We start from the raw sequence: 55484 nt of genomic DNA on the forward strand, positions 1-55484 counted from the left end.
GGTGCAGGTAGGCAAGGGTCCGGCTCAAGTCGGCTTCACGCCGGACGGTCGTCTTGTCTTGGTGTCGCTGTCGGAAGAAAACGCCGTCGCCGTGATAGACCCGGCCACGCGCCAGGTGATTCGCAAGGTTGCCGTCGGAAGGGTGCCTATCCAGCTGTACGTCACGCCGGATTCGCGCACGCTGCTGGTGGCCAACCAGGGCACGCCCAAGAAGCCTGGCAAAACCGTCAGCCTGATCGACCTGGAGAGTTTCAAGGTCGCCAAGACAGTCGTGACTGGCGCCGGTGCTCATGGCGTGGTCGTCGACCGTGACGGACGGTACGCATACGTTACCAACACCTACGCCAACTCGGTCTCCGTGCTCGACGTGAAGGACCGCAAGGTCACGAAGACCGTTCCTGTAGGCAAGGGCCCCAACGGCATCAGCGTGACGCCTTGACGGTTTGACCGTCGCGTGCATGTTAGCAATATCGAGGCCGGCATCTTCTCTGTGATCGATACTGCCAGCCGCACAGTGGTGGCCAGCCATAAAGTCGGGGCCAGACCCAATGGCATTAGCTACCAAGTGCCCGAGTGAGCAGCAAACAACCGCTGGTTTGACTTAGGTCAGTTCTGATGCTGCTTAGAGGTCTAAACTGAACATCGACATGGCTTAACAGGTCTATGGAATGCTCATGTACTGGTTCCGTCATCACCGCCGTAGTCTCATGCGCCTCACCCTCACGGCTCGCGGCGCTTTGCTACGCCGGGAATGCGGAAAAAGTGTGCGCGGTGCCGGTCTCTGCGGTCCTGGGAATGAACCTGGATTTGGTCCGGCTGCTGCCGCGGGTGGTACGGCGATGATCAGCAGCTTATTGCCGAGTTGGCTTTCCGCAATTCCACATCGCAGGGGTGCGTACCTCATCGTCGCCGCGCGACTGCTCGGCCTACGGCAGTTCGGAAAACCTTAGCGTACGATTTTTCCGAACTCTGTAGGCTCCCCAAGGAGAATCTAGTGAAGCACGACCACCTCCAGCAAAGCTCTGAGCCACCAAGCTTTTGGAACTCGCGCTACTTGATCGGGTTGATCGTTTTTGGCGCCATTGCTACGTATTTTCTGTTAAGCGAACACCGTGCCCACTTCTTTGGCGCGCTGCCGTTTCTACTGCTGCTGGCGTGCCCGCTGATGCACTTCTTCATGCACGGCCGCCATGGTCACCATCACGGAGACCCATCGGCTAAAGCCCCCCCCGGACCATCGCAGCCGCCAAAGACTGGAGATTAGTCATGCACGACACACCGGACTACGGACTGTGGACGCTCGTCATCCTCAATTCGGCCATCTTCATCATGTTCGCGTTCAGTTTCTTCAAGCCTCAGACCGCACGCGACTGGCGCACTTTCGGGGCGTTCGCAGCCTTCATAGTTGCTCTGTTCGTCGAGATGTACGGTTTCCCGCTGACCATCTACCTGATGTCGGGCTGGCTTCAGACGAAGTTTCCGAGCCTCGACCTACTGTCCCACAACACCGGCCATCTGTGGTCAACGTTACTCGGAGAGAAGGGCGATCCGCACTTCGGTGTGCTGCACATCGCCAGCTATGTCTTCCTTGGCTTCGGCTTCTATTTACTGTCTAGCGCGTGGAATGTCCTATACCACGCGCAGCAGCGCAAAGGTCTCGCCGTGTCAGGCCCGTATGCGCACATCCGCCATCCGCAGTACGTTGCGTTCGTACTTATTCTGCTGGGCTTTCTGTTCCAGTGGCCGACGTTGCTGACCTTGCTCATGTTTCCTATTTTGCTAGTGATGTATGCGCGGCTGGCTATCACAGAAGAGGCGGAGATGCGTAAGCAGTTCGGCGCGGAGTTTGAAGATTATGCGGCGAGGACGCCACGCTTTCTGCCGTCGCTGCGCAAGCGGCTATCGGCCACCTGAAGCGATGTTGCCGGAAGGCTCGCTGGCACTCCTTTAACTCCGTTTATTCCGGCGGCTATGGATCAACACCTGAATCGCGTTAGCAGGTTCAACGACGCAAGCAATCCCATTCCATCTGTTGATTGCTCGGGTCTTGTACCTCAGCAGAACGAGCCTAATGTCAGGGGAGGTACCCGTATCGGGTGCGTGTGCAGACAGCGCGTAAGCGCCTAAAAAATCTGCGTCCGTGACACCGACCAAGATCGAATCGGTGGTCACCAAGATCAGTTTTGCCCTGAAGGTCCGAACGACCGAGCTGGACGATGGAGTACTTCTATGAGCAAAAAGAAAAAATGTCAGGCGAAGTGACGCAGTCGCTCTGTCGGTTGCAGGTGGCACAGGTATTACGCCGGCCGAACTTATCGTCAGCAGGGGGCAAACCGAGGCATCGATCTCACATAATGACTATGCAGCTCAGCTTCATGTTTTGCAGATTGAGTTGGTCAAGCTACAGAGGCACTTTATCGGCTGCGGCGATAGGATTCTCGTGCTGCTGGAGGGGCGAGACGCCGCCGGTACCAAAACATGGCAAGGATATTGATGAAAGGCGCAACAGTCACAATGTTGTCCGGTTTGAAAACCTGTTTTTGGAAAAATAAAATGCGCAAATTATGGATCATCCTGGCAACGCTGGTTGCTTTAAACCTAAATGGCTGCGGCTACAACACATTCCAGAGCAACGACGAGCAAATCAAAGCGAGCTGGTCTGAGGTAGTAAACCAATACCAGCGGCGGGCGGATCTGGTACCTAATCTGGTCAATACCGTCAAAGGCTATGCTGCGCATGAAAAAGAAGTATTGATTCAAGTGACGCAAGCGCGGGCTCAGGCGACCTCCATACAAGTGACGCCAGAGGTGCTCAATGACCCGGCCGCCTTTGCCAAGTTTCAGGCTGCACAAGGCGAGCTGTCCGGAGCGTTATCCCGGTTGCTGGCAGTGAGCGAAAACTACCCGCAACTGAAAGCCGACGCCGGTTTTCGCGATTTGCAGGCGCAACTGGAAGGCACCGAAAACCGCATCGCAGTGGCACGCAACCGTTACATCAAGTCAGTGCAGGAATTCAACGTCACGGTCCGCTCGTTCCCCTCCAATCTGACGGCGATGGCATTCGGATACAAAGAGAAGCCTAATTTCACGGTCGCAAACGAAAAAGAAATCGCTAAGCCCCCCGCAGTAGATTTTGGGTCAGCGCCTGCTCTTCCCCCAAGCGGGACTCAGGGAGCAACCAAGTGACGACGGTGCGCACGACAAGCGCGGCGGCATTGTTTGTCTTAGTGCTTTGCTGGTCTTTCCTCGTGGGCGCTCAAGTCGCAGTCCCCCCCCTGACTGGCCGGGTCACTGACCAGACCGCTACGCTCTCCGCAGATCAGGCAGCAAGTCTTGAGCAAACTTTACGGTCGTTTGAAGCCAAGAAAGGCACTCAACTCGCACTTCTCATTGTCCCCAGCACCCAGCCGGAAGCGATCGAACAATATGCTTTGCGCGTTGCGGAGCAATGGAAGTTAGGCCGAAAAAAAGTGGATGACGGCGCAATCCTGGTCGTCGCTAAGACCGACCGTGCGCTTCGCATCGAAGTAGGCTACGGGCTTGAGGGCGCACTCAATGACGCCACCAGCAAGCGCATCATTAGCGAGATCATCACACCGCGCTTCAAGCAAGGAGACTTCTACGGTGGCATTGCTGCCGGGCTCGACCAGATGATCCGGGTAATTGATGGCGAACCGTTGCCTGCACCCAACGCACAAACTATCGGCGGTGTTACAGATATTCGGCAGTATGGTCCGCTCGTTTTTATTCTTGCGCTCGTAATAGGCAGTGTTCTGCGCCCCGTTTTGGGCAGATTTCCAGGCGCGCTAGTCACTGGAGGCGTTGTGGCCGTTATCGCTTGGTTGGTTGCCGGCGCACTGTTCATCGCGTTGGGCGCGGGAGTGATAGCGCTCTTGTTCACGTTGGTCGGTGGCGGTATGGGCGGATACGGTATGGGGGGGCATCGTGGAGGATTCGGTCGAGGCGGTGGTGGTGGCTTCGGCGGCGGCGGCGGGTTTGGCGGCGGCGGTGCATCAGGGAGATGGTAAAGATGAATATCAAACGCATTCTAAACCATCTTGTTATGACCCACTGGCAGGTCAAACGGGCTTTTCCCCGCGAAACGTTGATCGCGATCGAACTAGCGATCAAAGCCAGTGAGGCTGCACACGCCGGAGAAATCCGTTTCGTCGTGGAGGGCGCACTGGATAGCACACCGCTTTTCAAGGGCCAGTCCGCGCGAGAGCGCGCTATTGATGTGTTTTCGCAGCTGCGTATATGGGACACCGCTCACAATAACGGTGTGCTGATTTATCTTTTGCTGGCAGACCGGGACGTGGAGATTGTTGCCGATCGCGGGATACACGCGAAGGCAGGCTCTCAAGAATGGCAAAGTATTTGCCGCCAGATGGAAGCCGCCTTCAAACAATCCAATTACGAAGGCGGCGTAGTCAGCGGTGTTCAGGCGGTTACACAGCATCTGACGAAACACTTTCCCGTTGCCGGCGGTGAGCCGAATGAATTACCGGATAAACCAATGGTTCTCTGAGGAGCCCTCTATCGCTGGTGCCAACCAAAAAACTCAAGCACGCTCAACCGAGGAACAGAGCATGACACTCCAACTGGATCAGCATGACGCTGTAGTCGCTGTATTCGTTCATCATCAGGATGCAGAGGACGCTGTCCGCAAGCTTGCTGCCAGTGGTTTCGACATGACGCATTTCAGTATCGTCGGACAAGGTTTTCATTCCGAGGAAAAGGTTGTGGGTTTCTACAACGTCGGCGACCGAATTAAATTTTGGGGTAAGAAGGGCGCATTTTGGGGCAGCCTTTGGAGCCTGTTCTTCGGCGGAATATTTCTGACCATTCCTGTGATCGGGCCTGTCATGGTGCTTGGTCACTTGGCAGGGATCGTCGTTGCCGCTGTCGAGGGTGCAATTCTGGTCGGTGGGTTGAGCGCGCTTGGCGCTGCGCTTTTCAGCATCGGCATTCCGAAGGACAGCGTCATACAGTACGAGCAAGCCGTCAAAGCTGATGGATTTCTTGTTGTAGCCCATGGCTCCTCGGACGAGATGGCGAGATCCAAAGCGATCCTTGAGTCAAGCAATCCGGCAAGTATTGATCTGCATGAGAATGTGAAGGTCCATGCAGGAGACTAAAAGCGTATTACTGCGATGTTTGTATTCCCTATCATGAAAAGGAGTATCACCATGCTAAATCAAACGTTGAACGTAACGGGTATGACGTGTGACGGCTGCACCAGCAATGTGGCGAACGCGCTGAAAGCAATTCCCGGAGTCCATGACGTAGTAGTGTCGCTCTCGACCGGCGAGGCTGCGGTGCGCTATGACGAGCAACTGACCTCACCCGATCAACTGAAATCGGCCGTGAAAGGCGCGGGCTATGGCGTGGATATGGCTAAGGCCCCGTCCAGTCATCAATCCAAGGGCGGTTGCTGCGGCTAACTCGTCCCTATGATGCCCAGCAGTCAGACCGCAGGCATGACTCGATGGCCTGTGGCTACATGAGGGTCACCAGCGTGCGCTCAGCAGGTTTGCCCGTCGCGACTATGGCCACGCTTATGCTTAGCGTGTTCACTGTGTCGATTGGCTTTGGCATCGTGCTTCCACTTTTGCCCTACCTGATTGAGCGACTCCTGGGCGCGGGAGGTGATGCTGCGCAGGTTTCCCGGCACACGGGATTACTGACGGCTGTCTATACTCTTTCACTTTTTCTATTCGCCCCCCTGTGGGGTCGACTTTCCGATCAACGCGGCCCGCGTGGTGTACTGCTTATTGGACTCCTCGGCTTTGGCGTAACCATGTTGGTTTTCTCATTTGTTGAGAGTCTCGTCGCTGTATACGCCGAGCGTTTTCTGAGTGGCATGTTCGCCGCAGCCGTGACGCCTGTAGCTGCGGCGGTGATAGGAAACGTCAGGACGACTGAACAGGGGCGAGCCCGTCGGCTTGCGCTTGTCAGCGTGACGGGAATTAGCGGCTTCCTGCTCGGGCCGATGCTGAGCGTGTTCGTAACGCGATTTGCTGCTGCTAGCTTCAATCTCGCCTTGCCGCCCGGATCAGTCGCGATTCCGCTCGCAGCGACAGCGTTGCTTGCCATTCTTGTGGCCAGTGCAGTCGCATTTTCAGTGCCAAATGACGAAGGCCGCAGTCGGTCACCGAAAACCACTAGGGCCTCGGGCGATCAGAAAGCATGGCTAGTACCGAAACTCCTTATCCTCACTTTCATCGTTTCGGTTGGGGTCGGGGTCTTCGAGGTCGGGCTCGCACTGCGTGGTAAACAGGAACTCGGTTTGAGTCCATATCAGATTGCACTCATGTTCACCGAGTGCAGCTTGGTCATGTTTGTGATGCAGGCAATTGCATTCTCGCCCTGGTTCAAGCCGGACACGACCCGCTGGCTCATCGCACCCGCACTCTCCGTGCTGGCAGCTGGATTGCTTCTCGTACCTTGGGCATCTGATTTTATGTTGATGCTGGTCGTGATCGGTGCGGTCGCTGCCAGCGCCGGCATCCTGTCGCCGATCCTTACCTACTGGATCTCGGCCAAGGCTGGAAGCGCGCAGGGCTGGGAACTCGGCAAGCAAACGGCAGCCTCCAGTCTTGGGACAACCTTAGGATCGGCTGCGGGTGGAATCCTCTACAGCGCTGTCTTTCTCCCTGGCGCCTCTTTCGTCTTGAGCGCGGGCCTCACAGTACTAGGTTTCCTGTTAAGCCTCAGGTTGCCGCATTTACTCATGCTTCCCCATTCATGCCGTCACCCGATATCCGTACGATCGAGCAAGCAAAAGTGAAGATGAGAAAAGAATGGGAGCCTGGCTTCTCGGCGCAGAAAAATCTGCGCTGACCCCACTTACGAACTGACACCCAGTGGAATACCTAAGATGCCGGGATTCGGATGTTCGAATACGAGAGGAATAACTATGTTCGTCTTAGATGTGTCCGGCATTGGTTGCGGCAGCTGAATTAGCAAAATCACCAAAGCTATTCAGGCGTTGGATAATGAGGCAAAGGTTTTGGTGGATCGTGCTGCCGGCAAGGTCATCGTTGAAAGTAGCGAAAACCCTGAGCGAGTCCCGCGCAGCTGTGGAAACGTTGGGCTTCCCTTCCAAAATCAGCGCCTGCGGGTGCTGATCCGCTCCAGCGTTAACGCTCCCATACTCGGGCTCTCCTTGGGCTCATTTCAGATATGAGCCCAGGGCCGAGATGAGCTGATCCACGTCTTCTTGGTGCTTTCCTGGAGTAATAGCTTCAGCACCTTTCCAGCCAGCCTCGATGGTTCAATGAGCACAATGTTGTAGGGACAATGGGGCGTCCTCGGCTGACACTGAGATTACGTTTAGGGCAACCAGAGGGGCGATAACCGGGCTGCTCTATAATGAATGCGGTTATTTGTTTTTTGGCAATTACTCCCCACGAAGAGCCTTAATCAGGCCTTTAAATGAACCATTGAGTCGGGTGAACGCAGCCTCGAAATGAATTTCATTTTCCGTATACTTCGCAAGCTCGACTTGCTGATCCACGGTATTTTGGTCAAGGGACGGTTGATTTGGAGTTCTGTAAAGTAAATCACTCCCATCAATTTCGGCTGCTGATCCTTTCCCAGCAATGTGTTTTAGGTTTGTTGTTTGTAACGAAAACTGAGTAGCCGTCACTCGCTTTGACTGGTCTGCAAGCAAGGCAGGAAAGTCCAAGTCGCGGGCCTTGAAATTTGGCGTATCGGCGTTAGCGATATTATTGCTCAGCACCTCCGCTCTTTGGCTGCGATAAATTAACGCTCTTTCCGCAGAGCCAACGGCTTTTTCAAAATTAATACTCACGTCTAATCACCTTTGTGGAATTACCAGTCCCAACGCAATACGCATATCGAACACTCAATGTTAAAAATAATGCGTCCACGCCGGTAAATTTCAGACCCTGTTCAGCTGTTCAAAATCCGTCGAGCCTCCTTGAAGATGACGGCAAGATTACAAAATTGTCATATATGAATTTTAATCGGTTAAATACGGTGAAATGTTGCTTGGATGAGTGACCTTACGAATTAATCCGCCTGCTGTTCAAGAGAAAAGTGGCAACCTGACACAACTGTAATATTCACCTAAGGTTTCTGACAGGGGATGAGTCCTAAAGTTATATCGAGCCTTGAGCTCAGCCCCAAGAATCATTTTTCAATGTGAATTCAACGGGATGACCAAAATTCATTTGAGGATACCCCATGAAATCCATTAAAACCCTGTTCGTCATAGCCGCTTTGACCGTCTCTTCTCTGGCGATGGCCGAAGGCGGTGGTGACCGGACATTCGCACGTATGGAAGCCGCCAGGAAGAGCTCCATGGATGCGCACCAAGTTGCCCAAAAGCAAGGCACTCAAACCCCGGTAGCGAAGAGCAACGCCAAGGCGGCTGACCAAGCCAAATATTGAACGGCTCGATGCACTCCCAAGCTGACAGAAATGTAATCACCTCGGTGGTTAAAATGTGGCAATTTCTGAGCTCGCCTGCCGTATGAATTTTGTCATTTGCGGCGGCGGGCAAGGTTCATAGAGATTCGAGACGAACTCCTGAGAACCCCCTAACCTGTAAGCACAATGCACAGTGTGTTTCGCACGGTTTCCCTTTTTGACTGACTGGACATAAACGGCATGCATTCCAAAACCTCTAGGCGGACATTCGTTAAAGGCCTGGCCGCTGGTGGCATTCTCGGCGGTCTTGGTCTGTGGCGCACTCCTGTATGGGCAGTGACCAGCCCCGGTCTGCCGAACGTATTGACCGGCAACGAGTTTGATCTGTTTATTGGTGAAACCCCGGTAAACATTACCGGTTCGCCGCGCACAGCCATGACCATCAACGGCTCTTTACCAGGGCCACTGCTGCGCTGGCGTGAAGGAGAAACGGTTACGCTGCGGGTGAAAAACCGCCTGGACCAGGACACCTCTATCCATTGGCACGGGATCATCCTGCCGGCCAACATGGATGGTGTGCCGGGCTTGAGTTTCCATGGCATCGCACCCGATGGCATGTACGAGTACAAATTCAAGGTGCATCAGAACGGTACGTACTGGTATCACAGCCACTCGGGTTTACAGGAGCAGGCAGGCGTCTACGGTCCCATCGTGATCGACTCGAAAGAGCCTGAACCTTTTCAATACAACCGCGATTACGTAGTGATGCTGACCGACTGGACCGATGAAGATCCTGCTCGCGTCATGGCCAAGCTGAAGAAGCAGTCGGACTACTACAACCACCACAAGCGTACCGTGGGCGACTTCATCGACGATGTCAGCGAGAAAGGCTGGTCCGCGACAGTGGCGGATCGCAAGATGTGGGCCGAAATGAAGATGAACCCCACCGATCTCGCAGACGTCAGTGGGGATACTTACACGTACCTTATGAATGGCCAGGCCCCTAATAGTAACTGGACCGGTATTTTCAAGCCGGGAGAGAAGCTGCGCCTACGCTTTATTAACGGCTCGGGTATGAGCTATTTCGACGTCCGTATCCCAGGTTTGAAAATGACCGTTGTGGCCGCCGACGGCCAGCACGTCAAACCGGTCAGCGTCGACGAATTCCGCATCGCCGTGGCAGAAACTTATGACGTGATCGTCGAGCCTGCCAGCGAAGAGGCCTACACCATATTCGCCCAGTCCATGGATCGAACCGGCTATGCGCGCGGAACCTTGGCGGTACGCGAAGGGCTGAAGGCGCCGGTGCCGGCGATCGACCCGCGCCCTCTTGTGACCATGGATGATATGGGAATGGGTGACATGGCCGGGATGGACCACGGCAGCATGGCTGGCATGGATGGTATGGATGGCGGCGCTACGAAGCAAGGTGACATGTCCGGTATGGCCGGCATGGATCACAGCAAAATGACCGGCATGGGCCAGGGTGACATGTCCAATATGACCGGTATGGATCACAGCAAGATGACCGGCATGGACCATGGTGACATGTCAGGGATGGCGGGCATGGGCGGCATGGGCGGCATGGGTGGAGAGATGCAGACTCACCCAGCCTCCGAAACCAATAACCCCCTGGTTGACATGCAAGCCATGACCCCTACGCCGAAGCTCAACGATCCTGGTATTGGCTTACGCAACAATGGCCGTCGCGTGCTTACCTACTCTGACCTTAAGAGCACTTTCCAGGATCCGGATGGCCGCGAGCCCAATCGCACCATTGAGCTGCACCTGACCGGTCATATGGAAAAGTTCGCCTGGTCATTCAACGGCATCAAATTCTCTGACGCCGAACCATTGCGTCTCAAGTATGGCGAGCGTCTGCGCATCACGCTGGTGAACGACACCATGATGACTCACCCCATCCACCTCCACGGTATGTGGAGTGATCTTGAGGATGAGAACGGAAAATTCATGGTGCGCAAACACACGATCGACATGCCATCAGGAACCAAACGCAGCTATCGAGTCACCGCCGATGCGTTAGGTCGCTGGGCCTATCACTGCCACCTGCTATTCCATATGGAAATGGGCATGTTCCGTGAAGTACGGGTTGATGAGTAAAGGAGACAGGTTATGAGCACATATCTGTATCGTAAGTCGCTGATCGGTTGCGCCCTCGTCTTTGGCCTATTAGGGGGAATGCCCGTTGCACTGGCAGGAGAAAGCGGTGGTGATCATTCCCATCCAACTCCTGCATCATCAACGGACAAGCCAGAGCCAACCCAAAAATCCAAGGCCAATGAATCCAAAACCGATCACAGTTCCATGGACCATGGCTCGATGGATCACAGCAAAATGAGCGATGAGTCGATGGATCATGACCAAAAAACTAAAAAAGCGGATTGAGATCATGACCAACAAGCTTTTACGTCCGACCTTGATGGCGCTGACGGTTTCAGTCAGCACCGCTTTTGCTGGCTGGGCCAGCGCCGCTGAGGCGATGGATCCGTCGATGGCCATGCCATCGAGTTCGGACTCGCAACCTTCGGCGGTTCAAAAGCCGACGTCTGCGAAAGCAAAAGACAGCTCAATGGATCACTCCAAGATGGATCACGGTTCGATGGGAACCATGGACCATAGCAAGATGGGGGCCATGGATCACAGCAAAAAGAACATGGACCAGGGCCAAATGGACGGTATGGAGGGCATGGACCACAGCAAAATGAGTATGGATGCCGGGGCGACTACCTCCAGCCGAACGCCCATACCGGTACTGACCGACGCTGATCGTGCAGCTGCTTTTCCGCCTGTCGCAGGCCATGGAGTTCATGACAAAAGCCTCAATACGTTCTTTCTCCTCGATCAATTCGAGTATCAGGACGCTGACAACGGCAGTGCCCTGAGTTGGGATGCAACAGGCTGGATTGGTGGTGACATTGATCGGTTATGGCTGCGCTCGGAGGGGGAGCGTACCAACGGTGTGACTGAAGACGCCGAACTCCAAGCGCTGTGGGGGCACTCGATCAGTCCGTGGTGGGACGTTGTTACCGGGGTGCGTCAAGATTTTAAACCAGGCTCGCCACAGACTTGGGGCACTTTTGGTATCCAAGGGATGGCTCTCTACAACTTTGAAGCGGAAGCCACCGCGTTCATTGGTGAGAACGGGCAGACCGCGGCTCGGTTAGAGGGCGATTACGACATTCTGCTGACCAATCGCCTGATCTTGCAGCCCACCGCCGAAATGAACTTTTACGGGAAAAACGACCCTCAACGCGGCATTGGTTCTGGTTTGGCCAATACCGAAGTAGGTTTGCGGTTGCGCTACGAGATTGTCCGCGAGTTTGCCCCCTACATCGGCGTTACTTGGAGCCGTTCTTATGGCAAGACTGCCGACCTCGCCAGCGATGAAGGAGAAGATACGAGTGAGGCGCGATTTGTCGCCGGTATTCGGATGTGGTTTTGAGAACCCCTTATATGAAAAGAACAATAAAAACGTTGGCTGCTGCCGGTGTGGTTGCAGTCATCATGGGGGCCGGCGTCGTGCATTTTGGTGTGTTCAACGTTGGGGCCGATGAACCACACTCCGATCCCGTGTACGCACTGCTGTCCACTGCTCGGGATCGCTCGATTGCTGTGCGTTCACGCGATATTAAAGTCCCCGACCTGAGCGAAGAAGCACTCATCCGCGAAGGTGCTGGCAACTACAACTCAATGTGCATTGGCTGCCACCTTGCTCCGGGACTCGCTGGAACCGAGTTGAGTAAAAGCCTTTACCCAGCACCTCCGAATCTGTCGAAACTGGGGGTTGATGGAAACCCTGCCGCCGCTTTTTGGATCATCAAACATGGAATCAAATCCACAGGCATGCCTGCCTGGGGTAAAAGCATGGCTGATCCCTACATCTGGGGGATGGTCGCTTTTCTCCAGCAACTGCCTTCATTGGATGCAGAGCAATACACCGCTTTAGCGGCCAGCAGTGGTGGTCATCAACACGGTGGCGGCGAAACCAAAATGCATAACCATGAAGGTCAGCATGATGGTGAAAAAGGGGTTGTCGCTGGACATCATGATGCGAATGCACCCGAAGAGGTAGCCGAAGCAGACGATCATCATGGAGAGAAAAACAGCGCCCATGCTCATGATCAGGCCGCAGAACTTTCTGAGGATGAAAGTCCCGAACATGCCCAACCCCCGGGGGGCGAGGCTTCAAATGCTGCTCCAGCTGCTCCAGCTGCTCCAGCTGCTCCAGCGACTCCAGCCGCTCAGCCAAAAACTCATACCCATGATGATGGGAAGGATCATACCCATGCGAAATAACTTCCTTCGTCCCGGCCGGGCGCTTCGCCTCGCTACATTCGCGGCGCTGTTTATCAGTTCTGCTGGCCATGCAGCAGAATCGCTGACGATCGATGTCCATCGTGACGCTAATTGTGGATGCTGCAAGAAGTGGATTCAGCACCTTGAAGCTAACGGCTTCACCGTCGTTGATCATGTAGAAACCAACATGAGCGCGATCAAGCAGGACCTGGGTGTTGTTCCGCGTCTCTCGTCATGCCACACCGCGGTGATCAACGGAAAGTTTGTTGAAGGCCACGTACCTGCTGAGCAAATAGTTGCTTTGAGCAATCGCGATGACCTTATCGGGATTGCTGTGCCGGGCATGCCGGCAGGCTCGCCTGGTATGGAGGTCGCGGGGAAGCGGGATGCTTATCAAGTCATCGGCCTGAGTAAAGCAGGTGCTGACCAAGTGATTGCCGAGTACCCGGCAAACTAATTTTCAACCTTTCCTTAATTCTTGCATGGTCACTGCCCGTGATCATGCAAGCGAAGTGTGCTCTTACTACGATGTGCTATCAGCAGTATGAGTGCTACCGCAGAAAAAACTGCTCCGGCATAAAACGTCATTGCTGAACCATAAGTTTGCCAAAGTAACCCCGCAATCCCACTTGCCAGCAACATGGACACTCCGCTCACCAGGTTGAAAATCCCGAAAGCGGTTCCTTTCAATTCTGCCGGTATCGTGTCAGCGACAAGGGCAGCCAATAGCCCCTGACTGAATCCCATATGAAGTCCCCATAGGGCGACGCCGAGTATCAACATTGAGACGGACTCAGCGCTGGCTAGAACCAGATCGGACAAGGTCAGCAATATCAACCCGACCCCGAGGAGACTTGTGCGGTTGACACGATCAGAGAGCTTCCCCACAGGGTAGGCCGAAAGCGTGTAGAACAAGGCCATCACCACCATCCCTATCGGCACCCAGGTGGCAGACAGTCCTGCCTGCTGAGCGCGCAAGACCAGGAAAGCCTCGCTAAAACGTGCCAGGGTAAACAATGCGCCGGCTATCACCACCCACCAGTAAGCCGGCGAAAAGCTGTAGAGCAGTTGTAGCTGAGCAATTGCATTCATCTGCACACTCAATTGCATCGGATCTGAACACCCATTTGCATTCCTACTGAACAGCAGTTGCATCACTTGCACACCTGATGAGCGTGCAACTGTTAGCGCTGGAAAGCCCGGTACCCACTCAGCCCAAGAGCCAAGGCTGGTCGGCCACAGCGAGTGGACAGGTTCGGCTTCCGTCACGCTGATCGGCGTCACACGCACAGCACGCACCACAGTCAGCGAAATGACGCATTACTCGTCGATCAGTCCGGCTGAAGGGGACTGCAACCCGCTTTGATATATACCGCTGACTGGTGAGGAGAGCCTTGCTTGATATCATCCGCAGAAGCGTATAGCTGGACACTGACCATGCAGTCGTTTATGCGCTGCAGAAGGATGTCCTTCAGGAGTCCTTGGCTGTTGGTTGGACAGGTGCTGCCCTCTTTTACCACCAGGGATGCTCGCTTCTCGTCGCGGCTGATCAGACTGCCAATCTCCGCCGTGCAATCGCCCCATTGCAGCCTGTCGGAGGAAAGCCGAAATGCCGGTAGCACCAAAGCATCCCTACGATTATTGCGCCACTCACCTATAAACCATGTCCCTTCAATCGTCTTATCCATACCGGACGGACGCTTGGTTTGTGTCTCGCCTTGATCACAGGCGGCCAATAGAACAGCTGTAAGCACCACAAAAGACAGTGCAGGTATGTCGAAAAACTTGCTCATGGCGTGCCTCCGACATGTGCTGGTTCAGGCTCTGCCAACTCCCCCGCGTGCGCAGCGCGCAGAGGTTCACTTCGTCCTGTCTGACGGCTTCATATCGCCTCGGCATGCCTGGGTAAGGCGATAGAAATTAGGGCGGCCAGTAACACGAAGGCCGTAGAAACCCACAAGCAGGCCTCCAATCCGTAACCCTGATAAATCCAGCCGGACAGCACGGTGCCGAGCAGTCGGCCCAGGGCGTTGGACATGTAGTAGAAACCCACGTCCAGCGACACCCCGTCTTCTTTGGCATACGAGACGATGAGATAGCTGTGCAGAGAAGAGTTCACCGCGAACAACGCGCCGAACACCATCAACCCACCCAGCAGTACAACGTGAGGTGCCCAACCAGCCGAGAGACCGAGGGCGATTGCCGCAGGCAGCCCTGCCAGAAATGCCGCCCAAACGAAAGCAGCTTGCCCATCCGGGACGTGGCCGTGCTTCTTTCCGGTAATGTTCGGGGCCAACGACTGGACGATGCCGTAGCCGATGACCCAGGCCGCCAAGAAGCCGCCAACCATCCAGAAGTCCCAGCCAAAAACCGTGCTCAGGTAGACCGGCAACGCCACCACGAACCACACATCGCGGGCACCAAAGAGGAACATTCGCGCCGCCGAGAGGATATTGATCGCCCGGCTCTTGGAGAGAATGTCGCGAAACTTCGGTTTGGCCTTGGCTTTGCCCAGATGTTTCTTCAGCAGGAACAGGCTGGCTATCCATATCAGCGCCAGAGTCGCGGCCATCGCCAGCACGGCAACCGTAAAGCCCAGCAATGCCAGCAGCGCACCTCCCAGGAAGAAACCCACGCCTTTGAGCGCGTTCTTCGAGCCGGTGAGAATTGCCACCCACTGGTAAAGGGTGCCTTGCTGGTTGTCGGGCACGAGCAGCTTGATGGAGCTCTTCGCGCTCATCTTGTTGAGGTCTTTGGCAATACCCGACAGCGCCTGGGCCCCCATCACCCAAGGGATGGTCAGCCAGGCAGCGGGCACAGTCAGCATCAACAAGGCTGCCACCTGCAAGCCCAAACCAATGTTCATGGTGCGATTCAGGCCTAGACGGGCACCCAGGTAACCGCCCACTAGATTGGTAATGACACCGAAGATTTCGTAGAACAGAAACAGGAACGCAATCTGCAACGGGCTGTAGCCCAACGCATGGAAGTGCAACACCACCAACATGCGTAGCGCACCGTCGGTGAGGGTAAAGGCCCAGTAATTGCCGGTCACCAGCAGGTACTGACGCACTTGCGGGGAAAGGGCTGACAACGCGTTCATGATCTCTCCCTGTTAATCGGCCAAACCGACCAGTTTCGCCAGCTCAACAGCGCGGTTGGCGTAACCCCATTCGTTGTCGTACCAGGCATAGATCTTCACTTGAGTGCCATTGATCACCATTGTCGACAGCGCATCGATGATCGATGAGCGCGGGTCGGTGCGGTAGTCGATGGACACCAGTGGGCGTACTTCATAGCCGAGGATATTTTTCAGCGGGCCTTCTGCTGCTGCCTTGAGCAACGCATTAACTTCATCCACCGAGGTGGCGCGCTCCACTTCGAACACACAATCGGTGAGCGAGGCGTTGACCAGCGGTACGCGCACCGCGTGACCATTCAGGCGGCCACGCAGTTCGGGGAAGATTTCCGCAATGGCGGTGGCCGAGCCGGTGCTGGTCGGGATGAGGCTCATGCCCGAGGCGCGGGCACGGCGCAGATCCTTATGCGGTTGATCGAGGATGCTCTGGGTGTTGGTCAGGTCGTGAATCGTGGTGATCGAACCGTGACGGATGCCCAGGTTCTCGTGGATCACTTTGACCACTGGTGCCAGACAGTTGGTGGTGCAGGAGGCAGCAGTCACAATACGGTGCTGCGCCGGGTCGAACAGGTGTTGGTTAACGCCCATCACCACGTTCAAGGCGCCTTGCTCCTTGACCGGCGCACAGACCACCACACGCTTAACGCCCTGATCCAGGTAGGCCTGCAACACCGCCACAGTCTTCATCTTGCCGCTGGCCTCGATCACCAGATCGCAACCCGACCAGTCGGTGTCGGCAATCGCTTTGTTCGCGGTGACCTTGATGCGCTTGCCGCCAATTACTACATGATCGCCTTCTGCGCTGGCTTCATTGTGCCAACGACCATGCACTGAGTCGAAGTTGATCAGGTGCGCATGGGTTACTGCATCACCTGCCGGGTCGTTGATTTGCACGAACTCGAACTCTGGCCAGCCCCAGGCCGCACGCAGGGCGAGACGACCGATGCGACCGAAACCGTTGATACCTACTTTGATGCTCATGCTGTTGTTCTCTTGGGACTGCTGTCTGGGGGCAATTACGACTTGGCGATGTCGAATTGACTGATGTAGTTGATATGCGCAGGGTGCTGAATCGCACGCGGACGTAGCGCTTGTACTTCGCTTACCGCCTCGCGGAACGGCACTGCGCATTCGATCAGCAGTTGCGCTGCAATCAATCCGGTACGGCCCGAGCCGCCCTTGCAGTGAATGGCAATATTCTTGCCTTCGGTGAGCAGTTGCTTGATCCGCTCACGATTGGCCTCCCAGGCAACCTGGAACGACTCAACAGGTGCTTGGTCGTCTTCCACGGGCAGGTGAAACCACTCGATGCCGTGCTGTTGGCATTGCTCTGGCAGATTCTCGACTTCGTTCTGGCTCAACTCTTCGGTGGGCATTAGCGTCAGCAAGGCCGAAGCACCTGCTGCCTTCAGAGTGTCCAGCGCCTCAGCGACCGACGCGTCTTTGGTGCCTGGGCAAGGCGTGAAGATCAGTTGGCCTTGCACAGCTGTCGTGGTTAGCACGGAGTACGGATGTTGGTGCACGATCAGGCGTCCTTCAGATAGAGCGTTGATTAACGCGTTTGGAGAGCTCTTCCGCCGATTCCTTACGTTCGGAATAGCGGTCGACCAGATAGTCCTGCCGCTCACGCAGCAGCAAAGTGAATTTCACCAGCTCTTCCATCACGTCCACGACACGGTCATAGAATGCGGAGGGCTTCATCCGCCCGGCTTCATCGAACTCCAGGTAGGCCTTCGGCACCGAGGACTGGTTGGGAATGGTGAACATCCGCATCCAGCGACCGAGCACACGCAGCTGGTTGACCACGTTGAAGGATTGCGAGCCACCACAGACCTGCATCACCGCCAGCGTCTTACCCTGGGTTGGGCGCACCGCGCCCATGGTCAACGGAATCCAGTCGATCTGCGCTTTGAACACCGCGCTCATCGAGCCGTGGCGCTCCGGGGAGCACCAGACCTGACCTTCTGACCAGAGCACCAGTTCGCGTAGCTCTTGGACTTTTGGATGGCTGTCCGGCACGTCATCTGGCAACGGCAGCTCAGATGGGTTGAAGATGCGTGTTTCTGCGCCGAAGTGCTGCAACAGGCGCGCAGCTTCTTCAGTTAGCAGGCGGCTGAACGAACGCTCGCGAGTCGAGCCGTAGAGCAGCAGGATGCGCGGCTTGTGGGTGGCCGACAACGTACTGCCGAGCTTATCGAGTGTCGGTAGATCGACCAGTTCGGCATCGAGGTTGGGGATCATTTCTTCAGTCATAAATTTACTCCTGAGCGAGGGCGCCCTTCGGATGATCGAACCAGCGGCGCTTGAGCCAGAGGGCTACGCCAACCAGGGAGATCAGCACCGGCACTTCCACCAGCGGGCCAATCACCGTGGCGAAGGCCACCGGTGAGGCGAGGCCGAAAGTCGCGATGGCCACGGCTATGGCCAGCTCGAAGTTGTTGCTGGCAGCGGTAAAAGCCAGTGCGGTGGTGCGTGGATAGTCAGCGTGGAGCAGCTTGCCCATCCAAAAGCTGATGAAGAACATCACCACGAAGTAGATGGTCAGCGGGATAGCGATGCGCAGCACATCCAGCGGCAGCTGCAACACCATGTCGCCCTTGAGGCTGAACATCGCGATGATGGTCAGCAGCAGCGCGGCCAAGGTCAGCGGGCTGATGCGCGGAATGAAACGTTGGCTGTACCAGGTCTCGCCTTTGCGGCTGATGAGGATCTTACGCGTAAGGAAACCAGCCAGGAATGGGATGCCGAGGTAGATCAGCACGGACTCGGCGATGTTGACAAAGTTGGTGTCAATCACGCTGGCCTGCAGGCCGAACAATGGCGGTAGCAGACCGAGGAAGATCCATGCATACACACTGAAGAACAGGATCTGGAAGATGCTGTTGAAAGCCACCAACCCGGCAACGTATTGATTGTTGCCGCCCGCGATCTGATTCCACACCAGCACCATGGCGATGCAGCGCGCCAGACCGATAAGGATCAGTCCGGTCATGTACTCCGGCTTGTCGGCGAGAAACACGATGGCCAGCACGAACATCAGCACGGGGCCAATCACCCAGTTCTGGATCAGCGACAGCGCGAGAATACGCTTGTCCTTGAACACCTCGTGAAGCTCTTCGTATTTCACCTTGGCCAGCGGCGGATACATCATCACGATCAGGCCGATGGCAATCGGGATATTGGTCGAACCCACCGACAGGCTGTTGAGCCAGGCCGGCAGTCCCTCGAACAGACCGCCCAAGCTGACACCAATCGCCATGGCGAGAAAGATCCAGACCGTCAGATAGCGATCCAAAAAAGAAAGACGGCTTTTACTCATAGTCATGTCTCCGGTGTCAGAGGGTGCCTATCAGGGCCAGCTCGGCCTTGAGTTGTTCGGCACTTAACTGCTTGAGCGGTAAAGCCAGGAAGGCTTCGATTCGGGTTCTGATCTGTTCCAGAGTGGCTTCGAAAGCCGCCTCGATTTCTTCCTGAGTCCCTTGATATTCCGATGGGTCAGCCAGCCCCCAGTGGGCCTTGGTGGCCGGCCCGAAAAATACCGGGCAGGCGTCACCGGCAGCCTTGTCGCACACCGTGATGACGAAATCAGGTGCCAGGTTCTCGTGGACTTCGCTGGACTTGCTGTAGAGCCCCGCAGTCGAGACTCCAGCCTTATTCAGCGTTTTCAGGCTCAGCGGATGCACTTCACCCTTCGGCTGGCTGCCAGCGCTGTAGGCGTGCATATCCGCTGGAGCCAAATGATTGAACATGGCCTCACAAAGAATGCTGCGGCAGCTGTTGGCGGTGCAGAGAAACAGAATCTTCATCGGGCTATCTCGTAAAGGCCGAGCGCTGCTCGGGCAGGCGTTAACTCAGCAGCAAGCGGCTAGGCGCTGAGGGCGATCACCCATCACGTCGAGGCGTTTGGCGTCGGGACTGAGCCAATGCTGGTTGGCGTCAAGAGTGGTTTTCAATACGGCGATCACCCAGTCCGGCAGACTGGGATGCAGGCGGTAATACACCCATTGACCTTGCCGACGATCCTCCAGCAAACCGCAATTGCGCAGTTGCGCCAGGTGGCGGGAAATCTTCGGCTGGCTCTCATCGAGTGCGCAGGTCAGTTCGCAAACGCACAGATCGTCCTCACGGGTGATAAGCAACATAAGGCGAATGCGGGTTTCGTCGGCCAGGCATTTGAATACGGTGGTCGGTGTCAGATGGTCAGCCATAGGAGTCTCAATGTTTGGATTTCACCAACACGAACATCTTGATGCGTTCATGGATCTCGTGAAGGGTGTGACGGAATGCGTCGTGCTTGGTGCTGGTCACCGGATCTTCAAAGTTCCAGGCCAGCACTTCTCCAACTCCTGGCAGGGCATGACACTCCAGAGACGATTTATCGCACAGCGTGATGACGTAATCGAAACGCTCTGCCGCAAACTCATCGATAGACTTGCTGTACAGCCCTTCGGTACTCACACCTTGCTGAAGCGCTCCCAAGGCGCGGGGATCGATCTCGCTGGGCAGGCTGCCTGCACTAAAGGCCTCGAAATGCTCTGAATCAGTGTGCCGCAGCAGCGCTTCAGCCAGCTGCGAGCGGGCAGCGTTAGCGACACAAACGAACAGCACGCGGGTCTTATCGGTCATTGCCAAGTATCGAAGAGGATATGGTTTAACGAATATATGATTTATCGAATATACAGTAAAGCAGAAACGCCGTTTTCTGAGCAGGAAAGCCGCTTTAAGAGCCAGTTCCTTCAAAAACCAGGGATTGAGAGCAACAGATTGCCATCGCCAAGCAAATTCAGCTGCTTTACATCTGACTAGTCATATATATGTAATTAATTTGTCATCGCAGTGGCTTTCGGCCCCTCTAGGCGATAACTGGATGGATTGTGTTGCCATGGCGTTTCGTATGGATCAACCCAATCGGCTGAAGGTACTCAATAAGCGCCCCCGATTTTCAGGTGTGCAAGTGATGCAACTGCTGTTCAGTGGGAATGTGAATGGGTGTTCAAGTCCGTGCAATTACGCAGTAGCCGTATGGGTGAACGAAAGCGCTGAGCTGACTGTTCATGTTCGGGCTCATCGACGCCAACGAGAATCAGGCTGACGGCGACCAATGCCGGTATCACCGCGCTCCATAACACCAGTGGAATGTTTTCACTGAAGGCATACATCAGGCCGATCGCTACCGCCGGCCCGAGGCGCCTACCGTATCCATGGATTGACGCAAGCCGAAGCAAGCGCCGCGGATCTCCGGTGGAGATATATCAGCGACCAGGGCATCTCGTGGAGCGCCGCGAATACCTTTGCCAATTCGATCCAGAAAGCGTGCGGTGAACACCATTTCTGCAGAGTGAGCCAATGGAAAGAGCGGCTTGGTGAGTGCCGCAAGACCATAGCCAACCAGCAGCAAGCCCTTGCGACGACCGAAGTAGTCGCTGATCGCCCCTGAAAACACTTTCACTATCAGGGCCGTCGCCTCCGCAATACCCTCGATCAGACCCAGAGTGATCATGCTGACGCCTAGAGTGCCCACCAGAAAGATAGGCAGCGGGCTATGAACCATTTCTGAAGACAAGTCCATGAACAGGCTGACGAAACCTAGCGCCCAGACCGTACGGGGAATGCTACGTGTAGCTATTGTCTCGGACATATTCCAGTTTCCTTGGCTATCGCCCGCAAGTGTATTTACTGCGTCCAGTGGTTCTGTTGCGGCGAGATCACATTGAGCTATCAGCTCAACAAGCTTATAGCGGGATACGACACTAGGTGTTTCGCGGTTATCTGTCTGTTGTTGATCGCTGTTCTCGGCACGGTCACCGGCGCTACCCATTGCGGTGATCCTTATCGTGGCATTACCGACTCACGAGACAAGCATTTACAAAGCCTGACCTATCAGCATGCGTGTGGGCTTCGCTGTTGAACGGGTCCTTGTTTCTTGGGGAGGGAATTCATGTTGAACTGCAGGCGCTATCTGGCTGGCTCTTCCTGACAGCTTCGTAATTGTATAGCCCGTTGTCAGCGACTAGACTCCCTCGCATGAAACGCTATCTGCGGTTTTGCCTCATTTTTCTGATCAGCTTGGCGCTTCCCCTGAGCGGGATGGCGGGCATTCAGTCACCGATAGAACCTTGCCCGATGAAAACGACGGGTATGACCCTGATGGGTGATATGAACCAAGACTGCTGCCTCGACATGAGCAGCTCCGCCGATCATGGCAAACCCTGCAAACCTGGCCAGGAATGCAGGAGCGCCAGTCTGCTACAAGTGTCGTTTGGGAAACCTACCACCCGTTTGTCCCGTCCGCAGATGCTAACAATCTTCAGCGACTCCCTGCCTACTCAGGCCCCGTCCGGGGTGTGGCGACCGCCTCGCGCCTGATTCCTGTACCACACTGAGCCTCATCCCGTTCTGGCGCGGGATGGCATATCTGCGCGGATGTTCAGAGACGCGCGCAGTGGATCATCACAGGAATCGTGAACATGAACTCCAAGTGCTACTGCACCGGTTGGCCCCTCGTGGCGGCCCTGGCGGCAAGCGTGCTGGCATTGCCGAGCCTTGCTGCGCCCCTGACACTCGACGAAGCCTTACGCCTTGCGGAAACCAATGCACCATCGCTGACCGCCCAAGCAGCCAAACTGCAAGCTGCCAGCAGCGCCGCCATTCCAGCCGGCGAACTACCCGACCCGAAGCTCCTGTTGGGCGTACAAAACTATCCCATCGGCGGCCCTGACCGCTGGCGCCTTGAACAGGATTTCATGACCATGCAGATGGTCGGCGTCATGCAGGAGGTGCCCAACCGTGACAAGCGCCGGGCGCGTATCGAGGTCGCTGAGGCATTCGTTGATCGAGCTGCTGCGGAAGGCCGTGTCGAGCGCCTGAACGTTCGTCAGGCCACGGCATTGGCCTGGATCAGCAGCTACTCCGTCGAGCGTAAAGAGGCGCTGTTTCAGGACTTTTACCGGGAAAACCGTCTGTTGGCTGATACCGTCCGGGCGCAGATCGCCGGTGGTCGAGCTCAGCCTGCCGATGCGGTAACGCCGAAACAGGAGGCGGCTCAGTTGGCGGAACAACAGGACGACCTGATCCGCCTGCGGGCACAGGCCAGAGCGGCTCTGCGACGTTGGATAGGTCCGGCCGCCAATGACCATCCCGTCGGCAGCTTGCCCGAGTGGCCCATCGACGCCTCGGGTTACCCGCATAAGCTGCAACATCACCCCGCACTGGCGGCGTTCGTTCCAATGACTCGCGAAGCGCAGGCCAAGGTCCGTGAAGCAGAGTCGGAAAAGCAGTCCGACTGGAGTTGGGAGCTTGATTACCAGCGGCGCAACCGTCAGTTCGGCGACATGGTGAGCGTGCAGTTCACGTTCGACCTGCCACTGTTCCCCGACTCCCGACAGAACCCGAAGATCGCCGCCAAACACGCTGAACTGAATCAGTTGGAGGCCGAGCGCGAAGCTCTCGTACGTGAACATACCCAGCAACTGGAAGACGATCTGGCCGAATACGAGCGTCTGAACCGTGCCGTGCGCCGCAGCCAGGACAGCCTGTTACCCCTGGCCAAGGAAAAGGTGGGGCTGACCATGGCCAGCTACCGAGCCGGTAAAAGCGACTTGGCGGCTGTCATCGCTGCCCGACGTGAACTCATCGAGACCCGCCTCAAACAGATCGACTTCGAAGAACAGCGAGCCCTCACCAGTGCTCGCCTGTATTTTGCTTATGGGGACGCCAATCAATGAGCTCTCGAATCTGGAAAGGGGCTGTGCTGACAGGCCTCTCGATTGCCTTGGGCGCTGCCGGTGGTTACTGGTTCGCTCAGCAGCGCATGAGTGCAATGCCTGAGACCTCCGCCGAACAGGCCCCTAAAACGCAAGACGAACGCAAAGTACTGTATTGGTACGACCCGATGTCCCCGCAGCAGAAGTTCGATAAACCAGGCAAATCGCCCTTCATGGATATGGAGTTGGTGCCCCGTTACGCTGATAGTGCGGCGGACAGTGCGGCCATCAGTATCGACCCCAGCCTGACCCAGAATCTCGGCTTGCGTCTGGCCACCGTCACTCGCGGCGTGCTTGCTTCCAGCCTGGACGTGGTCGGTGTGCTGGCATTCAACGAGCGGGATGTCGCGGTGATTCAATCGCGTACTGCTGGCTTTGTGGAGCGGGTGTATGCCCGTGCTCCAGGCGATGTGCTCAAAGCCAATGCGGCTTTGGCCGATATCCTGGTCCCGGAGTGGGTCGCTGCTCAGGAAGAGTTTCTCGCACTCAAACGCAGTGGCGATGCCGACTTGCTGGCGGCAGCACGCCAACGCTTGCGCTTGACCGGGATGCCAGCGACGCTGGTTGCTCAAGTGGAGCGAAGCGGCAAGACCCAGTCGGTCCTGACGCTTACCAGCCCCATAAGCGGTGTGCTGCAAGCGTTGAATGTACGTTCGGGTATGACCGTGGCGGCCGGCGAGACGCTGGCTCGCGTCAATGGTTTGAGCAGCGTGTGGCTGGCCGTGGCCGTTCCAGAGTCGGAGACTGGATCGATCATCGTCGGGCAAGCGGTCGAAGCACGTCTGCCCGCCTTCCCGGGAACAGTGCTCAAGGGCACGGTTAGCGCGATTCTGCCCGAAACCAACCCCGACAGCCGAACTGTGCGTGTGCGGGTCGAACTGCCCAACCCTGATGGGCGACTCAGGCCGGGTATGACGGCCCTGGTGCACCTGAATCGTTCGACCGAACAAAGTGTGCTGTGGGTGCCAAGCGAGGCAATCATTCGCACCGGCCGACGCGTCTTGGTGATGCTCGCCGAAGACGCTGGTCGCTACCGCCCCATAGAAGTGCAACTCGGGCAGGAAAACGAAGGCAAGACGGTGGTGTTAAAGGGGTTGGAAGAACGCCAGCAGGTAGTCAGTTCTGGACAGTTTCTGCTCGACTCTGAGGCCAGTCTCAAGGGCATTGTTGCGAGCACGCTGGAAATGTCACCACCCAGCGCAGCAACCCCCAGCTTTCATGAGACGGATGGACAGATCGTCGAGATCAATAACCAAGACGTAACAATCGCCCTTGGTCCGTTCAAGACGCTGGGCATGCCTGGTATGACTATGACCCTCCCATTGGCTGACCCTGTTCTCAAGCAAGGGCTCAAGACGGGCGACAAGGTTCGGGTTGCGGTGAGCCAAACCGATGATGGTTTGCGCGTTGAGCGCCTGGAAAAACTAGGGGGCAAGCCATGATCGCCGCCCTGATTCGCTGGTCAGTGGCCAACCGCTTTCTGGTGCTGCTGGCGACGATCTTCGTCACGGTCTGGGGCGTCTGGTCGGTTCAGAGCACGCCCATTGATGCATTGCCAGACCTTTCCGATGTTCAGGTGATTATCCGCACCCCTTACCCGGGACAAGCGCCGCAGATAGTTGAGAACCAGGTGACCTATCCGTTGGCCACCACCATGCTCTCGGTGCCGGGGGCTAAGACCGTACGCGGCTATTCCTTTTTCGGCGACAGCTTCGTGTACGTGTTGTTCGAAGACGGCACGGACTTATATTGGGCCCGCTCGCGGGTGCTGGAATACTTGAGTCAGGTCCAAAGCCGCCTACCGGCTTCCGCCAAACCGTCCTTGGGACCCGACGCCACAGGCGTGGGCTGGATCTATCAGTACGCACTGGTGGATCGCAGTGGCGGACACGACTTGGCGCAACTGCGCGCCTTGCAGGACTGGTTCCTCAAGTTCGAACTCAAGACCCTACCGAATGTTGCGGAAGTGGCCACCGTGGGCGGCATGGTCAAGCAGTATCAGGTGCAGCTCGACCCACTGAAACTGGCCAACCTAGGCATCACTCAAGCAGCGGTGACTGAGGCTATCGGCAAGGCCAATCAGGAAACCGGCGGTGCGTTACTGGAGATGGCGGAGACCGAGTTTATGGTGCGCGCTTCCGGTTACCTGAAGACGCTCAATGACTTTCGTTCGATTCCGCTCAAGCTCGGTGCCGGCGGGGTGCCGGTGACCCTCGGCGACGTGGCAACGATCCAGTTGGGCCCGGAGATGCGTCGTGGTATCACCGAGCTCGACGGCGAGGGTGAGACTGTCGGCGGCGTGGTTATTCTGCGTAGCGGCAAGAACGCTCGTGAGACCATTGCGGCGGTCAAGGCCAAACTGGACGACCTGAAAAGCAGTTTGCCGGCTGGGGTGGAAATCGTCACCACCTATGACCGCAGCAAACTGATCGATCGCGCCGTCGAAAACCTCAGCTACAAGCTACTCGAGGAGTTCATCGTCGTCGCGTTGGTCTGTGGAGTATTCCTCTGGCATCTGCGTTCATCTCTGGTGGCAATCATCTCCTTACCGGTGGGGGTGCTGATTGCCTTCATCGTTATGCGTTACCAAGGGATCAACGCCAACATCATGTCCTTGGGCGGGATCGCCATCGCCATCGGCGCCATGGTCGATGCCGCCGTGGTAATGATCGAGAACGCCCACAAGAAGATTGAGGCCTGGCATGTGGCCCATCCAGGGGAAGAGTTGAAGGGCGAACGTCACTGGCATGTGATAACCGAAGCGGCGGCGGAGGTGGGACCGGCGCTGTTCTTCTGCCTGCTGATCATCACCCTGTCGTTCATTCCAGTGTTCACCCTGGAGGCCCAAGAGGGCCGTCTATTTGGTCCATTGGCCTTCACCAAGACCTATGCCATGGCTGCGGCGGCAGGACTATCGGTAACCCTGGTGCCGGTGCTGATGGGCTACTGGATTCGTGGACGGATCCCCAAAGAGGACCACAATCCGCTGAACCGCTGGTTGATCAAGATCTATCAGCCGGCCTTGGATGCGGTGTTACATCGGCCCAAAGTCACCCTGTTGATCGCGTTATTGGTCTTCCTTAGCGCGTTGTGGCCCATCTCCCGTTTGGGTGGCGAATTCCTCCCTGCGCTGGATGAGGGCGATTTACTCTATATGCCTTCGGCTCTGCCGGGATTGTCGGCGCAGAAAGCAGCGCAGTTGCTGCAACAGACTGACCGTCTGATCAAGACGGTACCCGAAGTTGAACACGTCTTCGGTAAGGCCGGCCGCGCTGAAACTGCCACCGACCCCGCGCCGCTGGAGATGTTCGAGACCACTATCCAGTTCAAACCTCGCGAGCAATGGCGTCCTGGTATGACCCAGGAAAAATTGGTGGAAGAGCTGGATCGAGTGGTACGCGTCCCTGGCCTGACCAATATCTGGATACCACCGATCCGCAATCGCATCGACATGCTCGCTACCGGGATCAAGAGTCCGATCGGAGTGAAAATTGCCGGCAGCAACTTGACGGAGATCGATGCAGCCACGCAGGCCGTCCAGCGCGCGGCCAAGGACGTGCCCGGTGTCAGTTCGGCACTGGCCGAACGATTAACCGGTGGGCGTTACGTCGATGTGGATATCGACCGCAAAGCCGCTGCCCGCTACGGATTGAATATCGCTGATGTGCAGTCGATCGTGGCCGGTGCTATTGGCGGTGAAAACGTTGGCGAGACCATTGAAGGGCTCGCACGCTTCCCGATCAACGTACGTTATCCCCGTGAGTGGCGTGACTCGCTCGGCGCCCTGGAGCAATTGCCAATCTACACCCCTTTGGGGAGTCAGATCACTCTTGGCACCGTGGCGAAGGTCAAAGTCAGTGAAGGCCCGCCGATGCTCAAGAGCGAAAATGCCCGACCTTCCGGATGGGTGTATATCGACGTGCGTGGCCGGGACATTGCTTCCGTGGTTGCCGATCTGCGTCGGGTTGTGAGTGAGCAGGTCAAGCTGCAGCCAGGCATGAGCCTGAGTTACTCGGGACAGTTCGAGTTTCTTGAACGAGCCAACGCACGGCTCAAACTGGTGGTGCCGGCCACGCTGCTGATCATTTTCGTACTGCTGTACCTGACGTTTGCCCGATTCGACGAGGCTTTGCTGATCATGGCCACCTTGCCGTTCGCCCTTACCGGTGGGGCGTGGTTCCTCTACCTGCTGGGATTCAACCTGTCGGTGGCTACTGGCGTCGGTTTCATTGCTCTGGCGGGTGTTTCTGCCGAATTCGGTGTGATCATGCTGCTCTACTTAAAAAACGCCTGGGCCGAACGTGTAGAGGCCGGCGACAGTACTGAGCGTGGACTAATCGCAGCGATTAGCGAAGGAGCCGTGCAGCGTGTTCGACCCAAGGCCATGACAGTAGCCGTCATCATTGCTGGCCTGTTACCGATCCTATTGGGTAGCGGTACCGGTAGCGAAGTAATGAGCCGCATCGCCGCGCCCATGGTCGGTGGCATGGTTACCGCGCCCTTACTGTCCCTGTTTGTTATTCCGGCAGCTTACCGCTTGATGCGCCGCCGGCGCCTCGCTGTTGAATCTAAACTCTCGCAAGGAAGCGGACTATGAAGTAATCGTGTCCGCCACTGCTGCACGGCTCCTGGTTGCATGCGCAATATCATCCAGCGGTCTGGCTTTCTGATTGGACAGAGGACGACCCTTATAATCAATCCGGGATCGAACTCTATCGGCAATGCGCCAAAACACAGCTGATAGAGATCGACGCAGGAGGCTAATAAGCCTTCTCGATGCGGATAGGTTGTAAGAACGAACGCATATTTCTTCTTAGGCAAACCCGGAGGAATGTATGGAAATGTCGGGCTTGATCGATTTACTCGTTGGTAAAGGAAACAGCTTGATTGGCAGTGTTCTGAGTGATGCCGAAGCGGTGTCGTTTGTTGAGGCGCATTTTCCGGGCAAAGCGTATTGCCTGGTAGCTGATTGGACCGTGATCGATGTGTCCGTCTCCGACGAGCAAACCAAAATGCTTGCGCCATGATGCTACCTATAACCCGATCACCAGCAACGGTGCGTTGGGCGAAGTCACGCTCTTGAGCGGCAGTGCCAAGCAAGTCTTGCCGCTGGTACCCTCCGGCGACAATGCGCTGTTGGCGGAAGGCTCTTACCAAGCCGCAGCAGGCAGCAAAGCTGTGCTCAAACTGACGTTTCCCGGCAAGTCGGCTGAGCTGTTTCGCTTCGTCTTACAGTGAGCAATAACTACTTTTTCCGTAGCGCTCAATGCCGAGTAGTTGATCATGATCAATGAGCGACTGGTTGCGGCGGCGCAGCATGATAGGCAGGCGATTGCTCGCCGAATACCAGTCGCAATAGTCACTGTTTCGCTAAAAGGATCAGCGCTCATGTTCAAGTTCAAACTGCTTTTGGCGTCCAGTCTCGCGCTGGCTTTAAACGTAGCGCTGGCAGCGCCAGTTGGCACCGTGTACACGGCCAATGAGCGCGACAGTTCGATTAGCCAAGTCAGGCTCGACACGGGTGTGGTCAAAACGCTGCCCCTGAATATTGCACCGCATAATTTACAAATCAGCGCCGATGGACGCTTGCTACTGGTGGTGGGCATGCCTACGCATGCTGAGCATCAAACAGGAGCCATGAAGGCGGGTGAGTTGCTGGTGTTCAGCACTGCCACGCTAGATAAACCGGCCTTTAGCCTACCGGCGGGGCAACATCCCGCCCACGTGGTGACTGACCTGAGCGGACAGCGAGCTTTCGTTAGCGACTCTGCCGCTAATCTGGTGCGGGTGTTTGACCTACAAGCACGCACTCAGCTGGGCACTGTCAAGACCGGTAGTTTCCCCCATGGTTTACGCCTGAGCCCGGATGGCAAGATGCTGTATGTCGCCAATATGCGCAGTGGCAGCGTATCAGTAATCGATACCGCAACGCTGAAAGAAGCCACGCAAATTGCCGTTGGTAACGGCCCCGTGCAAGTCGGCTTCGCCCCAGATGGGCGGCAGGCCTATGTGTCGCTGAGCGCGGAGAACAAGCTCGGAATCATCGATACGGAAACACAACGCTTGATAGGTAAAGTTGCCGTCGGCAGAACGCCGATTCAGATGTATGCCACGGCAGATGGTCGCCAGGTCTACGTGGCCAATCAGGGCAGCAGCAGTGAGCCGGATGACCGCGTCTCGGTGATTGACCCGCAGACCTTGAGCGTTGTCGCCACCCTGACCACCGGTAAGGGCGCTCACGGCGTGGCCATCAGCAGCGACGGCGCTTATGTGTTTGTTAGCAATATCGAGGCCGGCACCTTCTCTGTGATCGATACTGCCAGTCGCACAGTGGTGGCCAGCCATAAAGTCGGGGCCGGACCCAATGGCATTAGCTACCAAGTGCCCGAGTGAGCCGCAAACAACCGCTGGTTTGTGCTGCCGGACTGCGGCAACCGAGTCTGACGGTCCAAAGACTTGTGTGAGCGTTTGCTGTCAGGGTGGTGTTATAGAGCAATGTCGCATCATTGAATCGCTGTCGAGTCGCAGTTAACTGACGAAGCATTTCGTCAACATGCAATGACAGCAGAATGGCGGCATCTAGCGCCGCCAGAAATAGACCAAGCGACTATTTCAGTGATTTGCATGCAGAGGCAGGGCTATCGAAATCAAAGCTGCGAGCAGCACGAAGGCGCTCGATATCCATAAGCACGTCCCCAGCCCATACACCGGCAAGGCCACCACAAACCAGACATCGCGGGCACCGAGCAGGAACATCCGCGCCGCTGAAAGGATATTGATCGCCCGGATCTTGGACAGGATGTCGCGAAACTTTGGCTTGGCTTTGGCCTTGCCCAAATCCTTCTTCAACAGGATCAGGCTACTGATCCAAATCAGCGCCAGTACGCCGGCCATGGCCAGCAAGGCGCCTTTGAAGCCGATCAATGCCAGCAAGGCTCCGCCAAGAAAGAAGCCGGCACCCTTGAGTGCGTTCTTCGAGCCGATGAGGATCGCTAAACGAGGAGTTTTCTACAGTCGCGACGTAAGGTGTATGGAAATTAGCGAAATTATGTCCTGAGCATAAACTCGCTAATTTCGATACACATGCTGGGCGTGATGGATATTGCTCCGTCGGCAGAATAGCCTCGTGAACAACTGGCTGACCTGGCCGCCGAGCCGCAAGGTCCTTGCGCCAGCGGGAACTGTTCATCTAACGCAATTTTCCTGCGTTGTGTGTGTGAGCGCTTCGCATACGCCGCAAGGGATCTGCGTCCCAACCTTGCTGGATAGCTAGTCGAGAAAACCCCGTTGCCCCTAATGAGTTGGCCATAGTTACCTACCACCGAAATCATCGCTTGCGACGACAAACTGATTAATACCGTATGAACACTCGCGGTAGCCCCCTGGACCGCCATTTGTTTCAGAGACAAATCTCGAAGGCAGCAATTGGTCGCTCTCTGCCGGCCATGGCCAAGAAACGTACTGGTCGAATCCGATGCAAATGGCTGGTCAGGTCAAATGCAAACGGGTGGTCAAGTCTGTGCAATTACCCATCAACAGATCAAAAGAACCTAGCTAGGCACGAGGCTTATCAGATAATCGGCCTGACCAAAGCCGGCACAGATCAGGTTATTGCTGAATACCCCGAAAACTAATCCCGCCCCATCCATCCCGTCACAACATGGTCACCGTTCATGGCCATGCAGCGGGACATGCCCTCTCGATTTCGTTCTCAAGCAATACACCAAGGACGATCAGCTACAGTTGTACAGGCGCGCTTGCACCGCATCGGATAACCCCGTACCGCTGTCCTCAATAACAATTTGATATGACTTCAAGTAAATGGTGATGACGCCTTGCTCCGTATGCTGACAAGCATTGCGCAGCAGATTGCTGACGGCGATAGTGATCAGTTCGGGAATGGCGTTGCCCCTCAGCTTGCCTTCCCGAATCAGGACAACTGTTTTGGCTGAAAAAGTAGAAACCGTAAATGATGGTGGTTTAAGAGTTCTTTTTTTGCAGGCTTTTCAGACGCAGGGTCGCGCGTTGTACAGCGGCCATTTTTTCTGGACGCTTCATTCGCTTCCATTTTCTGATGTCTTCCTTGGTGCGACCGCAGCTGACGCACAGTTCACTGTTCAGCTGGCAAACAGAAATACAGGGATTTTCGATGTCCTTGGCCATTGTTCAATTCCTCGTCGAACTTATGCGTGCTACGGGTTCATCGCTATGCTAGAACGGCGACCTGATTCGGTGAGTCGGCGCCCAGCTTTGTGCGGTATTCAACGGTTAGATGTGTGATTTCATGAACCGTAGCAAGCCGTTCTCGTATGTTTTCTGCATTCACTGCCGGGCTGCCCAGAACACTCACAATCGCGGCGCGGGCTTGCGGCCCAACCTGCCAGACATGAAGATCAATGATCGAAGCATCTCCCGGTCGTTCAACCAGCTCACGAATCTCTTCAGCGACATGATCATCTGTCTGGTCGAGCAATACCCCCGCAGTCACCCGCATCAACGACCAAGCCCAGCGTGCAATGACTACTGCACCCACAATCCCCATTGCAGGGTCGAGCCATACCCAACCAAGGTATCGACCAGCAAGCAGTGCAGCGATGGCCAGAACCGAGGTCAGTGCATCTGCAATGACGTGAACGTAAGCAGATCGCAAATTATTGTCATGGCCATGCGCATGGTGAGATTGGCCGTGGCCCTGGTCATGCCCATGGTGATGATCATGACCGCCAGATAGCAAAAGCGCGCTCAGGATATTCACTGCTAATCCGACAACTGCGATAAGAGTCGCTGTCCCGAATTGCACTTGAGTCGGTTGGAAGAGACGGAATAGCGATTCTCCGCCAATTCCCAAGGAGACCAGTCCCAAAATCAGAGCAGAGGCGAAGCCACCCAAGTCTCCCACCTTGCCAGTTCCAAAACTGTAACGAGCACTTGAGGCATGTCTTTTTGCGTAACCGTAAGCAGCTGCGGCTATGCCAAGTGCCCCAGCGTGCGTTGCCATGTGAAAACCATCGGCAAGCAACGCCATTGAGCCAGTGAGATAACCTGCGGTGATTTCAGCAACCATCATTACGACGGTCAGAGCCACCACCCACAAGGTTCGCTTGGCGTTTTCTTCATGTGATGTCCCCAAGAACATATGGTCGTGGGAATAGTCGGTGTACGAATTACTCATCTGGGTGAATCCTATTTGGAATAGCGGCGAATGGCTTCGAGAAGCTCATCAACGCCTTTCGCTCTTTCTTCGTTGCTGAGTGTCGGATTCGCGACGTGTTCACGAGCGTGGTCTTCGATGATTTCATCCATCAGCCCATTGATAGCGCCACGGGTTGAAGCGACCAAAAGCAAGGTTTTCGAGCAGTCATCATCAGAGTCGAGTGCTCGCTCAATCGCCTGGATTTGCCCAGCGATTCGCTTTACGCGTTTAAGAAGATTGTCTTTGCTCGATCTAACATGACCCATACCATACCCCCCCTACCTATAATGAAAGTATGATCACACGTTCCAACTAGCCATACAAGCCAGGGAGGGAATACATCCGACCGGCAGCATTTGAATGCTGCAATCGAAACATTGAGCACGTCGCCTCGCCGTGCAGAACCAATACAAGCCGATGGGTGGGCCGCACTTCAATAATTCGATAGATGGCGTAGCGCCTATTTCTTGAGCTGCCATGGTCTATGGTTTAGGATCGAACCATATCCCCCCGGGGGGATGTCCGCACTCAACAGAGACGAAACCAGCTGATTGCGTCTCTTCGTGAAAAGTTCGGTAACCGCCTGGTCACGCACTTCGCCACTTGAGATATTGCATGCTGAAAATCCTAGCCAACCGAACCTACCGCCATCTCTTTCTGGCCCAAGTGATTGCACTCGTAGGAACAGGTCTTGCCACTGTCGCGCTGGGCCTACTGGCATTCGATCTTGCAGGTGCCCAAGTGCGTATTTCGGCCCATCGTGACCGCCCGTTTCGGTACATCGTGACCGACCATTTCGCTAAGGATGGTCTGAAGTAGTTGTGTATTTCTGGCTGACTTCAGCCCCTGCCGATTTTAAAAGCGGCAAATCGATCAAAAACGCTCAGATCACCCGCTTATTTCTGTGTTTTTAGCCGCCGCGAGCACCTCGCGGCAGCCATTTCCCACATTACAGGCGCACCTCTCCTGCATTCGCCAGTAAATGTCGGCGCGCCATCCACAGGTTCGACAGCGCGAACAGCGTCACCAGTTGCGCCGTGTTCTTCGCCAGACCACGGAAGCGCACCTTCACATAACCGAACTGGCGCTTGATCACCCGGAACGGATGCTCGACCTTGGCTCGTACCTGAGCCTTGGCCTTCTCAATCTTGCGCGCGGCTTTGTACAAAGCACTGCGCTTATCAAGCTTCTTGTAAGTACTACGGCGGGCGGCGATCTGCCAGATGACCTCCCGGCCTTCATGTTCAGGGCGTTTCTCGACGCCGGTGTAACCCGCGTCGGCACCGACCATGTTCTCATCGCCGTGCAGCAGCTTATCGACCTGGGTGACATCGGCCACGTTGGCCGCCGTGCCCACCACGCTGTGCACCAAGCCCGACTCATCATCGACACCGATGTGCGCCTTCATGCCGAAGTAGTACTGGTTACCCTTCTTGGTCTGATGCATTTCCGGGTCGCGCTTACCGTCCTTGTTCTTGGTCGAACTCGGCGCATTGATCAGCGTGGCATCGACGATCGTGCCTTGGCGCAGCGACAGCCCTCGGTCGCCCAGATAGCCATTGATGACAGCCAAGATGCCGGCGGCTAGTTCGTGCTTCTCCAGCAAACGACGGAAGTTGAGGATGGTGGTTTCATCGGGGATACGCTCCAAGCTCAGCCCCGCGAACTGGCGCAGGATGGTGGTCTCGTACAGCGCCTCTTCCATCGCTGGATCGCTGTAACCGAACCAGTTTTGCATCAGGTGCACGCGCAGCATCGCCATCAGCGGATAGGCCGGACGACCGCCTTCACCCTTGGGATAATGCGGCTCGATCAAGGCAATCAAACCCTTCCACGGCACCACCCGATCCATCTCGATCAGGAACAACTCTTTGCGGGTTTGTTTGCGCTTACCGGCGTACTCGGCGTCAGCGAAGGTCATCTGCTTCATGGGGAAACTCAGCGGGTGGAATCCGGGTATTTTGCCAAAATCTGGAAGTCTTCTTCAGAGTTTCCTTAATTGGATCAAAACTACCGCATCGTATCGCTCATTGAGATACAAGACCCTAACGATGCCAGGCACGACGGAAAACTCAGTGACCGGTTCAAAAATATCATTGACTTGGACTTTCATGATAAGCCCTCCGCCGCCAGTGAAATTTTTATTGGGCTTTCGATAATTTCAAAGGTTGGTAGTGGTGCAGTCATTTGAATGGGAGTACCAACCAAATCTACCTTGATCGACTTGGCCCATATCAGGTGATGATATAAAGCCCGAGAATCTTGATAGGAGATAAATAAACGTGCGGCAATCTTTCGCAGACTTTCAGCCGTACTCCACGGGTACGGACGGCAGCTAGTTAAGTGCTCCAGAAAATCTGAATGTAATGAGGGCTCAGCCAAGGCGCGCGGCAGCTGAGCAAACTTCCTGAGCAAGCCTAAATTCTTGATCAAATCGGGACTGAACATTTCTTCAGTGACAATGGCCCAATCGACGTGTTGACCAGCCCAGAAACGTTTTTCGATCTCAAGTTTTTCCAACGTTCTCCTGGCTTGTTTGCCTTCGAGGTCGCTGCGGTATTTGATTGTTCGGGCTACGGATTTAAAGCTGCCATCGGACTTTTTTATTGTTAATAAAAAATCCGTGGTCATAACGTAAGGAAGCACTGTCTTCGGATACTTGGGGTATCGCACTCCGATAGAGCTAGCGATTGCTTGAGCACTTTCTCGCGGCAGCAATGGATACTGCTCGCGTATATCCACAACATTTTCCGAAAACTCACATACCAAAAAATAGGCGCGTTCTAGGTCAGAAAAGAGGTGATGGAGACGATCGATCTTCACACCTTGGGTCTTGTGGGAGCGTCCTCTGGAAGGCACATCTTGGACGCGCAGCCACGGCAAATAACTGGCACCAGCTCCGCTACCGAATCCATTCGTAATGTGCCTTTGAATGTCTATCTCTGACGAAAACCTACGACCGCGCAATGCTTCCTCCTTCGTCCGCCGTGACCGCCTCTCCTCGTCCTGAAAAAATAGTTACAGGAAAAAATCGCTCACCATCTGCCGATGGTATAGCGCTTTCTAGCCTACTCCCGGAGCGAAACGAAGCGGAGAATCTAGACCGATGGCTCAGCCCAGAAATGGAAACCCCCGTAAATACGGGGGTTTAGGCTTTGTGTCAATCTATGTTGTGTCGTGTCAACCTTTATTGTTTTGTGTCAGTCTTTATTGTTAGAAGCCAACTGGTCTGTTCCGTGACGGCTGACAACTCTTCGGCAGCGCTAGCGATCTGAATGACGCTAGCGCCGATACCTCCAATCAGTTCACGCAGGCTGGTGGTCATCTGTTGCAGGCTTCTCTGCAATTGCCCCAGCTCATCGCGGCGATTGACCTTCAAATCCTGACTCAAATCGCCGGAGGCAATACGATCGACATCCTTGAGGACATGTTGCAACGGTGTAACTATTTGCCGGGTAATGATCCAGGCCGCGACCGCGCCGAGCAGCAACGCCAGCGCAGCGATACTGGCAAGTAGGGTTTTAGCAAAAGACGAATCGGCATCACGCTTGGCAGATTGTGATGCTATCAACTGCTGGGTGGTATTCAGCAGGATGCTGCCTTGCACACCCATTCGGGCGAACACCGGAGCCAGATCGGCCCCCGCCTGGCTTAAGGCACCCTGGGCATCGCGGTACACGTTGACCGCGGCTATCTGCTGGTCAATCAACGCTAAATCGCTGGCCGAGGTCAGGTGGACACGCGCAGTGTTCAAATGCTCAGTTAGTTTCTCAAGCGTCTGGAGGATCAACTGGGCACCATCGCCCTTGGGGTTGAGCTCCATCTGCAAACGATGAACTCGCAAGTCCTTGGTCATTTCGGCGACGCGAGCAATGCTCTCTATTTTGAGGCCCCGCTCATCAAGACTATTGACAGCTATCCAGCCAGTGAGAGCGAGCAGAGAAGTTAGCGTCAACACCAGACCGAAACAAGGCTAAGTTTCGTGCCTACACGGATATTGCTGATCCAATCGAACACCATGCTCCAGGCGGTAGATTATGTTTACTAGTGGGCAGAGCTTCAGATTTTTATCGGCAGGCTCGCAGCTAGGCTGAACAACAGAATATTGCGGAATGTGTCACGAGGCTCAGAGGCTCCCCCCTATCTGATCGCCAATGCTTGTTGCGAAAACACGACTCCATGAATGACGCTCTGCCAGGGGTTTGCGTGGCAGGTTTTGACAGGTGCCTGCTTGTAGATAACGACACACTTTGTAGGAGTCAACACAGTGTCGGAGCGCCCAAGTGATGGGATATGCCTACACCCTAAACCTACGCCACTTTGACTACGCTTAGACGGAGTGTGAGACAGGCATGAGGCTTAAGCGGCGCCGAGGGCTCTAATGTAGTGAACCTCGACATGTTCACTACATTAGGTAAAGGACGCGGTCTGATGTTAGAGCATCATCCCAAGAGTTCTTTGGTCAGCCGCGACTCCAGTTCTGCGCGGTGATCGGGATGAGCTATATCGAGCATTTTAACGATGCGCTCTTTGACCGTTAGGCCCCGCAAGTCCGCCATACCAAACTCGGTCACGATGATGCCCGCGTCGCTGCGGGCCAAGGTCACAGGCCCACCGATCCTGGCTACGATCCGACTGTGTTTTCCCGCGGTTGAGGGTAGCGCTATGATCGGCAACCCTCCTTTGGACAAATGGGCGCCGCGTATGAAGTCCACCGCGCCGCCCACCGCCCCGATGTAGTGTCCCGAAGCAACCTCGGAGTTGACCTGGCCTGTCAGGTCTACTTCTACCGCTGAATTGATCGCCACCAAGCGATCAATGCTGGCCAGTACGGCGGCATCATGGGTGTATTGGGTTGAGCGCAGTTCAATGGCAGGGTTGTCGTGGGCAAAGTCATACAGCAGGCGTGAACCCATCAGAATTCCGCCGATGCTTATGCCACGATCGATGGACTTGCGACGATTGTTTATTGCGCCGTTTTGCATCAGGCGTGCAACGCTATCGCCGAGGCTACCTGAATGCACCCCGAGGTCCCGATGATCTCCCAGTGCATCCAGCACGGCATCCGGTATTGCACCGATACCCATCTGCAAGGTCGCCCCGTCTTCAACGAGCCCTGCGATATGACGGGCGATACGCTGATCACTTTCACGCGCGTCTGTCGCAGTGCTTTCCAGGGGCGGACGGTCGGTATGGACAATGATGTCCAGGTCATCTTCTCCCAGTGTTCGCTCACCGTAAGTCCAGGGCGCCTGCTGGTTGACTTCGGCGATGACCAGGCGGGCATTGCCAACGCAATGCAGCAGATATTCGTTGGCAATGCTCAGGCTGTAGCGACCATTCGCATTGGCGGGGGCCAGCTGAAGCATCAGCACATCAATGGGCAGGGCGCCACTGGCGAGTCTTTGGGCGAACGAGGAGTAGTGAATGGGAAGGACATCCAGCACGCCAGCGTGCGCGAGGTCGCGATTGCCACCCGCCCCACAATAGGCGAGGAAGTTCACACAATCAGCATGTTCCACTTTGCAAGTCGCGCTCTTGTCTATGCCAAGAACAACAGTGAACTGTCCGATTTGGTGACGCTGCTCCATCAGCGCCTGGGTCAAGGGGAGGGGCTCGGCGTTTGCCTGGCCCCACATTACGGTGTCACCCGGGCGCACCAGTTGGGTCAAATCCAAGGATTCCAGTTGCAACAACGCAGGCATCGCGAATTCCCTGCCATCAGAAAGTGAGTGCGTGGACAGATAAAAGCGGCGGCTAGAAGCCGCCGTCTTTACTTAAACGATCGAGGAGGGATGTTTGGCTAGTGGCGTGACTTGGATCGTCATGAAAGGGAACAGCGGCAAGCTGGACAGCAAGGCGTGAAGTTCGTCGTTACTGTCGACGTTCAGAATGCTGATGTTGGAATACTGACCGACGATGCGCCACAGGTGCGGCCACTTGCCGCTTTCCTGTAGTTCGGCCGCGCGTTTTTTTTCAGCCGCCTTGATCGCGTCTATCTCGTCAACCGGGATGTCGCGTGGAATCTTTACATCCATTTTTACGTGGTAAAGCATGTAATTCTCCTTGTTTTTATGGAATGACAGGTTTTTTCTGCCTGCTTGACGCTCAGGCGGTGCGGGGTGAAATCAAAAGGTCCTGGGCCATACTGGCCACGAGTCGCCCGTTGCGCTGGTAGATATGCGTCATCGCCAGGCTGCGCCCCGACAAGCTGCGAACAGCATCGTTGACGAACAACAGCCAATCGGTGACATCAAGATCCAGACTGTGAAACCAGAGGCTGTGATTCAGATTGCTCACGTAACAGTGCTGCCAAAGATCATCGAGGGGCCGTTGTGGAGCGACGTTGCCATTGAGCCAGCTGTCGGACATGTACGCCAAGGCTGCGTGATGCAGGCACCCTTCGGTTGGCAAAGGTTGGTTCAGACGAATCCAGTAGGCGACTTCCCCGTGCTCGACAGCAGAATCGAAGCAAACCGGTGGATTGATCAGGCGTATGTCGAGCAGCGGCTTGGCACTTGCGCGCAACTGTAGAGATTCGCTTTGAAAAGGAAAACGTGCAGCGAGTTCGGCCAGTGTCGGCAGGCTTTCGGGGCTGGGTACCTGTCGCAGTAATCGCTGCGTATTGTCCGGACCGGATTGAGGTACCTGAAAACTGGCGTTAGCGCTCATTACCAGCCCGGTACCTTGTACGCCGTAGATATGGCGACTGGATAACCGACGACCATCCTGAAGTGTCTCGACGCTGTACTCGATGGATTCCTGTGGCCGTGCGCCTTGCAGAAATGTCATCTGCAACATCCCGGGAGGACGATTCTCGACGGTTTGCGTTGCTGCCCAGAGCGCCTGCCCCAGCAATTGTCCAGCGTAGACCCGACCATTGGCATTGGTGTCACAGACATAGCTCCGCCAGGTGTTGTTGCCGATGGTTTCAAGGCACAACAGTTCAGTCAGGTCACGCTGGTCCCAATTCCAATGGCGGTTCACCTTTGCAATTCCGCTGGTGCCTGGGAAGAGACTGGTCTACGGGATGGAGCTGCGGACGCTGTTGCGCCGAGCGCCGAAAAGTCCAGCGGCACGCCAGTGACTTCCTGCAAGCGTTCGGGTGTCACAGCTGCGACCAGTTCGATGACCTTGACGCCGTTGGCCGTGATCTCCATCGTTGCCAATTCGGTGTAGATGCGGCTGACGCAACCCAAACCGGTCAAGGGATAGGTGCAGTCAGGCAACAACTTGCTGTGGCCGTCCTTAGCCAGGTGCTCCATCATTACAAAGACGCGCTTTGCGCCGATGGCAAGGTCCATGGCGCCGCCAACGGCAGGAATGGCATCGGGGGCACCGGTGTGCCAATTCGCCAGATCACCCTTGGCAGATACCTGGAAGGCTCCCAGCACGCAGATATCCAAGTGGCCGCCGCGCATCATGCCAAACGAATCGGCATGATGAAAAAAGGCCGCTCCGGGGCTCAGTTCAATGGGCTCCTTGCCAGCGTTGATCATGTCCCAATCTTCTTCGCCGGGCGCTGCGGCCTGCCAGCGACCCAGCACGCCATTCTCGCTATGCAGGAAGTAGTCCTTGTCTTCAGCCAGGTAATTGGCGACCAGGGTCGGCAAGCCGATACCCAGGTTGACATAGGAGCCCTCGGGAATGTCACGCGCTACGCGCATGGCCATGGCGATTCGTATGTTGTTGTCCATGGTCGATTATCCTGCCTGGTTCAAAAGATTGGCCGACGATTGGCGAAGCACCAAGTGCTTTACGTAGATGCCAGGGGTAACCACTGTTTCCGGGTCCAGCTCGCCCAGCTCGCAGAAATGCTCGATTGAGGCAATGGTGTTTTTGGCTGCCATGGCCATGACCGGGCCGAAATTGCGTGCGGTCTTGCGGAAGGTCAGGTTGCCCCAACGGTCTGCTGCTTGAGCCTTGATCAGCGCGAAGTCGACGTGAATCGGCAGCTCCAGCACACAGTGGCGGCCATCGATCAGCCGAGTCTCTTTACCTTCGGCCAGCAACGTGCCGTAGCCGGTCGGGGTATAGAACCCGCCGATACCACAGCCGGCAGCCCGCAGGCGTTCCGCCAGGTTGCCTTGCGGGACGATTTCAAGCTCAATTTTGTTCGCCCTGTACAGGGACTCGAACACGTGCGACCCCGTCATCCGTGGGTAGGAGCACAGTATTCGACGGACTTGCCCGGCCTTGAGCAAAGCGGCGAGCCCCGAGTCGCCTTGGCCGGCGTTATTGCTCACCAGGGTGAGGTCGCGTGCCCCTTGCTCGATCAGGGCGTTGATGAGCTCGTCAGGCATGCCAGCGCCGCCGAATCCTCCCACGGCTATCGTTGCGCCATCCTTGATGCCGGACAGGGCTGTCTGGGCACTGGCGCAAAGCTTATTGATCATGGCTCTCGTTCCTTATTGGAAATTCTACGCCGCAGCCAAATTACGCAGACGGCGGTTTAGTTTCAGGAATGACGAGAGCCGGGTGCGTGGCCGCGGGTTGCTCGTCGCCTGGTAGCCACAGCTTGCCCAAGGGTGTTGAACGCTACAATTTCGGTCTTCTGAAGCCCTGATTAACCTTTGGTTAAGGGCCACGGCCAACGCGCGTGCAGGCACGCCACAGCATGGCTGAGGCGCGCGGAGGAAGATTGCCCAGAAATGTGGTCAGGCGGGTAGAGCAGGGGGGAGGGGATTGCGGTAGTAAGCAATCAAGCTGTTGGCAAAATCGCGAGCGAAGGCCGAAAGGCCCTCGAAATCCTGGGCGCATAATTGGAAAGTGCGAACCGCCCAGGGATCGAGCAGGCCGCACGATCCGATATTCTGTTGGCCCTTGAGCCGGTTATAGACCGCTTGCGGCACCACAGCAATGCCGGCGCCTGCTTCGACCATCCGAAAAATCGCGTCTGAACTGGCAACCTGCACACGGATGGTGAAGGGTTTGTGCAACGCTGCGGCGGCGCGACTGAGAAACACGTGAATTGCGCTGCCTTCCAGCAGCGACACAAATTCGTATTGAAGCGCTTCCTTGAAAAACACTTCACTTTTTTCCAGCAGTGGATGGCCAATCGGAGCGATGACCATCAAACGGCTGGAAACCAGCGGAACACTTTGCAAGCCATCGGTTACCACACTGCCGGAGACAATTCCAAGGTCGGCACTGCCATCGCGAACGCTTCGGATGATGTCATCGCTTAACCGCTCGCGCATGTCGATATGCACATCAGGGTGGGTTTTAAGGTAGTCACCTACCACCGGCGGCAAGTACTCGGTAATGGCGGTGGTATTGGCCTGAAGGCGGAACTGGCCTTTGAGCCCGATAGCGTATTGCTGCAATTCGCCGGTCAGCATTTCCAACTGGGCCAGAACGATACGCGCGTGTTGCAGGTAGGTCTTCCCGGCGTTGGTCAGCGTAACACCCTGGGGTGAACGTTCCAGCAGGCGCATGCCCAGATTGTCCTCCAGGTTCTTGATGCGGTTGCTGGTCGCTGGAACGGAAAGAAATGAGCGCTCGGCACCTCTGGTAAGACTGCTGGTTTCCGCAATGTTGATAAACAAACGGAAATCAGTGATATCGAAATGCATCGCCATGATGATTGCTTCTAGCTCAATGAATCAGACAAGTTACTGCCTGGCATCCTGCACTGTCCAGAAAGGCCCGGTGCCTTTCTGGACAGGCGAATTACCAGGCCGATGGCTCGAAGCAGAAACCATCGCCCTGGCGACGAATGAAACCGCAGTGTGGCTCGCCAAAATGCACGGGCATGATGAGCGCTTCTCGATCGGCGGCGCGGTTGAGAAACTCCAGGCGTGTCTGGCGGGCGGTATCCGCCCAGATGCAGTAGCCCGAGTTCAGGTCGGGCCGGACGATCTGCAAGGGGCTGTGCAGAATGTCGCCGCAGAACAACCCTTCCTCACCCCGTGAGCGAACGCGGAACGCCACTTGCCCAGGGCTATGCCCGGGCGCGGGCTCGACCACCAGGCAATCGGCAATCTCTTGTGCTGGATCGATCATCACGCCGAGCCCCTCATCGATGATGGGCATGACGCTGTCGAAGAAGGAGTCACCGAACACGTCGATCACCCCTGGTTCCTTGTTCTTGCCTTCCTTGCAGAAGATAAAATCCTCCTTGGGAATGTAGTAGCGTGCGTTGGGGAATGTCGGTACCCAGCGCCCGTCCTGCCAAGTGGTGTTCCAGCCCACATGATCGGCATGCAGGTGAGTCAGTACCACGTGAGTGACCTTTTCCGGCGGCGCACCGGCGGCAATCATCCATTCGCGCACCAGGGTGTTGAGCATGTTCATGCGTGGGATGCCGGCCCTGGGTTTGAAGTTGCCCACGCCGGTGTCGACCACAATGATGTTGCTGCCCGCGTGAACCACCCAGAACTGAATTGTGACGATCAATTTGTTCATGTGCGGTACCCAGTGATTGGGTGCCATCAGCGCCTGGTGTTCTTCCAGCACGCTGCGATCGATATCGGGAAAGAGAAAGGCCGGGTCATGGGTTGGACCGGCGTATTCCAGGATCCGGGTAACCTTGATATCTCCGATCATGCGTGACTGCATCATGTGGCTATTCCTTCACTCTTGTTTTAATCAGGAGCGTGACCGTAAACGCTGCGGGCACGCCTTGAATTTGCGTTTAACAGATTCAGATTCGCTCGAATAGGGCAGCCATGCCCTGGCCCCCACCGATACACATGGTTTCCAGACCGTAGCGGGCGTCACGCCGACGCATTTCATGCAACAACGTGGTCATGATCCGTATGCCGGTGGCGCCGATAGGGTGACCCAGGGAAATACCGGAACCATTGACATTGACGCGATCGATATCGTCCATGTTCCAGGCCCGCAGCACCGCCAGCGCCTGGGCGGCGAAGGCTTCATTGACTTCGATCAGGTCCATGTCGGCAAGGCTCAGGCCGGTACGTTGAAACAGCCTGGCCACTGCCGGCACCGGACCAATCCCCATGCGTGCCGGATCGCAACCAGCCGCCGCCCAATCCACCAGCCGGGCCAATGGGCGCAGGTTATAGCGCGCTGCGTATTCACGAGAGACCACCAGACAGCCGGCGGCAGCATCGTTCTGTTGGCTGGAGTTGCCAGCCGTACAAACGCCGTCTGCCAGCAAGGGGCGAAGCTGGCTGAGGGTGTCGCTGTTGGCGTCGGCGCGAATGCCTTCGTCGGTCGTGACTTGCACGCTTGCACCGCGTTTGCCCGGAACGTCCAGGTGGATCACCTCATCAAAGAATCGACCCTGCTGCCAAGCGCTGGCTGCATTCTGATGGCTGCGCACCGCAAAGCGATCCGCCTCGTCACGGCTGATCGAGTAGTCGCGGGCCAGGTTTTCGGCCGTTTCCGGCATGCCGGAAATACGCCCAAAACGAGCCTCCGGCTGGGACCGCTCGCGGCCGCGCTCCAGGCGGTCATGCAATTTCACGCTGCCAGCGCGGGCGCCCCAGCGCATGTCGGTGCTGTAGAACTCGATATTACTCATGCTCTCGACACCGACCACCATTACGGCTTCGGCGTGGCCTGTCTGTATGTGCATGGCAGCATTGACGATTGCCTGCAGCCCCGAGCCGCAACGGCGGTCGAGCGTATAGCCGGGCACTTCGATGGGTAAATCGGCGAGTAGACCTGCGTAGCGGCCCATGCAGGGTGCTTCGCTGGAAGCATAGGACTGGGAGACGATGACCTCGTCCAGAGAACCCGGCTCAATACCCAGGCGGTCTATCAGAGTACGGATGACCGTAGCCGCCAATTGGTCGGCGGTCAGCGAGGCGAGGGCGCCGCCAAACTTGCCGATGGGGGTACGCAGCGGCGAAACGATCAAAGCGTCCTTCATAACGCAAGTGCCTCTTGTTGTTGTGACGGGATGCGGTGCATTGGTAGCCAGCATGGCGGCCGCTCCCTGCGCAAACAATTCGATTTAGCGAAAGGCCCTCTTTCAGTGTGGTTAAGGCACGCCCCACCCGTGCTCATGTTTCGCTGTGCGCAAGTTCTGCTTAAGCAAATCCCAATACCCAACGCACGATGGGCTCACCATGCTGGGGCCGCTGCGATCCGTGCGATCGGGTACCTAACAATAACAATCGACAGGAAACACCCCCCCATGCAAAAGCATCGTCTTGCGCGGTCTTGCGCTTTATATTGCATCACCCCCGTCATGGCGCTTCCCTCTATAGCCAAGGCTGATTTTGTTGAGGACAGCAGGGTCAATCTCAACCTGCGCAACTTTTACTTCAATCGTGATTACCGCCAGGAAAATGCACCCCAGTCCCGGCGGGCGGAGTGGGCGCAGTCATTCATGCTCGACGCCAAGTCCGGGTACACCGACGGCCTGATCGGCTTGGGTCTGGACTTGTACGGGGCAGTCGGTCTGAAGCTTGATTCCTCGGACGCCCATGCAGGTACCGGCCTGCTGCCTAATGCATTCGGCGATGCAGGGCCGGGGGAATACAGTGATTTATCGGGTGCATTCAAGGCCAAGGTCTCGAAAACAGTGCTCAAGGTCGGTGGCCTGATGCCCAAGTCGCCGGTGCTGCTGTCCAGCGATGCGCGGCTGATGCCGCCATTTTTCAACGGTTTGTCGTTGGTGACCAACGACATCGACAATCTGGTCGTCGATGCAGGCCAGATTCGCAGCGTCAATTTTCGAAATGCCAGCAGTAATCATGATGACCTGCGCACGGCCAATTTCGCTGCCAGCAGCGACCGCTTCAATTACGCCGGCGCCGCCTACAGTTTCTACCCGCAGCTCACGGCCTCCTTTTGGCGCGCCGAACTGGAAGACGTCTACCAACAGAATTACTACGGCTTGTTGGCTTCGCAAAAATGGGAGGATTGGACGCTGGGGGCTAATGTGGGTTATTTCGACAGTTCTGAGGTGGGAGGGCGTCGAGCGGGCAATATCGACAGCGGTCTGACGACCATGCTGTTATCAGCCAATAAGGGTAGCCATACCTTCAGAGTGGGCTACCAGGACAACCGCGGGCGTACGGCTTTACCCTTCCTGCAGGATGCGGACCCCAATGTTGCTAACGTCGTGCAGATTCTCGACTTCACGCGTGCCGAGGAGCGATCCTGGCAGGCACGCTACGACCTGGACTTCGCCGGTTTCGGGGTCCCCGGGCTTACCGCGTTCACGCGCTATCTGCGCGGTGATGGTTATCCGGTCGCGGGCAGTGATGGCCATGAGTGGGAGCGCGACCTGGACGTGAGCTATGTAGTCCAGAGCGGACCGCTCAAGAATCTTGGCGTGCGCTGGCGCAATGCAATGGTGCGTTCGGATGTGGCAGGTGAGCTGAACGAGAACCGCTTGATAGTCTCCTACAGCATTGCCCTGAAATAACCTGTGCGAAAAAAGGCGGGCTACTGATGAAGTCGCCCGCCAAAACGCAGCTCTCAAGAAGCGCGGGAAGCCGCCAGCAGATTTCGGGCACGCTGGATCACAGGGGCATCGATCATCTGGCCATCCAGCTGGAACGCGCCATCCCCTTCCTCCGCCCGCTCCAAGACGCGCTGCGCCCAGCTCAACTGCAGCGCATTGGGCCGCATGACCTGATGCACGATGCCGACCTGGAGGGGGTGAATGCACAGCATGCCGGCGAAGCCCATTCCTTGCGCTGCAGTCATGAACGCCGCAACCCCTTGTTCATCGTCAAACCGAGCGAACACGGTTTCCAGTGGCGGCGGCAGCCTGGCAAGGCGACTGTGCAGCAGCAGCGCGAAACGCACGTGATCAAGCATGCGCTCGGCACCGGCACTACCCGCCATAAGGCCCAGATCCAGGCTGAAGTCCAGCCCACCGTAGGCTAGACGCTCAACGCCCGAGGTCCGGGCGATATCGGCCAGTTCCAGCAGCCCTTTGGCGCTTTCGATAATGGGTATGATCGCTTTGCCACCCAGCGTTGCGCGGGCTACGTCTGCCGGGTGCTCAGCCTTGGGCAGCAAGAGGCCGATCACCCCCGTTTGTCGGGTGCAAAACTCCAACTCCGCCGCATGCTGCGGATGTTGTACCGTGTTGACCCGAACCCAGACACGGGCGTCAGGGTTGGCCGTAAGAAACTGCGCCAAATGCTGGCGTGCGGCGACTTTTTCCGGTTCCTGAACAGCATCTTCGAAGTCGACGATCACTGCATCAGCGCCACAGGACAACGCTTTGGCGAAGCGCTCCGGGCGATTGCCTGGAACGAACAACGCTGTCCTCATCGGAACATCACTCATGGTCGCTCCCTTTAAAAGCTGCGTGGCAGTTCCAGCAGATGCTCGGCGACATACGACAGGATCAGGTTGGTAGAGATCGGCGCGACCTGATATAGGCGGGTCTCGCGGAATTTGCGCTCCACGTCGTACTCGCAGGCAAAGCCGAAACCACCGTGAGTCTGCAGGCAGGCGTTGGCCGCTTCCCAGGATGCCTTGGCGGCCAGGTACTTGGCCATGTTGGCGCTGGCGCCGGCGCTCTTGCCGCTGTCGTATTCTTCGCAGGCTTGCCAGCGCATCAGGTCGGCCGCCTCGATCTCGATATACGCTTCGGCAATCGGGAACTGCACGCCCTGGTTCTGCCCGATCGGGCGGCCGAATACCACGCGATCACGGGCATAGGCCGCGGATTTTTCGATAAACCAGCGACCATCGCCGATACACTCGGCGGCAATCAGCGTGCGTTCGGCATTGAGGCCGTCGAGGATGTAGCGAAAGCCCTTGCCTTCCTCGCCGATCAGGCTGTCAGCGGGGATTTCCAGGTTGTCGAAGAACAGTTCGTTAGTCTCGTGGTTAACCATGTTGGCGATCGGCTGCACGGTCAGTCCGTTGCCGATGGCTTCGCGCAGGTCGACGAGAAAAATCGACATGCCTTCGGATTTTTTCGTCACTTCTGCCAGTGGCGTGGTTCGGGCCAGCAGGATCATCAGGTCCGAGTGTTGGATGCGTGAGATCCAGACCTTCTGGCCGTTGATCACGTACTTGTCGCCCTTGCGCACGGCGGTGGTCTTGATCTTGGTGGTGTCGGTGCCGGTGGTTGGCTCGGTGACACCCATCGATTGCAGGCGCAGTTCGCCGCTGGCGAGTTTGGGCAGGTAATAGCTTTTTTGCATCTCGCTGCCGTTACGCAGCAGCGTGAACATGTTGTACATCTGGCCGTGGATGGTTCCGGAATTGCCGCCGCAACGGTTCACTTCTTCTAGGATTACCGAGGCCTCGGCCAAGCCCAGGCCCGAGCCGCCGTACTCTTCTGGGATCATCGCCGACAGCCAGCCGGCTTCGGTCATAGCGCTGACGAAGGCTTCGGGGAAGCCCTTTTCTTCGTCAATCTTGCGCCAGTAGGCGGCATCGAATTCGGCGCACAGGGCGCGCACGCCTTCGCGGATGGCATTGAGTTCTTCATTATTATTAGCGGGCATCATTGATCCTCGGGAGATAATAGGTAACGGCTTAGTCGAATTCGATTGTTGCGTATTGGCTAATACCATTGGCGTCGCTTGCCCACAGCTCAGCAGTGCCATGCTGGATATGCCGGCCACCAAAATGAATGGGCGCCTGGGCGATCAAAGGGCGAACACTGCGAAAGCTGAAGTGCTTCATTCGCGCCAGCGGGTTGGCTCTTACAAAGGCAGCAAGGTTCATCGTGGCTGTGAGGGGACCTTGAACCACCAGCCCGGGATACCCCTCGGTTTCGGTGACATACGGCCAGTCGTAATGTATGCGGTGGGCATTAAAGGAGAGTGCCGAGTACCGGAACAGCAACAGCGCGTCAGGCACGACGCTTTCGCCCCATTGCGTTTCAATCACCGGATCACCAGCGGTGATTTTCGGCAGGCTGGGCTCGCGGTAAACGATGTCCTGTTCTTCGCGCAAACACAGCAATTCGCCTTCCCAAACCTCGTGTGCCAGGGTGACGAACAACAGCGACCCAGTGCGGCCGTGTTTTTCTTCAATGTGCTTGATGGTGGTCAAGCGCCGGGCTGATGCACCCACATGCAACGGATTGAGAAAGTTCACGCGACTGCCGGCCCACATGCGATTGCGACCATGGGCAGGCGGCATGAAAGTGCCCAGTGTCGGATGGCCGTCCGGGCCGAGCCCGCTTTGTTGCGCACAATCATCAAAGAAGCACCAATGCCACAGCCACGGGAGTTCTTCACCCTCAGCGGGGGCGGGTACCTCAAAGGTTGCGGCAATGCGTCGGACCAGTGGCGCACTGAACTGGTCACTACGTTCCTGGGTTCGCCCCAACCAATTCTCCGGTTCGAAATCCTTCATGCTTTGCATCCCTGTTGATTGGTAATGCCGGCATCATGAGTCGCGATTGGCTGAAGGGGGAATTTGCTTTTCCATAAGTCAGTGTGAAGTTTTGCCTAAGACACGCTCGGATGCGTGTGGTTGTAACGTCGTCTTCCAATTTTCGAAATTGCCGCTCTACTTGTGCCCGGCCATGCTCGTGAGTCAATCATCAGGAGGGCAGGCGGCTATCGATCGGTTTTTGGATACACGCAGTCAGGCGCTATCGCTGTTTGCCAGCAAAGGCTATCGCAACGTCGGCATGCGCGAGTTGGCCTCGGCGCTCGGAATTAAGTGCGGCTCGATCTATAACCACATCGAGAGTAAAGAGGCGTTGCTCTACGAGTTTTTCGAGGAGTTGTACGAACTATTGCAATTGAAGGCCGCACAGATTCAGCAGCGCGCTGCTGCTTCAGGTCGATTGCGAGCCATTATTGAAATGCACTTGGAGCTACAGGCGCGTATGCCCTGTCATTTCCAGTTAGTAGAACGCGAATGGCCTAGCCTCACCGAGCCATGGCTGAGCCAAGCCGCTGCCCTGCGCCTCAAGTATGAGCAGATCGTCGCCGAAGCTCTTGACCATCCGGCTTCAGACTTGAGTTGTGCAAAGAGTGTTGTGACGTTGCTGAACCAGGCGCCGGCCTGGTTGTTGTGTGTGGCGCCCAAGGCTATGCAACGGGTAGAGCTCGTTCATGGCGTAGTCCAACTGATGCTGGATCAAGCGGCCGTAAAGTGTGGGCCATCCGGGTTGGACCTGACTGATTAAGGAAAGCAAAAGGCAGGCTTTCAATAACTCAAATAGGCGCACACTCAGATCTAGGAGAAGCTCAATGCCACTTAGGTACCCATAAAAATAAGGATGCTCCCATGTTCTCCTGGTACAAGAGCGGCACCGCACGTGAGAAAAAAACCTTCTGGGCCTGCTATGCAGGATGGGCCCTGGATTCCTACGACATGCAGATGTTCAGTTTCCTGCTGCCGACCCTGATGGCCATTTGGGGTCTGACCAAAGGCGAGGCGGGTATCGTCGGCACATCAGCGCTGCTGTCCGCCGCGCTGGGAGGATGGGTCGCGGGGATCCTGAGTGATCGTTACGGGCGAGTGCGTATCCTGATCTTTACCGTGTGCTGGTTTACCTTGTTCGGGGTAGTTGCCGGGTTTGCCCAGAACTTTGAGCAATTACTGGTGGCGCGTACCCTTCAGGGGCTGGGTTTCGGTGGTGAGTGGGCGGTAGGTGTAGCGTTGATGGCCGAGGTCATCAATCCGAAAAACCGCGGTAAGGCGCTAGGCTTTGTCCAGTCCGGTTTTGCCTTGGGTTGGTCGGCTGCGGTGCTGATCGTGACGGCAATCCTAGCTTACGTCCCTGCGGAATACGCGTGGCGTGTCGCCTTTTGGGTCGGGGTGCTTCCGGCGCTGGTGGTCATTTTCATTCGTCGCAACGTCAAGGATTCGCAAGCGTTCGAGCTGGCACGCAAGTCCAATGTCGATAGGGCCACGATCTGGACGGTTTTTTCGAAAAAGTATTTTCGAGTGAGCATGCTGTCGAGCCTGCTGGTGATCGGCTTGCAAGCTGGATGCTATGTCATCCTGGTGTGGACACCCTCCTTGATGGCTGAGCGTGGTGTCGAGAAGGGATCGTTGATAGTGACAATCCTGATCATGGCGGCGGGAAGCTTCTGTGGGTTTTGCGCCACCGCCTATCTGTCGGATCGGCTCGGTCGTCGCCCCACCTTGATCATGCTATCGCTGGGCTCCTGGATTGTGACCGTCGCCTACATGTTCGTTCCTTTCAACGCAGTGGTGGCACACTTGATGGGTTTTCTGGTCGGCGCGATGGCGATTGGGATGTTCGCGGCACTGGGACCGTTCTTGAGCGAACAGTTTCCCACCCAGGTCCGGACCACCTGCATGGGGTTCTCTTACAACGTCGGTAAATCCATCGGTGCCCTCGCCGTGACTGGAGTTGGCTTACTAGCGGCAAAATTTGGCCTGGCGCAGACGGTTGGCGGATTTTGCCTCGTGGCCTACGCGCTTGCAGTGTTTGCCTTGATGTTCTTGCCCGAAACCAAGGGCATCCGCCTGGACACAATCGACCAGGGTATTGATGAGCCATTGTTGCAACCCTTTCCGAGCAACGTAGTCGAGAAACTCTAATGATCAGAATTGTCTATCTGCTGGTAAAGCCTGAAACCATGAGCAATGAGGTCTTCAAGCGCGAGTGTATACTTCACTTCGACATGAGCGAGGGAATGCCGGGCCTGCACAAATACGAAGTGCGGTTAGTGGCAGCCAATCCAAGTGATACTCATGTACCTTATCTGGATGTAGGCCCTGTACATGCGATAGGTGAGTGTTGGTTTCTTGACGAGGCGAACTACCAAGTTTACATGGAGGCCGACAGGAGAAAGGAGTGGTTCGAGCACGGCAAGACATTCATCGGGCAGCTAAAGCCATTTGTGACCCAAGAACTGGTGTGATTGAAACTATCAGTTAGCCTCCCCGAGAACTGGCTACGGCTCAATGCCATAGCCAGTTTACTGAAACGGTACTGGTTGGTTGCGCTTAATCAGCAACGCGTCATGCGTGGCGCCATGCTATTTGAGTACTCGCCTGGCGCAGCTCGAATCGTTGGTGTATCGGCAAACCGATTCACGTGATTCTTTCGCCGCTCGATATGCCACGGTCAATGGCAAGCTGGCCCTGCTCTATGCCCCGCAAAAGTACCTTGCGACCAAAGAAGGTATCGTCACCGATCAGGTACGTGGATATTTGCTTTTGGCCGATTCTGTTGAAAAAGTCGACCCGGCTGTTGGAGCCGACGCTGAATTGACCCAGTTACCGAGATGCCACTGACCCAGTCTGATTCCTCGCGAACCATTTCCTGTGCTGGATTTCTGCCGATTGGAGTTGGGTCAGTCTTGCGTCGGCACGTAGGTCAATTCGGTGTTGGCGCCGACAGGCAGGGCAAAATCCGAACCTGATCAGAAGTTGCTCGCCAGTATTGCTTTCGTTGCGACCCAGAGAGGACTTATTCGGCAAGAGGCAAGCCATGAGACATTGGAAGGTTTGCGTGAAATTGATAGTAACAAGGCCTATTTTGAACAGTTCGAACAACACGGAGGGACTCAATGGCTACCGCATAGTTTTTGAGCATTATCAGCAATTGCGCGTACCCGATGTGAGTGGGCTCGTACTCCGCACTGGGGGTATGACTTTTCTGATGAATCAAAAAGATGAAACCAAGTGGGGGGCAGCTAAATGGCCGTCCACGAAAAACACTCAACTAGGAAACGCCCGCTGAAAGATTTAGCCAATTTGTTGCATTGACCGGTTGTATCCACAGCGAGTACTGGCCACAGCGCTGAGTATGTAAGTCGAACGAATCAAAAAAAGAAAAAAACTTAGAACCGGCATGAGCAGCTTAATGGCTGCCCACGCCATTTTGATCAGACGTTAATCCAAAAGTCATAGGCTGCAGGCTATATAAAACCCAAGCTTTGGTTTCGCTAAAAATGCATCATACCCGGTTCAGTGCCCGGTTTTGAAGCTGCATATTCTTTACTATTACGGCAGTTGCGTTGCTCTCGGCACGCGAAGGCATTAGATCAAGTTTGAAATGACTATGGCACTGGGCCGCAATTGACCGATTCTGTTGAAAATGTCGGATCTTCAGCTCGGCTGAACTCAAGCACGACCACCATCGGAGAACCTATCCATGAGGTCGCTCGCGATGTCGTCCAGCGCATCTCGCCACTCCAAAAAAACTTCAATAGCCAAGGTGGCAGCTTTCAACACACTCCTAATCACTGGACGGTAGCTCACCATAGCTTCCATGTGTAATCGACATTCACCCGTAGCTCATTGTCATCCCGATGGCTGGCCTGCGCAGCGAAATCATTGCGGTACCATGCGTTGCGCACGCGCAGAGCCAGGCCTTTGAGGGGCGTGCCCTGAAGCACATAGTTCAGTTCGATGTCTTTTTCGCTTTCTTTCAGGTTGCTGCCGCCCAGCTTGGGCAACTCGATGTTATCGCCGCTGACGTAGCGCAGCACGCCATTAAGTCCGGGCAAGCCCAGGGCGACAAAGTTGTAGTCATAGCGCACCTGCCAACTGCGCTCCTTGGGGTTGAGAAATTCCGAGCTCAGCGTGCCTTCGGTGATGACCAATGGCTCGGTGCCGAACAGGTATGGCATGGCAGTCTTGCCGGTCAGTTGCATGTAGCCGGCGCCGAATTTGTGGGCGCCCAGGCTGTACGTCAGCATCAGGGCAGCGTTGTGATTGTCCACGGGGCCGGCCTTGGCCGCGCCGTCCTCGCCAGTGACGAACAGGCGGAAGTCGCTTTTCAGGCTGCCGGAGCCCATCGGGCGATTGTCGACGAAGCCGTAGAAGTCCTTGCGGTAAAGGTCAGCAAGTTCGGCGTGGTAGTACTTCAGCGTCAGTTGCGGCGACCAGGCATAGTCGCCGCCGAGGAAGGCAAAACGGTCGGATTCGGCGGCGCCATTGAAGCGGCCGTTGGGCGAGGCTACCGACATTTTCTGGTAGTCGGTGGAGTCGCGCAGGTTGATGCGATCGAGCCAGCCGACGTGCAGGGTCAGGTTGTCGATTTCCTGGGACTTGAGGTACGCGCCGCGGAAGGTCTGCGGCAGCAAGCGGGTAGGGCTGGCGAAGGCGATTGGCAGAAAAGTGCTGATGGTACCCAGTTGCAACTCGCTCTTCGACGCCCGGACCTTGGCAGTCAGGCCCAGCTCCGAATATTCACTGGCCGGTTCACGGGAAGCGGGGTTGTATGGCAGCAGGCCAGTCCCGGTGCGATCAGGCGAAGAGTCCAGACGCACACCCAGCAAACCCTGGGCGTCCAGGCCAAACCCGACAGGTCCTTCGGTATAACCCGACCGCACGTTGAGAATTAAGCCTTGAGCCCATTCGCGGGCGGCAGCCTGCGGTGTGGTATTGACGTAATTGCGATCGAAGTAATAGTTGCGCATCACCAGGTCGGCATGACTATCGTCGACAAAACCGCTGGCGCAAGCCTGGCCAATGGACAAAACGCAGGTGCAGGCGCTGAGCGCTCCAAGAGAATTCCTGAGCATGGCAGTGTTCACTTTTATTGTTGTATGGAAACCCCCGTGCCATCGCAGCACGGGGGTATTACGGATAGGAAATCAGTCGGCTTGTGAGCCGTTGCGTCGTACCGACAGGTAAAACATCGCCAGCGCCGCGATGACAATCCCCGGTGCCGAGGCCAGCATCACCCCGGTGGTGCCGGTGCCCAAGGCAAGCATCTTGCCGGCCACCAACGGGCCGCTCATGGCGCCCAGTCGGCCGATGGCGACCGCGCTGCCCACGCCCGTGGCGCGCACTGACGGGCGATAAAAGTGCGGTGCCAGGGCATACAGCACGCACTGCCCACCCGTGGCAAAAAAACCGGCGACGAACCCGGCGGCCAGCATGCTCTCCCACTGACTGGCCAGACCCAAAGCGGTCAACGACGCGAGAATGCCGAGATAGATCAGCGCCGACAGCGCCCAGGCCGGCAAACGGTCCATGACCCAGCCCAGCAGCAAGGTGCCGGTCGCTGCGCCAATTTGCAGCGCCAGCATCACCCAGCTGGCCTGGGTACCGCTGAAGCCCTGGCCGATCAACAGGCTGGGCAGCCAATTGATCAGGATGTAGACCACCATGAGCGTGAAGAAGTAGCTGATCCAGATCATCGCGGTCGGCACTGCCGCGCCCTCACGAAACAGGCCCCGGACCACGCCGACCGGAGCGACGTTCTGGCCGCGCTGGAGAAACTGTGCCGACTCGGGCAGATAAAGTGCCAACAGCGGCACAATCAACAGCGGTACCACTCCGCCGACATAGAACACCACTTGCCAGCCACCAGCTAGATCGGCGATGCCAATAGTAGCTGCGAGCGCAGCACCCAACGGCACGCCGCAATACATCAGGCTAACGGCTGTGCCACGCAGGCGCGGGCTCGCCACTTCACTGCTCAGGGCGATCAGGTTAGGCAACGCGGCGCCCAGACCCACGCCCGTGAGGCAGCGGGCAACCAACAGGCTGTTGAAGTCCCAAGCCATGGCGGTGACCAGCGAGAACAGCCCGAACAGCGCCACCGACACCATCAGCACGCGTTTGCGACCGATGCGATCCGCGAGCATGCCGCCGAGGAAAGCACCGGGCAGCAAGCCGAAAATGCCGGCGCTGAAGACCCAGCCCATGTGTAATTTATCCAGTTGGAAAGCTGCCGCCATACCTTGGGCGGCGATCCCCGAGGCTTGCAGGTCCAGGCCTTCCATCAGGGCGACGAGAAAACACAGACCGATGGTCCGCGCCATGTGTAACGGTGTTATCACGTTCAGCGATGTCATGTGGAATACCAGTCTTATTGTTGTAATGG

The 55484-nt window shown here is 56.3% G+C and carries 60 protein-coding genes and 4 pseudogenes; 31 read left to right on the top strand and 33 right to left on the bottom strand.

Features of this window, described 5'->3' with window-relative positions:
- The 12 genes and pseudogenes from DU29_RS0107505 to DU29_RS1000000133175 all read left to right on the top strand — a co-directional run.
- Positions 1-439: YVTN family beta-propeller repeat protein (locus DU29_RS0107505; protein ID WP_028621189.1), on the top strand; the 439-nt coding region annotated here is incomplete at its 5' end.
- Between the two features lie 15 nt (positions 440-454).
- Complete coding sequence (locus DU29_RS1000000133680; protein ID WP_152635524.1) at positions 455-577, top strand: hypothetical protein; 123 nt, start codon at positions 455-457, stop codon at positions 575-577.
- Positions 578-994: 417 nt separating this feature from the next.
- Complete coding sequence (locus tag DU29_RS0107510) at positions 995-1264, top strand: DUF2933 domain-containing protein (protein WP_028621190.1); 270 nt, start codon at positions 995-997, stop codon at positions 1262-1264.
- 2 nt (positions 1265-1266) lie between these two features.
- Positions 1267-1914 (top strand): methyltransferase family protein, encoded by a 648-nt coding sequence (locus DU29_RS0107515; RefSeq protein WP_028621191.1) that lies wholly within the window; start codon positions 1267-1269, stop codon positions 1912-1914.
- A 430-nt stretch (positions 1915-2344) separates the two neighbouring features.
- Positions 2345-2494, top strand: coding sequence for a hypothetical protein (locus DU29_RS1000000133170; protein ID WP_268871173.1), 150 nt, complete (start codon positions 2345-2347; stop codon positions 2492-2494).
- Positions 2495-2553: 59 nt separating this feature from the next.
- Positions 2554-3186 (top strand): LemA family protein, encoded by a 633-nt coding sequence (locus DU29_RS0107520; protein ID WP_028621192.1) that lies wholly within the window; start codon positions 2554-2556, stop codon positions 3184-3186.
- Positions 3183-4028 (top strand): TPM domain-containing protein, encoded by an 846-nt coding sequence (locus DU29_RS0107525; RefSeq protein ID WP_028621193.1) that lies wholly within the window; start codon positions 3183-3185, stop codon positions 4026-4028. The genes DU29_RS0107520 and DU29_RS0107525 overlap by 4 nt, the downstream gene beginning before the upstream one ends.
- Positions 4029-4030: 2 nt before the next feature.
- The gene (locus DU29_RS0107530; RefSeq protein WP_028621194.1) at positions 4031-4528 is read left to right on the top strand and encodes a TPM domain-containing protein; all 498 of its coding nucleotides are present in this window, start codon (positions 4031-4033) and stop codon (positions 4526-4528) included.
- Between the two features lie 61 nt (positions 4529-4589).
- On the top strand, positions 4590-5138 hold the full coding sequence (locus DU29_RS0107535; protein ID WP_033050340.1) for a general stress protein: 549 nt from the start codon (positions 4590-4592) through the stop codon (positions 5136-5138).
- Positions 5139-5189: 51 nt separating this feature from the next.
- Positions 5190-5444, top strand: a complete 255-nt coding sequence (locus tag DU29_RS0107540; protein ID WP_033050342.1) for a heavy-metal-associated domain-containing protein — start codon at positions 5190-5192, stop codon at positions 5442-5444.
- Between the two features lie 116 nt (positions 5445-5560).
- The gene (locus DU29_RS0107545) at positions 5561-6790 is read left to right on the top strand and encodes an MFS transporter (protein ID WP_236645581.1); all 1230 of its coding nucleotides are present in this window, start codon (positions 5561-5563) and stop codon (positions 6788-6790) included.
- Between the two features lie 171 nt (positions 6791-6961).
- Positions 6962-7130 (top strand): annotated as a pseudogene (locus tag DU29_RS1000000133175) (cation transporter).
- A gap of 272 nt (positions 7131-7402) precedes the next feature.
- On the opposite strand, the gene flgB reads toward DU29_RS1000000133175, so the two are convergent.
- Positions 7403-7816: a flagellar basal body rod protein FlgB gene (flgB, locus tag DU29_RS0107550; protein WP_028621198.1), complete on the bottom strand. Its 414-nt coding sequence runs from the start codon at positions 7814-7816 to the stop codon at positions 7403-7405.
- 395 nt (positions 7817-8211) lie between these two features.
- Between flgB and DU29_RS0107555 the strand changes: the two genes are divergently transcribed.
- The 6 genes from DU29_RS0107555 (at position 8212) to DU29_RS0107575 (ending at position 13171) form a co-directional block, all read left to right on the top strand.
- Positions 8212-8418, top strand: coding sequence for a co-regulatory protein PtrA N-terminal domain-containing protein (locus DU29_RS0107555; protein ID WP_028621199.1), 207 nt, complete (start codon positions 8212-8214; stop codon positions 8416-8418).
- Between the two features lie 219 nt (positions 8419-8637).
- Positions 8638-10518, top strand: coding sequence for a copper resistance system multicopper oxidase (locus DU29_RS0107560; RefSeq protein ID WP_028621200.1), 1881 nt, complete (start codon positions 8638-8640; stop codon positions 10516-10518).
- Positions 10519-10530: 12 nt separating this feature from the next.
- On the top strand, positions 10531-10803 hold the full coding sequence (locus DU29_RS1000000132210) for a hypothetical protein (protein WP_152635525.1): 273 nt from the start codon (positions 10531-10533) through the stop codon (positions 10801-10803).
- Complete coding sequence (locus DU29_RS0107565; protein ID WP_028621201.1) at positions 10775-11860, top strand: copper resistance protein B; 1086 nt, start codon at positions 10775-10777, stop codon at positions 11858-11860. Before DU29_RS1000000132210 ends, DU29_RS0107565 begins: the two co-directional genes overlap by 29 nt.
- An 11-nt stretch (positions 11861-11871) precedes the next feature.
- A complete protein-coding gene (locus DU29_RS1000000131225) occupies positions 11872-12714 on the top strand; it encodes a c-type cytochrome (RefSeq protein ID WP_081832448.1) in 843 nt (280 codons plus the stop codon).
- Positions 12704-13171, top strand: coding sequence for a DUF411 domain-containing protein (locus DU29_RS0107575; protein WP_028621202.1), 468 nt, complete (start codon positions 12704-12706; stop codon positions 13169-13171). The genes DU29_RS1000000131225 and DU29_RS0107575 overlap by 11 nt, the downstream gene beginning before the upstream one ends.
- Before the next feature lie 29 nt (positions 13172-13200).
- Here the strand turns inward: DU29_RS0107575 and DU29_RS01000000129580 are convergent.
- The 11 genes and pseudogenes from DU29_RS01000000129580 to DU29_RS01000000129585 form a co-directional block, all read right to left on the bottom strand.
- Positions 13201-13785, bottom strand: a pseudogene (locus DU29_RS01000000129580) (MFS transporter); the annotation flags it as partial.
- A 260-nt stretch (positions 13786-14045) separates the two neighbouring features.
- Positions 14046-14507, bottom strand: a complete 462-nt coding sequence (locus DU29_RS0107585; RefSeq protein ID WP_028621203.1) for a hypothetical protein — start codon at positions 14505-14507, stop codon at positions 14046-14048.
- Positions 14508-14596: 89 nt separating this feature from the next.
- Positions 14597-15817 (bottom strand): organoarsenical effux MFS transporter ArsJ, encoded by a 1221-nt coding sequence (gene arsJ / locus DU29_RS0107590; protein WP_028621204.1) that lies wholly within the window; start codon positions 15815-15817, stop codon positions 14597-14599.
- Positions 15818-15829: 12 nt separating this feature from the next.
- Complete coding sequence (locus DU29_RS0107595; protein ID WP_028621205.1) at positions 15830-16834, bottom strand: ArsJ-associated glyceraldehyde-3-phosphate dehydrogenase; 1005 nt, start codon at positions 16832-16834, stop codon at positions 15830-15832.
- A 35-nt stretch (positions 16835-16869) separates the two neighbouring features.
- A complete protein-coding gene (locus DU29_RS0107600) occupies positions 16870-17376 on the bottom strand; it encodes a cyclin-dependent kinase inhibitor 3 family protein (RefSeq protein ID WP_033050344.1) in 507 nt (168 codons plus the stop codon).
- A gap of 13 nt (positions 17377-17389) precedes the next feature.
- Positions 17390-18106, bottom strand: coding sequence for an arsenical resistance protein ArsH (gene arsH, locus DU29_RS0107605; protein ID WP_028621207.1), 717 nt, complete (start codon positions 18104-18106; stop codon positions 17390-17392).
- Between the two features lie 4 nt (positions 18107-18110).
- Complete coding sequence (gene arsB, locus DU29_RS0107610) at positions 18111-19172, bottom strand: ACR3 family arsenite efflux transporter (RefSeq protein WP_028621208.1); 1062 nt, start codon at positions 19170-19172, stop codon at positions 18111-18113.
- A gap of 16 nt (positions 19173-19188) precedes the next feature.
- The gene (locus DU29_RS0107615; protein WP_028621209.1) at positions 19189-19659 is read right to left on the bottom strand and encodes an arsenate reductase ArsC; all 471 of its coding nucleotides are present in this window, start codon (positions 19657-19659) and stop codon (positions 19189-19191) included.
- Positions 19660-19704: 45 nt separating this feature from the next.
- Positions 19705-20061 (bottom strand): metalloregulator ArsR/SmtB family transcription factor, encoded by a 357-nt coding sequence (locus DU29_RS0107620; RefSeq protein WP_028621210.1) that lies wholly within the window; start codon positions 20059-20061, stop codon positions 19705-19707.
- Positions 20062-20068: 7 nt separating this feature from the next.
- Positions 20069-20479, bottom strand: coding sequence for an arsenate reductase ArsC (locus tag DU29_RS0107625; protein WP_028621211.1), 411 nt, complete (start codon positions 20477-20479; stop codon positions 20069-20071).
- A 395-nt stretch (positions 20480-20874) separates the two neighbouring features.
- A pseudogene (locus DU29_RS01000000129585) lies at positions 20875-21491 on the bottom strand (MFS transporter); the annotation flags it as partial.
- A 386-nt stretch (positions 21492-21877) separates the two neighbouring features.
- Between DU29_RS01000000129585 and DU29_RS1000000133180 the strand changes: the two are divergent.
- From DU29_RS1000000133180 to DU29_RS0107665, 7 genes are all read left to right on the top strand, one after another.
- Positions 21878-22219 carry a hypothetical protein gene (locus DU29_RS1000000133180; RefSeq protein ID WP_028621212.1) on the top strand — a complete coding sequence of 114 codons (342 nt, stop codon included), beginning with the start codon at positions 21878-21880 and terminating at the stop codon, positions 22217-22219.
- Positions 22220-22320: 101 nt separating this feature from the next.
- The gene (locus tag DU29_RS0107640; RefSeq protein WP_028621213.1) at positions 22321-23577 is read left to right on the top strand and encodes a TolC family protein; all 1257 of its coding nucleotides are present in this window, start codon (positions 22321-22323) and stop codon (positions 23575-23577) included.
- Entirely contained in the window at positions 23574-25058 is a 1485-nt protein-coding gene (locus DU29_RS0107645) for an efflux RND transporter periplasmic adaptor subunit (protein WP_028621214.1), read from the top strand. The genes DU29_RS0107640 and DU29_RS0107645 overlap by 4 nt, the downstream gene beginning before the upstream one ends.
- Positions 25055-28213 (top strand): efflux RND transporter permease subunit, encoded by a 3159-nt coding sequence (locus tag DU29_RS0107650; RefSeq protein ID WP_028621215.1) that lies wholly within the window; start codon positions 25055-25057, stop codon positions 28211-28213. Before DU29_RS0107645 ends, DU29_RS0107650 begins: the two co-directional genes overlap by 4 nt.
- A 238-nt stretch (positions 28214-28451) precedes the next feature.
- Positions 28452-28643, top strand: a complete 192-nt coding sequence (locus DU29_RS01000000129590) for a DUF6957 family protein (protein WP_033050346.1) — start codon at positions 28452-28454, stop codon at positions 28641-28643.
- Positions 28633-28854: a hypothetical protein gene (locus DU29_RS01000000129595; protein WP_050483086.1), complete on the top strand. Its 222-nt coding sequence runs from the start codon at positions 28633-28635 to the stop codon at positions 28852-28854. The genes DU29_RS01000000129590 and DU29_RS01000000129595 overlap by 11 nt, the downstream gene beginning before the upstream one ends.
- Positions 28855-28899: 45 nt before the next feature.
- Positions 28900-30009, top strand: coding sequence for a YVTN family beta-propeller repeat protein (locus DU29_RS0107665; RefSeq protein ID WP_236645582.1), 1110 nt, complete (start codon positions 28900-28902; stop codon positions 30007-30009).
- Positions 30010-30318: 309 nt separating this feature from the next.
- On the opposite strand, the pseudogene DU29_RS0107670 reads toward DU29_RS0107665, so the two are convergent.
- The 5 genes and pseudogenes from DU29_RS0107670 to DU29_RS0107690 form a co-directional block, all read right to left on the bottom strand.
- Positions 30319-30612: pseudogene (locus DU29_RS0107670) on the bottom strand (organoarsenical effux MFS transporter ArsJ); the annotation flags it as partial.
- Between the two features lie 737 nt (positions 30613-31349).
- Entirely contained in the window at positions 31350-31550 is a 201-nt protein-coding gene (locus DU29_RS1000000133685; protein WP_371926672.1) for an ATP-binding protein, read from the bottom strand.
- A gap of 46 nt (positions 31551-31596) precedes the next feature.
- Positions 31597-31779 carry a DUF1289 domain-containing protein gene (locus DU29_RS0107680; protein WP_017341650.1) on the bottom strand — a complete coding sequence of 61 codons (183 nt, stop codon included), beginning with the start codon at positions 31777-31779 and terminating at the stop codon, positions 31597-31599.
- Between the two features lie 43 nt (positions 31780-31822).
- Complete coding sequence (dmeF, locus tag DU29_RS0107685; protein WP_028621218.1) at positions 31823-32788, bottom strand: CDF family Co(II)/Ni(II) efflux transporter DmeF; 966 nt, start codon at positions 32786-32788, stop codon at positions 31823-31825.
- An 11-nt stretch (positions 32789-32799) separates the two neighbouring features.
- Positions 32800-33075 carry a metal/formaldehyde-sensitive transcriptional repressor gene (locus DU29_RS0107690; protein ID WP_028621219.1) on the bottom strand — a complete coding sequence of 92 codons (276 nt, stop codon included), beginning with the start codon at positions 33073-33075 and terminating at the stop codon, positions 32800-32802.
- A 349-nt stretch (positions 33076-33424) separates the two neighbouring features.
- On the opposite strand from DU29_RS0107690, the gene DU29_RS1000000132910 reads away from it, so the two are divergent.
- Positions 33425-33628 (top strand): hypothetical protein, encoded by a 204-nt coding sequence (locus DU29_RS1000000132910; RefSeq protein WP_028621220.1) that lies wholly within the window; start codon positions 33425-33427, stop codon positions 33626-33628.
- Between the two features lie 130 nt (positions 33629-33758).
- Here the strand turns inward: DU29_RS1000000132910 and DU29_RS0107700 are convergent, their stop codons facing one another.
- The 11 genes from DU29_RS0107700 to DU29_RS0107755 form a co-directional block, all read right to left on the bottom strand.
- A complete protein-coding gene (locus DU29_RS0107700) occupies positions 33759-34739 on the bottom strand; it encodes an IS5-like element ISPre1 family transposase (protein WP_011077862.1) in 981 nt (326 codons plus the stop codon).
- A 179-nt stretch (positions 34740-34918) separates the two neighbouring features.
- Positions 34919-35776: a TnsA endonuclease N-terminal domain-containing protein gene (locus DU29_RS0107710; protein ID WP_028621221.1), complete on the bottom strand. Its 858-nt coding sequence runs from the start codon at positions 35774-35776 to the stop codon at positions 34919-34921.
- A 220-nt stretch (positions 35777-35996) separates the two neighbouring features.
- A complete protein-coding gene (locus DU29_RS01000000129600; RefSeq protein ID WP_050483087.1) occupies positions 35997-36767 on the bottom strand; it encodes a HAMP domain-containing protein in 771 nt (256 codons plus the stop codon).
- A gap of 484 nt (positions 36768-37251) precedes the next feature.
- A complete protein-coding gene (locus DU29_RS0107720) occupies positions 37252-38514 on the bottom strand; it encodes an acetyl-CoA hydrolase/transferase family protein (RefSeq protein ID WP_028621222.1) in 1263 nt (420 codons plus the stop codon).
- Between the two features lie 72 nt (positions 38515-38586).
- Positions 38587-38865 carry a muconolactone Delta-isomerase gene (catC, locus tag DU29_RS0107725; RefSeq protein WP_028621223.1) on the bottom strand — a complete coding sequence of 93 codons (279 nt, stop codon included), beginning with the start codon at positions 38863-38865 and terminating at the stop codon, positions 38587-38589.
- Positions 38866-38917: 52 nt separating this feature from the next.
- Positions 38918-39796, bottom strand: coding sequence for an acyl-CoA thioesterase (locus DU29_RS0107730; RefSeq protein WP_033050348.1), 879 nt, complete (start codon positions 39794-39796; stop codon positions 38918-38920).
- On the bottom strand, positions 39793-40506 hold the full coding sequence (locus DU29_RS0107735) for a 3-oxoacid CoA-transferase subunit B (protein ID WP_028621225.1): 714 nt from the start codon (positions 40504-40506) through the stop codon (positions 39793-39795). Before DU29_RS0107735 ends, DU29_RS0107730 begins: the two co-directional genes overlap by 4 nt.
- Before the next feature lie 6 nt (positions 40507-40512).
- Positions 40513-41205, bottom strand: coding sequence for a 3-oxoacid CoA-transferase subunit A (locus DU29_RS0107740; protein WP_028621226.1), 693 nt, complete (start codon positions 41203-41205; stop codon positions 40513-40515).
- A 261-nt stretch (positions 41206-41466) separates the two neighbouring features.
- Complete coding sequence (locus DU29_RS0107745) at positions 41467-42390, bottom strand: LysR substrate-binding domain-containing protein (protein WP_028621227.1); 924 nt, start codon at positions 42388-42390, stop codon at positions 41467-41469.
- Positions 42391-42481: 91 nt separating this feature from the next.
- Entirely contained in the window at positions 42482-43372 is an 891-nt protein-coding gene (locus tag DU29_RS0107750) for an MBL fold metallo-hydrolase (protein WP_028621228.1), read from the bottom strand.
- 82 nt (positions 43373-43454) lie between these two features.
- The gene (locus DU29_RS0107755) at positions 43455-44651 is read right to left on the bottom strand and encodes an acetyl-CoA C-acetyltransferase (RefSeq protein WP_028621229.1); all 1197 of its coding nucleotides are present in this window, start codon (positions 44649-44651) and stop codon (positions 43455-43457) included.
- A 267-nt stretch (positions 44652-44918) separates the two neighbouring features.
- On the opposite strand from DU29_RS0107755, the gene DU29_RS0107760 reads away from it, so the two are divergent.
- Positions 44919-46157, top strand: coding sequence for an OprD family porin (locus tag DU29_RS0107760; protein WP_028621230.1), 1239 nt, complete (start codon positions 44919-44921; stop codon positions 46155-46157).
- 53 nt (positions 46158-46210) lie between these two features.
- Here the strand turns inward: DU29_RS0107760 and DU29_RS0107765 are convergent, their stop codons facing one another.
- Genes DU29_RS0107765 through DU29_RS0107775 form a run of 3 tightly spaced genes read right to left on the bottom strand, consistent with a single transcriptional unit; the run spans position 46211 to position 49066 of the window.
- The gene (locus DU29_RS0107765; protein WP_028621231.1) at positions 46211-47032 is read right to left on the bottom strand and encodes an HpcH/HpaI aldolase/citrate lyase family protein; all 822 of its coding nucleotides are present in this window, start codon (positions 47030-47032) and stop codon (positions 46211-46213) included.
- 11 nt (positions 47033-47043) lie between these two features.
- Positions 47044-48207, bottom strand: coding sequence for an acyl-CoA dehydrogenase family protein (locus DU29_RS0107770; RefSeq protein WP_028621232.1), 1164 nt, complete (start codon positions 48205-48207; stop codon positions 47044-47046).
- Between the two features lie 31 nt (positions 48208-48238).
- Positions 48239-49066, bottom strand: coding sequence for a transposase (locus DU29_RS0107775; RefSeq protein ID WP_028621233.1), 828 nt, complete (start codon positions 49064-49066; stop codon positions 48239-48241).
- A gap of 172 nt (positions 49067-49238) precedes the next feature.
- Between DU29_RS0107775 and DU29_RS01000000129605 the strand changes: the two genes are divergently transcribed.
- The 4 genes from DU29_RS01000000129605 (at position 49239) to DU29_RS0107795 (ending at position 51937) form a co-directional block, all read left to right on the top strand.
- Complete coding sequence (locus DU29_RS01000000129605; protein ID WP_081832450.1) at positions 49239-49850, top strand: TetR/AcrR family transcriptional regulator; 612 nt, start codon at positions 49239-49241, stop codon at positions 49848-49850.
- Positions 49851-49951: 101 nt separating this feature from the next.
- Positions 49952-51238 carry an MFS transporter gene (locus DU29_RS0107785; protein WP_028621234.1) on the top strand — a complete coding sequence of 429 codons (1287 nt, stop codon included), beginning with the start codon at positions 49952-49954 and terminating at the stop codon, positions 51236-51238.
- Entirely contained in the window at positions 51238-51561 is a 324-nt protein-coding gene (locus DU29_RS0107790) for a 4-methylmuconolactone methylisomerase (RefSeq protein ID WP_028621235.1), read from the top strand. The genes DU29_RS0107785 and DU29_RS0107790 overlap by 1 nt, the downstream gene beginning before the upstream one ends.
- Positions 51562-51682: 121 nt before the next feature.
- Complete coding sequence (locus DU29_RS0107795; protein WP_152635527.1) at positions 51683-51937, top strand: hypothetical protein; 255 nt, start codon at positions 51683-51685, stop codon at positions 51935-51937.
- 965 nt (positions 51938-52902) lie between these two features.
- Here the strand turns inward: DU29_RS0107795 and DU29_RS0107810 are convergent.
- Positions 52903-54174 carry an OprD family porin gene (locus tag DU29_RS0107810; RefSeq protein WP_028621238.1) on the bottom strand — a complete coding sequence of 424 codons (1272 nt, stop codon included), beginning with the start codon at positions 54172-54174 and terminating at the stop codon, positions 52903-52905.
- 72 nt (positions 54175-54246) lie between these two features.
- Entirely contained in the window at positions 54247-55455 is a 1209-nt protein-coding gene (mhpT, locus tag DU29_RS0107815; protein ID WP_028621239.1) for a 3-(3-hydroxy-phenyl)propionate transporter MhpT, read from the bottom strand.
- Positions 55456-55484 lie beyond the last annotated feature (29 nt).

This window comes from Pseudomonas sp. Ant30-3 (assembly GCF_000690905.1).
Taxonomy (GTDB): domain Bacteria; phylum Pseudomonadota; class Gammaproteobacteria; order Pseudomonadales; family Pseudomonadaceae; genus Aquipseudomonas.

Excerpts from the sequence above, each read along its gene's own strand:
- DU29_RS0107720 (WP_028621222.1), bottom strand. The coding sequence starts at position 38,514 with ATGCCTGCGTTGTTGCAACTGGAATCCTTGGATTTGACCCAACTGGTG.
- DU29_RS01000000129590 (WP_033050346.1), top strand. The coding sequence starts at position 28,452 with ATGGAAATGTCGGGCTTGATCGATTTACTCGTTGGTAAAGGAAACAGC.
- DU29_RS0107790 (WP_028621235.1), top strand. The coding sequence starts at position 51,238 with ATGATCAGAATTGTCTATCTGCTGGTAAAGCCTGAAACCATGAGCAAT.
- DU29_RS0107545 (WP_236645581.1), top strand. The coding sequence starts at position 5,561 with ATGCTTAGCGTGTTCACTGTGTCGATTGGCTTTGGCATCGTGCTTCCA.
- DU29_RS0107745 (WP_028621227.1), bottom strand. The coding sequence starts at position 42,390 with ATGGCGATGCATTTCGATATCACTGATTTCCGTTTGTTTATCAACATT.
- DU29_RS0107535 (WP_033050340.1), top strand. The coding sequence starts at position 4,590 with ATGACACTCCAACTGGATCAGCATGACGCTGTAGTCGCTGTATTCGTT.
- DU29_RS0107760 (WP_028621230.1), top strand. The coding sequence starts at position 44,919 with ATGCAAAAGCATCGTCTTGCGCGGTCTTGCGCTTTATATTGCATCACC.
- arsH (WP_028621207.1), bottom strand. The coding sequence starts at position 18,106 with ATGACTGAAGAAATGATCCCCAACCTCGATGCCGAACTGGTCGATCTA.
- DU29_RS0107765 (WP_028621231.1), bottom strand. The coding sequence starts at position 47,032 with ATGAGTGATGTTCCGATGAGGACAGCGTTGTTCGTTCCAGGCAATCGC.
- DU29_RS0107575 (WP_028621202.1), top strand. The coding sequence starts at position 12,704 with ATGCGAAATAACTTCCTTCGTCCCGGCCGGGCGCTTCGCCTCGCTACA.
- DU29_RS0107665 (WP_236645582.1), top strand. The coding sequence starts at position 28,900 with ATGATCAATGAGCGACTGGTTGCGGCGGCGCAGCATGATAGGCAGGCG.
- DU29_RS0107700 (WP_011077862.1), bottom strand. The coding sequence starts at position 34,739 with ATGAAGCAGATGACCTTCGCTGACGCCGAGTACGCCGGTAAGCGCAAA.
- DU29_RS0107625 (WP_028621211.1), bottom strand. The coding sequence starts at position 20,479 with ATGACCGATAAGACCCGCGTGCTGTTCGTTTGTGTCGCTAACGCTGCC.
- DU29_RS0107560 (WP_028621200.1), top strand. The coding sequence starts at position 8,638 with ATGCATTCCAAAACCTCTAGGCGGACATTCGTTAAAGGCCTGGCCGCT.
- mhpT (WP_028621239.1), bottom strand. The coding sequence starts at position 55,455 with ATGACATCGCTGAACGTGATAACACCGTTACACATGGCGCGGACCATC.
- DU29_RS0107785 (WP_028621234.1), top strand. The coding sequence starts at position 49,952 with ATGTTCTCCTGGTACAAGAGCGGCACCGCACGTGAGAAAAAAACCTTC.
- DU29_RS0107640 (WP_028621213.1), top strand. The coding sequence starts at position 22,321 with ATGAACTCCAAGTGCTACTGCACCGGTTGGCCCCTCGTGGCGGCCCTG.
- DU29_RS0107540 (WP_033050342.1), top strand. The coding sequence starts at position 5,190 with ATGCTAAATCAAACGTTGAACGTAACGGGTATGACGTGTGACGGCTGC.
- DU29_RS0107650 (WP_028621215.1), top strand. The coding sequence starts at position 25,055 with ATGATCGCCGCCCTGATTCGCTGGTCAGTGGCCAACCGCTTTCTGGTG.
- DU29_RS0107520 (WP_028621192.1), top strand. The coding sequence starts at position 2,554 with ATGCGCAAATTATGGATCATCCTGGCAACGCTGGTTGCTTTAAACCTA.
- DU29_RS0107770 (WP_028621232.1), bottom strand. The coding sequence starts at position 48,207 with ATGCCCGCTAATAATAATGAAGAACTCAATGCCATCCGCGAAGGCGTG.
- catC (WP_028621223.1), bottom strand. The coding sequence starts at position 38,865 with ATGCTTTACCACGTAAAAATGGATGTAAAGATTCCACGCGACATCCCG.
- DU29_RS0107595 (WP_028621205.1), bottom strand. The coding sequence starts at position 16,834 with ATGAGCATCAAAGTAGGTATCAACGGTTTCGGTCGCATCGGTCGTCTC.
- DU29_RS0107810 (WP_028621238.1), bottom strand. The coding sequence starts at position 54,174 with ATGCTCAGGAATTCTCTTGGAGCGCTCAGCGCCTGCACCTGCGTTTTG.
- DU29_RS0107755 (WP_028621229.1), bottom strand. The coding sequence starts at position 44,651 with ATGAAGGACGCTTTGATCGTTTCGCCGCTGCGTACCCCCATCGGCAAG.
- DU29_RS0107615 (WP_028621209.1), bottom strand. The coding sequence starts at position 19,659 with ATGAAGATTCTGTTTCTCTGCACCGCCAACAGCTGCCGCAGCATTCTT.
- DU29_RS0107555 (WP_028621199.1), top strand. The coding sequence starts at position 8,212 with ATGAAATCCATTAAAACCCTGTTCGTCATAGCCGCTTTGACCGTCTCT.
- dmeF (WP_028621218.1), bottom strand. The coding sequence starts at position 32,788 with ATGAGTAATTCGTACACCGACTATTCCCACGACCATATGTTCTTGGGG.
- DU29_RS0107530 (WP_028621194.1), top strand. The coding sequence starts at position 4,031 with ATGAATATCAAACGCATTCTAAACCATCTTGTTATGACCCACTGGCAG.
- DU29_RS0107735 (WP_028621225.1), bottom strand. The coding sequence starts at position 40,506 with ATGGACAACAACATACGAATCGCCATGGCCATGCGCGTAGCGCGTGAC.
- DU29_RS0107645 (WP_028621214.1), top strand. The coding sequence starts at position 23,574 with ATGAGCTCTCGAATCTGGAAAGGGGCTGTGCTGACAGGCCTCTCGATT.
- DU29_RS0107740 (WP_028621226.1), bottom strand. The coding sequence starts at position 41,205 with ATGATCAATAAGCTTTGCGCCAGTGCCCAGACAGCCCTGTCCGGCATC.
- DU29_RS0107680 (WP_017341650.1), bottom strand. The coding sequence starts at position 31,779 with ATGGCCAAGGACATCGAAAATCCCTGTATTTCTGTTTGCCAGCTGAAC.
- DU29_RS0107585 (WP_028621203.1), bottom strand. The coding sequence starts at position 14,507 with ATGAGCAAGTTTTTCGACATACCTGCACTGTCTTTTGTGGTGCTTACA.
- DU29_RS0107565 (WP_028621201.1), top strand. The coding sequence starts at position 10,775 with ATGACCAAAAAACTAAAAAAGCGGATTGAGATCATGACCAACAAGCTT.
- DU29_RS0107515 (WP_028621191.1), top strand. The coding sequence starts at position 1,267 with ATGCACGACACACCGGACTACGGACTGTGGACGCTCGTCATCCTCAAT.
- DU29_RS01000000129605 (WP_081832450.1), top strand. The coding sequence starts at position 49,239 with ATGCTCGTGAGTCAATCATCAGGAGGGCAGGCGGCTATCGATCGGTTT.
- DU29_RS1000000132910 (WP_028621220.1), top strand. The coding sequence starts at position 33,425 with ATGCTGAAAATCCTAGCCAACCGAACCTACCGCCATCTCTTTCTGGCC.
- DU29_RS0107620 (WP_028621210.1), bottom strand. The coding sequence starts at position 20,061 with ATGGCTGACCATCTGACACCGACCACCGTATTCAAATGCCTGGCCGAC.
- DU29_RS0107750 (WP_028621228.1), bottom strand. The coding sequence starts at position 43,372 with ATGATGCAGTCACGCATGATCGGAGATATCAAGGTTACCCGGATCCTG.
- DU29_RS0107775 (WP_028621233.1), bottom strand. The coding sequence starts at position 49,066 with ATGAAGGATTTCGAACCGGAGAATTGGTTGGGGCGAACCCAGGAACGT.
- DU29_RS1000000133180 (WP_028621212.1), top strand. The coding sequence starts at position 21,878 with ATGAAACGCTATCTGCGGTTTTGCCTCATTTTTCTGATCAGCTTGGCG.
- arsB (WP_028621208.1), bottom strand. The coding sequence starts at position 19,172 with ATGAGTAAAAGCCGTCTTTCTTTTTTGGATCGCTATCTGACGGTCTGG.
- arsJ (WP_028621204.1), bottom strand. The coding sequence starts at position 15,817 with ATGAACGCGTTGTCAGCCCTTTCCCCGCAAGTGCGTCAGTACCTGCTG.
- DU29_RS1000000131225 (WP_081832448.1), top strand. The coding sequence starts at position 11,872 with ATGAAAAGAACAATAAAAACGTTGGCTGCTGCCGGTGTGGTTGCAGTC.
- DU29_RS0107690 (WP_028621219.1), bottom strand. The coding sequence starts at position 33,075 with ATGGGTCATGTTAGATCGAGCAAAGACAATCTTCTTAAACGCGTAAAG.
- DU29_RS1000000132210 (WP_152635525.1), top strand. The coding sequence starts at position 10,531 with ATGAGCACATATCTGTATCGTAAGTCGCTGATCGGTTGCGCCCTCGTC.